The following is a 57,671-nucleotide window of genomic DNA, read 5'->3' on the forward strand; positions in this document are numbered from 1 at the left end:
TTTTTAGTATTTAAAATACTAATATTCTCATTTTTAATTTCAATATAAACTTGTAATGTTGACTTAGATACATCAATTCCGATAAACTTATACATGAAGGCCTCCTAATTAATTTTAGAAGAGCTTGTTAGGACAGAGCTTCTGCTCTGTCTGATTTTAGAAACTAAATATAACTTCACCTCGCAAAATGCAATCTGGAAATATATCCGACTTAGTTGCCACTCAAGTTTTTAATTTAGCTATTACACTGGGGTCCAAACTCATTCAATAATTATTAAATGGTCTCAGGGGTACATCAATATACTAAAATTGACTCTTCTTTTTATTATAGCTTATTGCTATATTCCATTATACGAGGGGTAATAAATCCACTTTTATACTAGATAAATGGTGACAGACACCTTTATTGTAAGAGCTCATACATTTTCCTTTCGTTTTAATAATTAATACCATTTTTTATAAATTAAAAAATCTTTTATTACTTTTTGTCTTGAGCTTTTTAAAAAATATTTTATTTCCTCTGCTAACGCTATTTTTTCTTTTTTAGCCAGATTTTCAAATGATATTTTAATTGAACCACATTCTAATGCAGTAACATCAAAGCCTTTATTTGAAAAATATTCGTTTGCCAAAGATGCAAAAGGATGATAAATTTTAATACTATTAGAGATTGCTTCTGCGGGAAGAAACTCAAATCCCACAAAGGAGTTTTCTTTAAAAATCCTTTTTGTCATAATCTTCTCCTTGATCTTTTCCTTAGTATAGAATATTTAAAGATTTAATGCTCTATCTTAAATTCTATTTTTACTATCTTATCTTGCTATTATTTCTATCTTATATTATAATAAATTATGAAAAGAGATACAAAACACATAAGAGCCCAAATAGTAAATAAAACGTTAAACTATATTTATACGAATATTGATACAGATATTTCACTTGATGAATTAGCAAGATTGAATAGCGTTAGTAAATACCATTTCCACAAAATATTTAAAGAAGAAACAGGTGAGAATATTTTTGTAAAAATCACATCTATTAGACTTCAAAAAGCGGCAAATCTTCTTATTACAGACAATTACTCTACAATTACTGAGATTGCTAACAATTGCGGTTATGTTTCCCCTACATCATTTAGCAAAGCGTTTAAAAAGCGTTTTACATTTACCCCAAGTCAGTGGAGAAAAGGAGCTTTTAGAAACTTCACTAAAAACAAATTTGATATAAATGATAAATCCATAAAAAACTTTGAAGGCTTAGAGCCAAGAATAAAAGTAATTCCACAAAAAACATGTGTATATCTCAGACTCAAAGGCTATACTGAAGCGAATCTTATAAAAGTATGGCAAAGACTATTAGCTTTTGCATATCAATGTGACTTAAAAAACAATACTCATATAGGAATTTACCATGATAGTACTATTATGATTCCATACGAAGAGTGTAATTATATTGCAGCTCTTGAAGTAGATGAGAATTTTGAACCAAAAAACTCAATAAGCAAATTAAAAATTCATGAATCCTTGTGTGCTATTTTTCATTATGAAGGTAAATATGGAGACATAGAAAGACTTATGATATATATTTATCAATATTGGATGCCAAAGAGTGGATATGAAGTTATAACTTTGCCAGCTTATGCAGTATTTTCAAAAAACCACTATTTAGAAGAGAATGATACATTTATTTTAGATTTTCATGTTCCAATTAGAGTTGTTTGATTCATTCTTTTTGGCTACATCTTTAATTGCTCTATAACAAAATGGGGACAGTCACCTTTCTTGGTAAAAATAATAATGGTGACTGTCCCCATAGTTTTGTCCCCATAGTTTTATTGACATGACATTTAGAAGTATAAGAAAATCATATATGAGTTGATAAACAATTAGATTACTTTTTTAAATTTTTATCATTATTATTACAACAAGAACTATTTTTTCTTGAAATAGCGTAAACTGTTAGTAAAACAAAAAATCCCAATGCTGGGAATAATACGTAATCTAAGTATCCTACAATTGCACTAAGCCCAACTGTTGTTACAAGAATTACAAGAATGGGTGTAAAGCAGCAAAGTGCTATTAAAATAGTTCCAATAATTCCAGTTTTTAAGAGGTTTATTTTCATTTATTATCCTTTGATAGGTTTAGTTTTATATCTTCAAAAAATTCTGGAACAGTTTACCTAATTAACTAAATGATAAAATGCGTATACTTTCACTGGAATTTTCTCAAACAGAATTTATAAATTTTGCCATTTTCTCTTATTGATTTATCTAGTTTATTCCACTTTTTTAATGCTTTTTGGTGGAATTTTAGATTATAAGTCATCAAGATTTACAGAAACAATTTCATCTTTATCATTAATTCTTTTATTTACTTCTTGTTCTAATAAATAGTCATCAACAATACTTAATAGTTTTTCGTAGGTTTTTGCAGGAACTAAATATGAGCTAACCTTATTATGATTTAAAATAGCTACTGCTTCATCTCCTGCTTCTTCAATAATTGAAGAGGGTGATTTTTTTAATTCTGATATGCTTGCAGAATAATTTGATAAAATAGCATTCAAAAGAGTATCCTTTTTAGTATTTAATTTAGTACATTATACTTGATTGTTAATTTATTGTCAAGATTTAAAATACTAGTAAAAAGGAACTTTTACCATTTTCAATTCTTCTAACTTAAAAGAGAAAAACACCCCTGAGAATGAATCTCCACTTTTATATTTAAGAGCTCATACAAAGTACCTTTGCGCTTTTTTCTTTTTCTTAATTGTCAGAAAAAGAAACAAAAAGAAGCAACTGACGAGTTGATAAAGCCCTTCGGGTGCCTAAATATTTTTATTTGTTAACTGGGCTGTGGAACTCGTTAAAATGTGCTAGAGAGCACATTTCTTTACACTCAAATAGTCCTCGCCTTTTTCCGTTAAAAAATAAAAATATTTAGCTTTCTCAAAGTCAGGGAAAGAGCCGTTGGGAATGTGGTTTTTTATTAGATTTAATTATCTCTTATATTTTTACGTTCAAGAGAAAAAATCATTAGTGAAATGTGGAGCGTGGTTCTGACTTTGTTGAAGCCGAGCGTTTATTTTTTGTTTCTGAACAGCCTGAGGACTGTTTGACCGTTAAGAAAGGTGCTTTAATGCACGTTTTAGGGAGTTCCACAAGGCAGAAACACAAAATAACAAGTGAGGGAAGCTCCGCCTTCAACAACCGTCAGTTGCTTTCTTGTTTCTTCTTTTCTATAAAAGAAGAAAAAAAACGAATGCGCTAGCTTTCATGAGCACTAGAATTATCACTTTCTAATAAAGGTAGAAGTATAGAAGAATGTATACTCATTAGGAAAAAAATAGCTGCTCTCTTTGTTTAAAAAAAGATATATAGTTTCACTTTAGAGCGTTTACAACAACATTATTTCTACCTGAATTTTTGGCTTGATAGAGTCCATCATCAGCTCGTTTTAGAGCATCGTTGATATTTGTTTCTTTTTCTATATCTACTTGAGCTACACCTAAACTTATTGTGAATTTAAAACGTTCATTTGATGGAAGCGTCATTCTTGATGATTCTACAAGTATACGTATTTTTTCAGCTACTACAGCTGTAGCGTCAAGTGCGGTGTATGGCAGTAATATGATAAATTCTTCGCCCCCATACCTACAAATAATATCACTTTTTCTTTGACTTTCAATGAGTATACGAGATAATGAAATTATGACATCATCACCAAATTGATGTCCGTATGTGTCATTTACATTTTTAAACTTATCAATATCAATCATAATGATTGACAAATTCTCTTTTTTTCTTTTAGATAAAGCTACTATACTTTTTGATATCTCGGCAAAATATCTTCTGTTATATAACGTAGTCATAGGGTCAGTAATTGTCAATAGCTTTAATTCTTTAAGTAATAATTCTCTTTCTTCTACTAAAGCACTTAGTTTATTATTTGATTCTGTTAAGTTCTTTGTTCTATCTTCTATTTTTTTTTCTAAAATGATTTCATTTTTATCTTTCAATTCTAAAAGTTCATTTTGTATCTTAAATTTTTCACTTTGAAATATATAAAATCTATTGGTAAGAACCAGTGTAAAAAATAATATCTCAAAAAATGAACCAAATAAGAAAGAGTATCTATTTATATCACTGTTTTCAATCCACCCATTTGCCATAGCTGACATTAAAGACATACTTACCATGTAAACGCTCATAGCGAAAAGATAGTATTTGGTATTAATATCATTATTTTTTCTTAAAATATAGATAGCTACTGAAAATAAAACTAAAAATAAAACAGAAGCTAATGTATTCATAATTTCAAACCACGGCTCAAAGCTAAAAACAATAAGAATAGCTAATACTCCAAAAATATATCCAAAAATATTTAAAGGTTTATATAGTTTAGGTAAGTGTTTTTTCACATTTAAAAATTCTGAGGAAAAGAGAATTAAGAACATTATAAACATAGGTGTTACCATGAGAAATTTATAAAAAAATTGATAAACTGGGGTATATAAGATCAATCCGCCGTAAGCAGCTGCCCATAAAGTATAAAAAAATGTATATCCACTATAATAAAGATACACACGCTCTTTTAATCTAAAATAAATAAATAAATTTATTAATGTAATAGTGAAGATTGCTCCAAGATAAAACATATATAAAATATCATTAGAATGTCCATGTATCGAGTTGAAATACTCTTTTTTATAAATCTCAAACTCTCCAGAAGTAGTAAGTTTAGAGTTTCCTTTTATATAAAAAGTTTGTATTTGATTGGGTTTTATTTTTAGATGAAATGTGGGATTGTGATTTAAAACCTCTCTTTGCTTGAAGGGTAGTATTAAACCATTTTTCTCTTTTTCCCAAGAGTTATTTACTTTTTTATAAAGGGTCATCTCGTGATAATATGCTTCACTAAAATTTAAAATAAAGTCTTCATATAAACTGTGGTTTTTAATTACAAACCTGAACCAAATATTTCCTTTTTCATGTCCAAATGTAAATTGACTTGGTATTTTTTCAAAGGATTTAGTCTCAATGTTTTCAATCGTAAGTTTTTTTGAACTGTCATAAAACTTTTCTAAAATAAAATTACTTTTTTTATCAATATTTTTATCTAAAATAATATTTGAAAAAAGAGTGTTTATAAATAATAAAACAAATAATAGAATTCTCAATTTGTACCTTTTAAGGACATGCCATGATTTATAATACATAATTTAATACAAATTACATACGTTTCAATACTGTCATATGTATAAAAGTATACGATTATGTTTTATAAAAATGGCTTAAAATGTGCTTACACGCTGGGGGTTGAATCTCCACTTTTGATACAATTTCTTTTATATTTTTTGTTAAAGTATTGTGAATAGTTAGAATTAATTACTCTCATAAAAGAAGATAAGTTTTCTTTTTTTGTTTCTATTAATAAATGATAGTGATTATCCATTAAAACATAAGTATGAAGAATAACATTGTCTCTTAAAGCTATTTTATTTATAATTTTAAGAAGCATATCTTTATCATTATTGTGGTTAAATATATTACATCTATTTCACCCCCAGGGGTGTATATAATTTGCTATTAACAAACAAGGATACTCATGATTAAAGCAATTCTTTTCGATCACGATGGAACAATTGTAGACTCAGAACAAGCCCACTATGAAATGTGGAGAGATGTTCTACGTAGTTATAATATTGACTTGTCCCATGAAGAGTACAAAAGTCAATATGCAGGTATACCAAGCACAGCAAACGCAATAACTATTGTGCAAAATCACTCTATGGAAGTAGAGCCTTCTGAACTCGAAATGGCTAAAGCAAAAATCACAAGTGAATACTTGGCTAAGCAAGCTTTTCCTCTTATGGAAGGAGCACTTGAGTCTATGCGTTATTTCTGCGCTCAAGGGTTAAAAGTTGGAATTGTTACTGGTGCAGGAAGAGAAGGAGTGAATACTACGTTGAGGAATCACAAACTCGAAAAGTATGTCTCAGTGGTCGTTTCTGGCGATGATGTTGAAAATAGCAAGCCTTCTCCTGATTGTTATTTATTGGCAGCAGACAAACTGGACTTAGAACCATCCGAATGTCTGGCCATCGAAGATACTTACAATGGTAGTCTTTCTGCCATTCGAGCCAACATAAAATGTATCGGTGTATCTTCATCGAATAGTGTGCGTGAGCTGTTTTCTGGTACGCAATTCGAATGTAGTAACCTCAATCTTGCGACACAGTGGATATCAAAAAAATTTCAGTTTGAAGTAAGTAACTAACAAAAAAATTAATATGGTCATCAAAATAACGAGGACGCAATACCAAATTATTTACAATTTGCTCATTACTAATTGCTGCTTGACACCTTTTTTTTGCTCTATAAATATCTTTTGGATATGATGAAAAATTAAAAGATAAGAAGGATTTTACATAAAATTTTATAGTAATAAAAAAGATTTTAAAATGATTTGGTTATTGTCTTGGCCTGTGATGCTTTCTAATATCTCACAACCTTTATTAGGACTTGTGGATATTGCGGTAATTGGTCATCTACCAGACAGTCGTTTTTTAGCAGCAATTGCTATTGGTACCACTATTTTTTCTTTTGTTTATTGGTCTTTTGGTTTTTTAAAAATGGGGACAACAGGAATGATTGCTCAAAGCGTTGGGGCGAATGATGGAGATGCTAATCGCACTGTTTTATCACAGTCTATTATTTTAGCACTTTTTATTTCTTTGTTAATACTGCTGTTTCAAGAAGTCATCATTGATGTAGCGTTGAATTTATTATTATCCGATGAAAAAGTATTACCACAGGCTTTAGCTTATTCAAGTATTCGTATTTATGGGGCACCAGCTGTTTTATGTTCTTATGTTTTATTGGGCTGGTTTGTTGGTAATCAAAATACTAAAGTTTTATTAATCTTATTAGTAAGTACGAACTTGTTAAATATAGTATTAGATGTAATAGCTGTTAATGTTCTAAATATGCAAGCAGAAGGTTTAGCTATAGCTACTGTAATATCAGAATACTTTGGACTAGTACTTGGGGCTTATTTTTGCCGTAAAATGCTTTTAAAGGTTGGGGGTACTGTTGTTTTTGAATCTTTAATCAAATTAAATAATTACTCAAAAATTATAAAAGTCAACCGTTATTTATTTGTAAGAACTATTTTATTACTTATTTCTATGTCCTTTTTTACAGCTCAAGGTGCTAAATTTGGGGCAGATACTTTGGCTGCGAATGCAGTACTACTTAGTTTTGTTATGTTAATTGCACATGTTTTAGATGGTTTTGCACATGCACTTGAAGCGTTAAGCGGAAAATCTATTGGGGCTAAAGATATGGAGAATTTTTTCCGTTTAGTTATTTCTGCTGCTTGTTTATCTTTTCTTGTAGCTCTTTGTTTTAGTGTGTTTTTCTACTTTTTAGGCGAAGAAATTATAGGAGCTTTAACCTCAATATCACAAGTACAAGACATTGCGATTAAATACTTACCTTGGTTAATAATCTTGCCAATATTAGCAGCACCCAGTTATTTATTAGATGGAGTATTTATAGGGGCAACACAAGTAAAAGTCATGCAAAATGCGATGTTAGTATCCGTAATACTGGTCTATTTCCCTGTATGGTTTTTCACACAAGCTTTAGAAAATAATGGTTTGTGGATAGCAATGCTTTCCCTTTATATAGCAAGGGGAGTAACAAGCGTTGCAGGTTTTATTTATATCACTAAAAAAAATAAATGGTTTTAACATTAATTAAATTTTCTACTTAATTAATTATTGACAAAAATACGGTATTCGTATATAATGTAAATATATAAGGATAGCGAATGACTCAAGTAGAAATTAGTAAATATTTAGAGATACCATTAACAACTCTTAATGATTGGAAAAAAGAGGACAGTAATAGAAATAAACTGTATCAACTACTTATTCATCTTGATAAAAAAGAACTTCAAAATATTAGTGAAAAAAAAGTTACTCATAGGTTTTTTCATATACTTAATAGAAATATTGATGAACATTTCAAATTTACATATAGTGACATTAAAAAAGCATTTAATAAAAGTAAGTATGATGATGCAAGCATTAAAGAACAAAGTATTTATTCAAAGTTTTTTAAAGAACTATCGCCTGATGAGCTTGAAGAGTTTATTTCAACATTTGATATTTCAAAAAGAGATGTTAAGAATATATATATCACAAGTCCTTTTAGAAGTTTAACAGGTGTCGCTAAATCATGGGACAAACGATTTAGACTTAAACATCTTCCTTTAAATGGCGATAATGAAAATATTGTTCCTCTTGCATTGCAAAATATATTAAAGCGAAAAAAAATAGTTCATGTATGATTTCTCAAAACAAAAAGCTATGCTTAACGCAACTCTTTTACTTTTAGAAGAAAAGGGATTAAAAGATGTATCTACTCTTGGTGGAGGTACTGCTTTAGCAGCTTATTATTGGAATCATAGATATTCTACGGATATTGATATTTTTATATATGCTGATGTCGATAAAAAACACTTACTTAAAGAGTCTTCTTGGAGTAAGGAAGTAAAAGAAAGTATGAAAAACATTGGATTTACTGGAGATTTTAGATCTCATCCTATTTATTCTGAAATTGTAATAGATGAAGATTGTAAGATTCAATTTTTTGATGTTATTCAAAAATCAAAAGTTCCTTATACTAAAGTAACGTTATGGAATCATGGATTATTAATTGATACAGTAGAAGAAATAATTGCAAAAAAAATTTATTATAGAGCTGGGAATGGTAATGCTAGAGATTTATTTGATATTGCAATTGCATTTAATAAAGAACCTAATATTCTAAGTAAAACAACGTTAAAAAAAGAAAAAATTATTGTACTTTTTGAAACGGTAAGTAATATTTACAAAAATCAAGAATTAAGAGATTTATATTTAGAAGAAATAAAACAGATGAATCCCAATAAAAAATATAAATTTTTAGCAGTAAATACTCTTGAATATTTATATGGTATTTTAGAGAATATTTGTGGGGCTTATAATTTATCTTATGAGCTTACAAATGAAGAATATATTGAAATTGAGAATATTGTATTTTTAAGTTTAAAGAAGTAGGGTTATTTAGAGTATTAAGGCATTTGATGCTCAAAGAGCTTATTATATTTGCTGTATAATATAATAAGTTTATAAATTTTATTTTTATTACATTTTTTCGTTTTATACTATTTTACTTGATAATAATTTGATATAAAAGGATTTAATATGACGTATAAAAAACTTTTTTTTCCCATTGGTGGAGGAGAAGAGCTAGAAGATAGACTATATGGTGCTTTATTAATTGCAAAACATTTTGCGGTTGATGTAGATATTTTACAATCCAGATTAGAAACTATTGTTACTATGACAGATACTATGCGTTTACCTACAGAGATTCAAAATTCTATTGATGAAGTTCTTAGATCTCAGTATAAAGAAGAAGATGATGAATTTAAAGCCCTTCTTTCTAAGGTAATCAACAAGGTTGGTATTGATAAAAGTCTTGTTAATTTAAAAATTAAAGTAGGGGTTAGAAGTTCTTTGGTGGAACAAGCTTCTAAGTTTTGTGATTTAGTTATTGCAGCAGCGCCTCCCTCTGGTATTGCTACTGCTACTTTTGAAACAGCTGTTTTAAAAAGTGGAAAATCAGTATTAATGTTTCCAAGAGTTATGAAAAAGTTTTCGCTTGATTCTATTATTATTGGCTGGAATAATTCTCCTGAAGCTTCAAGATCTTTGACTTCTTCCCTTGATTTATTAAAAGCTGCAAAAAAAGTAAAAATAGTTTCTTCTAAAGAATATATAAAAGATGAAACTCAAATGAAAGATATACAAGCATATTTATCTTTACATGGAGTAGAAAGCACTTATGAAATAGTAAAAACAACCAGAATTCCAGGGCAGGCTTTATTAAATGCTGCAAATGATGGCAATTTTGATTTAATTGTTGCTGGTGCTTTTGGACAAAAAGGCTTAAGAGAACTTATGTTTGGTGGAACAACAAGATATTTGTTGGAAAATTCTACTTTACCAGTATTTTTATCTCACTAATTACACAGAAGTATGGTTTATTCCATACTTCAAAACCCTCTACGAATCTAACTTTCTAAGCCTTTAAAACCTTTTTTATAAATTTTGTATACAATACGATTAATAAAGGATCTAAATGTTAAATAAGTATTCCATCATCTCAAAAATAAAACTAATCGATCAGGGTATTTTATTCATGCTTTCATCTGCTCTTATTGGGGCACTTTCAGGGGCAGTTGCTAAAATATTATCAGATACTATGGACCCCATTGAAATAGTATTTTATAGAAATCTTTTGGGCGTTATAATTGTACTTTATAGTTTGAAAAAAGTCCCTGTAGCTATAGATATGTCAAAACTTAACTTACTTGTTTTAAGAGGTGTTTTTGGAACACTTGCTATGCTGTGTTATTTTTATACTATTGCTTCGATTCCTTTAGGAGAAGCTGTGATATTAAATAAAACATCGCCCTTTTTTGTAACGATTTTTGCTTATTATTTGATGAAAGAGTCTATTAGTACGAGCACCATTCTAGCTTTGTTTATTGGATTTTTAGGGGTTATATTTATAATAAAACCTTTTGGTTTAGAAATATCTTTTGAACATATTCTTGGAATTTTAGGTGGTTTTTTTGCAGCTGCTGCTTATGCCACTATTAAAAAAATAAAAGACATTTATGATGCAAGAATTATTATGCTTTCTTTTATGGGGATAGGAGTGATTATTCCTTTATTCATTTTGTTATTTACTTCTTTCGTTGAGTTTAAAATATATACTGATCCTTTTGTTTGGGCGCTTATTGCTTTTATGGCTGTTTTATCCACGGCATCTCAGTGGTTTCTTACTCGTGCTTATAGTTTAAGTGCTGCAAGTATTATTGGCGTTATTAGTTATACCAGTATTCCTTTTGCTGTTGGTTTTGGTCTTATGTTAGGAGATGAAATACCAGATATATACGCAATCTCTGGTATTGCACTTATTGCTTTAGGTGGTATTTTAGTGGGTAGAAAACCAAGAAAAAAAGAATAAAAGTATATAAAAAATATCACTACATTTTTTTTAAATAAAAATATCTTAAAATAAGAAAAGAATTAAAGGAAAATAAATGGAAATACTCATATTTTTAATCGTAATGATTGTTATTTGGTTGCGTTGGAGCAGATATTACACGAACAAACAGATAAAAAATGCTTTGAAGCAAGTAAATGAAAACAAAGCTTTTCGTTCAGGAATTAAATTTACAGAATATTTAAGATATTTTAAATTGGACATGGGCTCAAGTGCTCAAAGTATAGATACCGTGTATGAAGATAAAAATATTACCATTGTAAAAGATGATAATGAATGTGTTTTAATGGTAAATAAAAAGAATGAGAACAGTCCTGAAATACAAAAATAAAGTATTTTACTCTTTATTTAAACAAAAAAACTACTGTAAATTTTAAATTTAACGTTTTTCAAGCCTAAAAGAGAGGCTTGAATCATATCTTCGTGAAATTTTTCTTTTTATTATCTACTTAACTAAAGCGCATTATTTCTTACTTTTTCATGTTTTACTGTTTTAAAATTGTGCTATAATTCGCATAATTAAATAATTAACAAGAATTTTAGGATTTATTTTACTTAAAAGAAGGCATTATTATTAAACTAATAACTTCTTTTAATATTATGTCATATTTGAGATAAGTATTTATTCTAAGTTTATACTCGATTTTCTAAGTGATAAATAGAAGTATTGATTAACGTATCAAAAAAATTTAAAAATTAAAAATTATAAAATAATTAAAAGGCTAAGATAATGACAATAACAGCAGAACAAAATGTATTGATTCAAGAGTTTGAAAACATTGTAGGTTCAAAAAAAGTTCTAACCAGTGAGAGTAAAACATCTTATTACAGAAGTGGTTTTCGTTCTGGAATTGGTACGGCTTTAGCAGTTGTTTTTCCAAGTACTCTGCTTGAACAATGGAAACTAATTGAAGCGTGTGTTAAAAATAATTGTATCATTATCATGCAAGCTGCAAAAACAGGACTTACAGAAGGTTCTGCTCCTAGTGGAAATGACTATGATAGAGACCTTGTTATTATATCTACTCTTGCAATTAATAAAATTCATTTAATAAATGAAGGAAAACAAGCCGTTAGTTTAGCAGGTGCTACGCTTCACTCACTTGAAGAAACTCTGGTTAAAATAAACAGAAGTCCTCATTCTGTTATTGGTTCTTCTCAATTAGGTGCTACTGTTATTGGTGGTATTGCTAATAACTCAGGAGGCGCATTAGTAAAACGAGGTCCAGCTTATACTGAACTTGCTATTTATGCACAAGTTGATGAAAAAGGAAAATTACACCTTGTTAATAATTTAGGAATTGATGGACTTGGGGATACACCAGAAGAAATATTAACAAATCTTCAAGAAGGTAACTTTGATGCTTCTAAAATTTCTTATGATAAAGGAATAGCATCTGATAATGAATATGAGGCACGTGTTCGTGATATAACATCAGACATTCCAGCCCGTTTTAATGCTGATGAGAGAAGATTATTCGAAAGCAGTGGTTGTGCTGGTAAACTGGGTGTTTTTGCAGTACGAACAGATACTTTTGTAATACCTAAAAGAGAACAAGTTTTTTATCTTGGAACGAATAACCCAGATAAACTTGCAAAACTAAGAACGGATATTCTAAAGGACTTTACGAACCTTCCAGAAATGGGAGAATACATGCACCGAACTATTTTTAATATTACAGAAGAGTATGGAAAAGATACTTTTGTAGCAATTAGATACTTAGGTACGAAAAGAATGCCTCTTTTATATGAAATAAAAGCAAAAGCGGAGAACTTTTTAAAAGGGTTTTCATTTTTACCAAAAGATATTCCAAATAAAGTAATGCAATATACAAGTAAATTATTCCCCAATCAAATTCCACAGCGTTTACTTGATATTAGAGATAAATATGAACATCATTTGATTTTAAGTATGGGAGATGATGGAATAGAAGAAGCAAAAGTATATTTAGAAGAAAACTGGAATGAAGATAAAGAAAACAGCGATGGTGGATATATAGAATGTACAAAAGAAGAGGGCGATAAAGCAATCTTACACAGATTTGCAGCCGGTGGAGCTACTGGAAGGTATGCTGTTATGAACAATAATATAATTTCAGGTGTTTTGCCTTTAGATATTGCATTACGTCGTAATGATACGCAATGGTTTGAAGTACTGCCAGAAGAAGTAGCAAAAAATATTGAAATTACCCTTCATTATGGACATTTTATGTGTAATGTATTTCATCAAAATTACATTTTCAAAAAAGGTACTGATTTAGTAAGAATGAAAGAAATTATGCTTGAATTTTTAGACGCAAAAGGTGCTAAGTATCCTGCTGAACATAATGTTGGACATATGTATAAAGCAGAAAGTACTTTAAAAAAGTTTTATGAAAAATTAGATCCTACGAATACGTTTAATCCAGGTATTGGAAAATTAAGTAAGTATAAACAAGCTTGTAATTGTTGTTAATCACAATTTTTTAAGTTATTAAAAAATATGGAGATATTTTTATCTTCATGTTTTTAGAAAGTACAGTGTTTTTTATTCTCTAAATTTAAAATAAAATAATCCAAATTCTATTTTTCCTTTTTTCCTACTTCTTTTTTTATTTTTTTCTCAAATTATGATTGGATTTTATCTTGTAAAATTCATAAACTTAAATTTATAATTTAATTACATTAAAAATGATTAAAGTGCATTTTATATAGTCTTCATTCCTTTTTTATAGAGATAAATAATTTATTGTTGTGATATATATAGTCTATTAATTACAAATCATTAAAAGAATAATATTAATACCTAAAGATAACAATATGTTAAGAGCGAGTGATGTATATTTTTAAGCTAAGATAAAAAGTTACTTAAGGATTTTAAATGACTAGTAAATTATTAATTAATATGAAACTAACAACAAAAATACTTTTTTCTATTTTAGTTGGAATTACGGGCATGATTATTATTGCCACTTCTTCTTATTTGGGATTTAATAAAATCGGAAATGAAATCAGTGAAATATCGCAATACCAAATACCTCTTAATACGATTATTACTGAATTGGAAAAAGATATCTTAGAAGAAGAGATACTTACTTATGAATTGATTATAGCAAGTGCTGATATTAATTCTAAAGAGTTTAAAACACTTGAGAATAATATTGTTTTACTGGAAAAAGAAACAGACCATACCCTTGTAAAAGCAGAAGAATTATCACTTAAAGCAATTGCGCATAATGTAGATGAAAAAACAAAAAACATATACAAACTTTTTCTAAAAGAGCTTAAAATTTTAGAAAAAGAACAAAAAGAGTTTGAAGCTACATTAAAGATGTTTATATCTGATTTAAAGAGTGGTAAAAAAGAGCATATTAAAGAAGAACAAAAGACTTTAAGTACAGAGCTAAAACTTATGGATAAAAATATACAAATATTAATGCATCAAATGGAAAATCTTCTTGAACATTCCATAGCACAAACTGAGAAAGATGAACATACTATCTTAAGAACCATAGAAATTATTTCACTTATTGTTCTTTTTATATCTTTTTTAAGTGCCTATTTTGTTATGCGATCTGTTAGGTATAAAATATCAACGTTTCAAGAAGGATTACTTGGATTTTTTGATTATTTAAACAGAGAAAAAGATGAGATTAAACTCTTAGATGATGTATCAAACGATGAAATGGGATCTATGGCAAAAATCGTTAATACAAATATTAAAAGTATAAAAAAATCAATTGATGAAGACAGAGCTTTTATAGATGAAACAATAATGGTTTTATCTGAGTTTGAACAAGGTGATTTATGTCAAAGAATTAATATGAATGTAGAAAATCCTACCTTGATGCAGTTAAAAAAAGTTTTAGATTCTATGGCTTTTCAAATGGAAAATAATATAGGGAATGTTTTAAGTATTTTAGAAGAATTTTCATCTTATAACTATATAAATAGAGTAGATAATTCAAAAGTAAAAAACCAACTTCTTGATTTAGCAAATGGCGTTAATTCTTTAGGAGATTCTATTTCGTTTATGTTGGTAGAAAATAAACAAATTGGTTTAACGCTAAATTCATCGGCGAATACTTTATTGGAAAATGTTGATATTCTTAATCATTCTTCTAATGAAGCAGCTGTTTCTCTTGAAGAAACATCTGCTGCTTTAGAAGAGATTACAAGTACGGTAACAAATAATAATAACTCTATTAGTGAAATGAGCACTTATGCTAATAAAGTACTTGATTCAATAAAAGAAGGTCATGTTTTAGCAGAAAAAACCACTTCTTCAATGGATGAGATTAATGAACAAGTATCTGCAATAACAGACGCCATTGCTGAAATTGATCAAATAGCTTTCCAAACCAATATTTTAAGTTTAAACGCAGCTGTAGAAGCAGCCACCGCTGGGGAAGCAGGAAAAGGTTTTTCAGTAGTTGCACAAGAAGTAAGAAACTTAGCAACCAGATCAGCTGATACAGCCAAAAGAATCAAAGATTTAGTAGCTAATGCAAATAATAAAACAAGTGAAGGCAAAAAAATATCAGATGAAATGATTTCTGGTTATACGAACCTAACCGAAAATATAAATAATACAATACGATTAATTGCCAATGTTGAGACCTCCTCAAAAGAACAAAAGCTTGGCATTGAACAAATTAATGATGCGATTAGCACACAAGACAGAGAAACTCAAAAAATCGCATTTGCAGCAAATGAAACCTTAGAAATTGCAGTAAGTTCAGCAGACATATCTCAAAAAATAGTGGACAGTGTGAATCAAAAAGAATTTATTGGAAAAAATGATATTAAAGATAGAAGAGAAAAAGACTTTGATTTAGATTATGATAACAATGAAAGACGAAGTGGAGAAAAAGCCATTATGAGACAAAAAAGTAATTTGAAAATAAATAAAAATAAAATTATAAAAGAAAGAAGTGAAAAAACAAAAGAAGAAGTGAATAGCACAGTATTTGCAACAAATGATCAAAAAGAATGGGAAAGTTTTTAAGGTTACTTTTTTTGTTTCTAAATTTATTTGGATGGATATGTTTTAAAATCACTTGATTTTGTTAAAGAGAGTTTATTTTTATAGTAGTTTTTAGGGGTTTCTTTCATAAAAAATTTAAATTCTCTTATAAAATGGGATTGATCAAAAAAACCTGTTTCATGCGCTGTTTTGGTGAAACTTTCTAAATCAAGTTTATTTAAAAGATCTTTTGCATTTCTCATTCTGATTACACGAAGAAATACCTTAGGACTAAGACCTATTTCTTTTTTAAAACTACGTTCCATTTGTCTGATACTTATATCAAAGTCTTTACATAAAGAATCCAAGGTAATATCACCCTTATTATCAAGAACTTTAGAGATCAAAGGAAACATCCACGGCGCATTCTTTTTTTTACTTTCTTGAAGTTTTTTAATTAAAAAGTTTTCAATCTCTTTTATTCTTTCTTCTACAGTACTTTTACTAATAAGTGAATTGTACAAAGCATCTAAGGGCCAGTTTTTTGTATTGTGAAGAGGAGTGTTTTTATCTGCAAAAGATTCTATCTTTTCTTCAAAAAAAACATAAGCACCTGCTGTTTTAAAACGTACTCCAATAATATAGAGTTCTTTGTCAAAATGTAGATATGTTGGGTATTTTGTAGGTCCATCTATAGAAAACTTTCCTATACAATCAAAAGTATTGTTATTCATTTTGCTAAAATATGCTTTGGCAAAATTAATTGAAAAACCCATACTTGCATCACTTAATATTTTATAAATCATTTCTTTTTTAAAGTCTTTTTTTTGTATTAACCAATAAGAGTGAACATAGGGTTTTAAGCGGGTATGGGGTTCAAATAATTTAAAATTAAGTGCGTCTAAATTTGCATTAAAGTATCCCATACTCCTCCTATCTCTTATAAAATATGTTCTTTTACTTCAAGCATTATATCATCTAATTGTTCATTCGTATATTTATGTGTATCTACTCCATAAAGTAAATAAGGATCAAGTTCTTTCATACCTAAAGCGGAAGCTGTAATAGAATAAGAAGATAAACAATCTTTTACATTTACATTCATATTTTTATAATCTTCTTCACTTCCTCCAATAGTAACAATCATTTGAAACTCTTTATTTTGTAAATTAAGAGCTTTCCATGCACCCTTATCATCATACTTATAAGCAAAACCATAGGTATAAATATCATCCATCCATTGTTTTAAAATAGCAGGTGCCGTCCACCAATAAAGAGGGAATTGAAAGATTATTTTTTGGGCATTTAATAAATCTTCTTGTTCTTTTTTTACGTCAAAATTATAATCTTGATACAAAGATTTAATATCTTTATATATAATATCTTCTTCATTTTCAAGGGTGTGTTTAATTCTTTTATTGATTTTAGAATCATTTGGATTGGAGTGGGCCATAATAATTAATGTTTTCTTTTTCATTGTTTTCCTTTTTTTAGAAGTATATAGAAAAAGTTTTTTTATTAATTGTACAAAAGCGACAAATAGAATATTTGAAGCTAACAAGCTCAAAACGTACTAAAGTGCTCTTTTAATAAGCCCTTCGTAATTTCTGTTTTATACGAATACAATTATTTTTTTTCGCTTAAAAAAGGAAGATTTAACAGACTTAAAATATTAGTCATTTGTTTTTTATCTTGAAGGTTTGCTAAGCCTATAGTCATTGTTTCATACTCATCTTTTGGTTTTGCAGTATAAGAAGAAAATATTTTATCCCAAAAAGATATATTAAAACCGTAGTTTGAGTTTAGTTCTTCTTTATGCACACTGTGATGAATTCTATGCATATCAGGTGTTACAATTAAAAACCTAAGATATTTATCAAAAGATTTATTTAAACGTATATTTGAATGATTAAAAACAGCAAGACTGCTTAAGATAATCTCAAAAATAAAAACAGCTAAAAGGGGTGCTCCTAAAATAAGAATAGCTGCTATTTTTATTATCATTGAAAAAAGTATTTCTACAGGATGAAATCTAAGAGCTGTGCTTAAATCATAATCCATATCGCTGTGATGAACTTTATGAAACTTCCAAAAAAATGTATTTTTATGAAAATATCTGTGTTGAAAATATATAAGTAAATCCAATAATACTACGGAAAGAAGAATCTCTAAGAAGTAGGGAAGTTCAAGGTAAGAAAACAAACCTATGTTCTTCTCATAAGCTAATATAGCTGCCCCAATAGCTGCAAAAGGAAGAAATAACTTCACTAAAAAAGAGCCCAGGAATACGAGTAAAAAATTACTGAACCAACGCTTTTGTTTTTTAATTTTTAATTTTCTTTGAGGAATAAACACTTCTAAAAAAAACATGATAAAAATAATTGAAACAAAGAATGTTATTCGTATTAAGGCTTCATTGTTTAAAATAAAAGTATTTAGAGTATTCATTTTTTGCCCTTAGTTTTTCATATAAGAATAACATTAATTTATAAAGAAGACGTTTATTAGTTAAAGCTAAGCGTAATATTCGAAACTTTAGGGACAGGGTAGATCATAATAACTTGTCACCAAAATTAGCAAAAGCACTTTCTAAGTTTGGCATATTTTTGTAGCTAGTTTTTGTTAGTCTTACGCTTCTTGTTTTAAGATCACAAATAGCAATTTTAAAACTAGAACCCATAAAAGGTTCTACCACACAAATGATTTTATCTTCAACCTGCCTTGTTGCATAAATAGTACCTTGAAGAGATGAAAAAAAGTATTTGGGATAAGTCAAGGGCGTTATTTCAACAATATCTATGCTTTCTTCATTTTCAAGCGTTTGCATTATATCCATAGCATCTTCATAGCTCTCAAATTGAATACACCAGTCATCAAATATTTTATTAAAATGTTCTAGATCTTCATCTAAAAAACCACCAGCTAAAGATTGAAAAGTAAAAATAGACACAAATAACACCTTAAAATATATATAGTTTAGAAATTAATTCTAACATATTTAACTTTTAAATTCAAGAATGTGTATTCCTAATTATTAGCTATTAGAAAATTCAATTGCCTTTTTAATTTTATGAAACAAAGCAATAAGAAATAAAGCAGTAAATAAAAATGCAATATATAAATTTAAATCCATGCGTTTATCTCCTAATAAAAAAATTACTAAGCTTATTTATATATAGTATTAAATAATAAACAAATTTTGTTATTATAAAACAATAATAGAGATTTTTATTCAAATAACAATTTGGGATAAAAGTAAAACTTAAGAAGGACAAGTGTGCAAAAAGAATATACATTTTATACTAAGAGTAAAAGATGAAACGATTTGATAGAGTCACCTCTCTTTTATTACTCCTACAAACACGCTCCCTTGTAACAGCTAGATTTTTAGCAGACTATTTTAATGTGAGTGAACGTACAATCTATCGTGATATAAGTTCCCTACAGAGTGCTGGCGTGCCAATACGTGCAGAAGCAGGTATTGGATACTCTTTGTTCCAACGTTCCAACTTACCTCCTATTCGTTTTACACTGGATGAGGCTGCTTCTTTATTGCTTGGGGAAAAACTACTGGTATCGAGTCTTGATGCCAATTCTTTGCAAGATTTTAAACATGCTTTAAATAAAATTAGAGCAGTAATTGATAGTTCAGATAAAGACGGTTTAAATTCTTTTGCTGCTAATATTGAAGTTTTACCTACAGGCAGTCATTTTCCAATGAATAACAAGGGTTACAATGAAAATCAAAATGTGTCTGTTGCTACTAAAAAGAAAGGCTATGAAAGAGAAACAATAACAAGTACTGATCGCTGGTTACGAGAAATAAGAAGCTCTCTTTTAAATACAGAAGTAATTGAAATTAATTATGCCGCTCTTAGTAGTAATGCTCAAACGCTACGGTGTATTGAACCCATTGGTCTTTTTTATTACAGTTGGCATTGGCATCTTATTGCATGGTGTCGTAAGAGAGAAGCTTATCGAGATTTTCGACTTGACCGTATTTTATCCTTTTCACCACAAAATGAATATTTCCTTCGTCATAGTAGGTTAACGCTACAAGAGTATTTAAAAGAACAACAAGGAAGAGAAGAGCTTGAAGAAATTGAAATCCTTTTTACCCATGAAGCAGCTAGATTTGTGGGAGAACAACGTTATATGTTTGGATTTATTGAAGAAGAGCTGCAAAAAAATGCTGTAAAAATGCGATTTTTAAGCTCTATGCCAGACTATATGGCGCGTTGGCTCTTACAATATAGCAATGAAATTGAAATAATCCTTGGCACTTCTCTTAAACAAGAATTAAAAAGGCTTTCTTTAGAACTTTTTTCTCATTGGAACAAAAAATAAAAACTTCCTGACATAGGGTTGTCAATACCAGGTGTTATAATTAATTTAATACCTGGAAATACTTCGGGTAAACTATTAATTGGAGACAAATTATGAAACGAATAGCTATTAACCCATGGACTTGGTCACAAAATCTTGGATATAACCAGGCTGAAATACTAGAAGGAGTTACACGACAAATAATATGTTCGGGACAGACTTCTGTTGATGCCAAGGGCAAATTACAACACGCTAAAGATATGCGAAAACAAATTATTCTTTCACTTGATAATTTAGAAGAAGTTTTGCACGCTGCTGCTATGAGTTTGAAGAATGTTACGGGGCTTAAAATTTATACTACAGATGTGGATGAAGCTATGAAAAACTTTGATGTTTTAGCTTCAAGATTTGGCCCTATACAAATAAGTCCTCCTATGACCTTGCTTGGTATTACTAGGCTTGCTCTTCCTTCATTAATGTTTGAGATTGAGGCGTGTGCGGCAGATTAATTTTAAGCTAATAGGTAAAATTAAATTACTCGGAGACAGTATTACTGTTCCGAGGAAGTAAGGGTGATTGGTATTTTATCTCTTAGAAAAGTACAGGGCTTAAAAACTCTCCCAAGATTCATCTTTTCCTTTAACTACTGCTTTTTTAGGAGAAGATATTTTTTTGGTCTTTTCTTCTGTTTCTTCTGTTTTTTCTTCCCCTTTATTTCCCTTACTTGACTTTTTATTTACTTCTCTTGCTTTTACTTCATCTTTTCCTTTAAACTCTTTATTATTAGCATCTTTTACAATATCATTGGCAATAACATTCGTTTGTTCAGCAATTTCTTGTGTTTGAGAGGCAATGGTTGCAATTTCTTGAGTTTGTGAATCAACTTGGGTTACTGCATCATTGATTTGCTCTATTCCTGCTTGTTGTTCTTTTGATGCGCTTGATACATCCGCAATAATAGAAATAGTATTTTGTATATTCTCATTTAATTTAGAATATCCTTCTAACATATTATTGGCAATTTGTTTTCCCTCACTGGCTTGTGCCGTAGCATTCTCAACCAAACTTTTTATCTCTTTTGCAGCTTCTGCAGATCTGCTTGCAAGGTTTCTTACTTCTTGGGCTACAACTGCGAAACCTTTTCCAGCTTCTCCTGCTGTTGCTGCTTCCACGGCTGCATTCAAGCTTAAAATATTGGTTTGAAAAGCAATTTGGTCAATTAAACCAATAGAATCATTAATAGAAGTGACTTGTTTATTTAGTTCATCCATAGATTGACTGGTTTGAGTAGCTAGATCTTCTCCATTTTTAACCGCTTTGGTAACTTCTTGCGCATAATTTGACATTTGTTGTATGCTTTCATTATTACTTACAACCGTTGCTGTTATTTCTTCAAGTGCGGCAGCTGTTTCTTCAAGAGAAGCTGCCGTTGAATTTGCATTTGTATTTAACTGTTCGACATTACGTACAAGGATTTTTGCACTTTTTGAAAGACCTAATCCAATACCTTTATTTTGAACTAACATTACAGTTGTAGAATCTCCTAGAAAATTGATTCCTTTACATAACTCTTTTACTTCTCCTTCAACACCTTTAATATCTACTACTGGTAAAAAGTTGTATTTAGAATAACTTTCTAAAACAAGAAGGATATTGTCTATATTATTATTTAAGTTTTCTAACATTTCATTAATTACATCTTTCAAATCATTTAATTCATCTGAATTAGACTCTTTTGTAATTCTCTCTTTTAAGTAACCCACTTTGATTTTATTAGCAACTACAGTTGCATCATCAATTAACGCTCTGTCTTTTTCAATATTTATTTTAGTAGTAGCAATGTTTTGATTAATGATTTTTGCCATATTACCTATTTCATCATTGTTTTTATCATCTAATCTATCAACTTCTTTTATTTCATTGTTTACAAAAGAGAAAAATTGAATTAATCCTTTTTCAAAATCTCTTAATGAAACACTAATAGAATTACTAATATATAGAAGTGCAAATACAATAAATACTGCAATAGAAATAGCAAAAATAGCAGCAAACATTTGAATATCAGATACTTTTTGAGTAACTGCAACTCCTATAAGAGAAGTCATATTTTTTAATGACTCTTCTGATCTGTGTATAACTTTTCTCATTTTTCCTAAAAGTCCTAGTTTACTGTTTAGACCTTTTTTCTCTTCAAATTGCACCAATTTATTAAAATCTTCTCTGTATTTATTTAACAAGGAGGACATGTTTTGATACTTGGCATCTGCTTTTAAAGCATCCAATTTTGAATTAAAAGAGCTAAGATATTTTTTATCACTTCTTAACATAAAATCCTTTTCTTGTTTTCTTAAATCATATACAATAGATAAAAGATTTTTATCATCGGATTTTTTTGCAAATTCTTGAACTTTATGAACGGTACTTCTTAAGCTTCCATACAAACCATCTTTTGGATTTAAACCTATTTGTTCTTGAGTTTTAACAAGCTGGGTAAATACAGAGCTGTACTCATGAATGATTTTATTATAAGAATCCGTATCTTTAGTATCTAATTCAAAATCAATAAGCATTATTTTCAGTTCTTTTGATTCTACATCAATTTTACCAACGGTAGTTTTGAAGCTTTTTAGATACTTCATATCTTTTCTTGCCAGAAAATCTTTTTCATGTTTACGCAAATTGAGCATATTAATATTTAAGTTTTTAACAGCCTCTTTCATATGGCTTAAGTCATTAAGCTCTTTTATATCTTTTGTTTCGAGTATTACAATTGCTGCAAAACCAAGAGATACAAGTATTGCTAAAATAATAAGTTTGAGTTTAATTGTCAGGTTATTCAACATCAGAAGTCCTTTTTTTGGCTTGATATAACAATATTACACCTAATAAACCAATATTATTATTAATTAAATTATTAATCTAAGATATTAATTTAAGAGAGTAAAAAAGCATTAAAATAATACTGTTAATTACTAATGAGAATGGATTCTATCCAAAAGCAGTAAATTTTAGTTCTTAAGTTAATAATAATATTAATTATATTAAGATAAAAATAAACGGAGTTTTAATGAAAAAAATGATTGGAATTAGCTTATTTACTTTTAGTTTGTTGTTTGTTACAGGGTGTTCCCCAAAAGTTGGTAGTGATGCTTGGTGTACAGATATGAAAGAAAAAGATAAAGGGGAGTGGACCGTAACACAGGCCGGTGATTTTGCAAAACATTGTCTTCTTAAATAATATAAAATTATCAAAGAATTATCTACTTTTTTGTCCAGCAAGCACTTCACAAACGCAAATGAAAGAAGATTTAGATAATATTGATTTTAACGCAGATGTTAAGAAAATAGACTCTATTTAAGTATTATTACAATGCTTAAATAGGGAACAAAAATTTAAAAAGAGAGTAATAATGAGTTTATCTAAGATGACATTTTTTGAGCGTTTTGAAGAAGATATTTTATCTTCTAAAAAAACAATTACCATTCGTGATGCATCGGAAAAAGATTATGAAATAAACAGTATTGTGCAGGTTTCTACTTTTGAAAGCAGCCGTTGGTTTTGTACCTTAAAAATTAAAGCAGTGCTTCCTATTCTTTTTAAGGATTTGTCTGATTTTCATGCCAAACAAGAAAATATGACACTTGAAGAGCTTAGAGAAATAATACAAGAAATCTATCCTTGCGTGACACGTTTGTATGTTATATCGTATGAACTAGTGGATATTCTAGAGCCTAGAGATTAGGTCGCTAAATCTTATTTTGAATTTGCCAGTTTATAAGAAAACAAAACAAATACACTTCCTGCAAAATAATTTAAGAATCTAGCATTTTTTGCTTTGGATAAAAAATCTTTTAGATATTGAGATAAAAGAATAATTATTAAAAACCAAAAAGATACAACTAAAGCCTGTATTGCCCCTAAAAAAAGGCTGTCTTCTAAAATATTAGTAGAACTAACAAATTGAGGAAAAATGGATAAGTAAAAAAGTATTATTTTGGGGTTCAGAAGATTTGTTAATAATCCTTTTGTAAAATTCTTCATTAAACCTTTTTGTTCTTCACTCTTAGGCGCTGCTATGCTTTTTAGATGATAACCTGCTTTAAAATGCGTAAACCCTAAATATAAAAGATAAAAAACACCTAGTATTTTTAACAATGTAAAAGCAATAAGCGATTTTGACACTAATAAAGAGAGCCCTAGGGCCGAAATAAAAGCATGTATTAAAAAACCACAGGATACTCCAGCAACATTTGCAAATGCTTTTGACTTATTATTACTAAGGGCAGTAAAAAGAACTAATAAAGCATTAGGTCCTGGAATAATTGCTATAAAAAATACAATAGCTGCAAATGTTAATAATGATTCAAAACTCATTTTATATTCCTAATATATTAAATTTTAATAATAGTTGAATTGAAGTCAGAATTATAACATCTTTTTTTTTCTTGATAAAAAACTTGAAAAATTTAAATTATTTTTTATTTTATTTAAAATATCCATTTATATGTTTATTTATAAATATTAGATAAATCATTAAAAACATCTTTTTTATAAACAAAAAATCTCGCTTGATTTTAATCAAGACAATTTTTGTCCTATTTAGTTAAGATTCGACTACATAACAAATAGGAAAGAAAATGTTAAATATAAAATCACTTTATTTTAGAATGACGGTTGTTCATTGTATTGGAATAATACTACTTCCTCTTAATGCAATATTCTTTACTTCTTCTATAATATCTCAAAGTATTCAAGTTATTATTGCACTGGCCCTTATCATACATGAATTAGATGAACGTAAAAATGGTAATAAATTATCAAAAGAATTGGTGAAGTTTTTAAAAAATATGGACAATAAAAATGTTAGTTTAGAAATTAATACTTCAATGTCGAGTGAATACTCTGAAATTAAAGAAGTCATTGACAAAAGAGAAATTGAGCTTCTTAAAAAAGAAAAAGAAGATTCATTGTTAATTGAAGAAGCCAATGAAGTTATGAATAATTTAAAAAGAGGTGTTTATTCTCATACCATTGAAAGATCTACTTCAAATGAATCGTTAGAAAAATTTAAACAAAGTGTAAATGAAATGATACTTGAAACAAAAGGTCATTTTTCAAAAACAAACACTCTTTTAAAAAAATATACAAATTATGACTACACAGAAGAATTAAAACTAGAAGGTTTAGCAAAAGAGGGGGAATTTAACTTATTAGTAGCTGCTGTTAATCAACTAAAAGAAGCCATTAGCAATATGTTATTTGAAAATAAAACAAATGGTGTTAGTTTGCAGGGGTCTTCTTCTACTTTATTAAACAATGTTAGTACCCTAAATACATCCTCAAATGAAGCAATGCAGAGTTTAACAAACACCTCAGAAGTATTGGCTATTATTACAAAAAACGTGACTAAAACATCTGAGCAAACAATTGAAATGTCTGCTATTGTAAATGATGTAATTCATTCAACAAAAGAGGGTCAAGACTTGGCTTCCAAAACAACAAAAGCAATGGATGAAATAAATGTACAAGTAAGTGATATCAATGAATCTATTTCTATTATTGATCAAATTGCTTTTCAAACCAATATTTTAAGTCTAAATGCAGCAGTGGAAGCAGCAACAGCAGGTGAAGCTGGAAAAGGTTTTGCAGTAGTGGCTCAAGAAGTAAGAAATCTTGCAAACAGAAGTACAGAAGCTGCTAAAGAAATAAAAAGCATAGTAGAAGCTGCAAAAGTAAAAGCAGATGAAGGAAAAATGATTGCTTATGAAATGATTGATGGCTATAAAGACTTAAGTAATAATATTGATAAAACCATAATAATCATAAACGATGTCTCTAATATATCAAAAGAACAGCAAGTAGGAATTATAAAAATCAATGATTCTGTAGAAGTATTAAAACAACAAGTTCAGACAAATCTTGAAGTATCTTCACAAGCAAATAAAATTGCCCATAAAACATCTCTGATTGCTAATACTATTGTAGACAATGCCAATGAAAAAGAGTTTGAAGGTAAAAACAGTATTCATTGCAGCAGATGTGAAGCATAGAATATGTTTATGAATTTAGAAAACAAAAAAAACAAAAAAATTGATGATAAAAATTATAAAACTATTGTTAAAAACTATAAATTTACAAAAGAAGATGCTTCTAATCTTAAAAGCATAGAAGCTTTGGCTATTTTGTGTGTAAAAGAATTGTTAAAAGGTTTTTATGCTTTTATTTTTGAATTTGAACATGCGAAAAAATTCTTACACAATAAAGAAATTCTTTCTCGTCATGAAAAAGGAATAGAGCTTTGGTATAGCAATCTTTTTTGTGGCAAGTATGATGAAGAGTATTTTGAAAAACTCAATATTATAAGTGAAATTCACGTACGTATTGGTCTTCCTGCTCATTATGTAAATGCAGCTTTTAGTTATGTCCGTAGTTTCATAAAAGATATTATTGTAAAAGAAAAAAAGTTTGAAGTTTTAGTATCTGTTGATAAAATTATAGACATTAACTTAGATGTGTTAACCATTGCTTATAGGCAAGAAGAACAAACAAAACTTCTCGATGATATTGTTTTACTTAAATATGTAGTAGATAATGATTATATAGAACCTTATATCCAACCCATTTTTGATAAAGAGGGTTTAAAAATCAGTAAATATGAGTGTTTAATGCGCTTATTCCCAGAAGGAAAAAACAAAGCTTTGTCTGTTTTTCCTTATTTAGAAACAGCAAAAAAAATCAAACTTTATGAAACAATGATGCAAACAATGTTTGAAAAATCTTTTAAATTGTTCTGCTCTAAAGAAACAGAGTTTAGTATTAATCTGTCTTATGAAGATATTTCAAATACTACTTTTAGAGAATTTATATACAGATATATTAAAAATGCTGCGTATTCAAAATATATTATCTTTGAAATTTTGGAGAGTGATTTTATAGAAGATTTTACAATAATGCAAGACTTTGCGAAGCGTGTACGTACTTTTGGGTGTAAGATAGCTATTGATGATTTTGGAAGCGGTTATTCGAGTATGGAAAATATTTTAAAATTAAAACCAGAGATAATAAAAATAGATGGTTCTTTAATTAAGAATATTGATGTATCTAAAGAATCAAAAACAATTGTTAAAAACATAGTCAATATGGCCAAAGATTTGGGTGCAAAAACGGTTGCTGAATATGTTCATTCAAAAGAAGTTTTTGAGATTACAAAAGCTTTAGATATAGATTTTTTACAAGGTTTTTATTTAGGAGAACCAAAAGAATTCAGTTATTATTTCAAATAAAATATTAACAAAGATACAGGGATAAAGGTTCTTGTTTTTTAATTGTTTTTATTTTATAAAAACTTCAAGAACTCACCTATAACACACTTGATCCCAATATAATTTTCTTTTAATATCGAAGGAAATAATAAATGCATGAAACAACAATCAAAAAACAAGAAGATTTAGTACGTAAATACATTCGCGCCAAAGATACAAACATGCCAGCTTTAATGAAAGAAGTGTTTAGCTCTAATGCACGCTTAGAAATGAAATTACAAACTCAAAATATTTCATTTCCTTCTTTTACACTTGGATTAGAAAATATTACCGAGGTTTTAGTTACGACATTTGCCAAGTCTTATGAAAAGGTTTACACTTTTTGCCTTAGCGATAGCCTAAAAAACAATGAAGAAACACTTACTTGCCATTGGATAGTATGTATGAGGGAAAAGAACTCAGGAAAGGTGAGAATTGGATATGGAATTTATGATTGGGTTTTTACTATTGGTGAAAATACAAAAGTCAAACATTTAATCATTACAATAGAAGAAATGTTTAGCCTTGAAAAAAAACACTCCTCTGTTTTTCTTGAGTGGCTAGAGGGGCTTTCTTACCCCTTCTGTAGTATAGAAACATTTTTTAAAAACAGTCCCAAAATGGAAGAAGTCCAAAGTATTGAAAACTATTTTAGAAAAGTAGAAACAAAAAAACAAGAGACAATTTAAAAAAGTCTTTTGTTTTCTTTACTATTTTTATTTTTTTGTATTTACAATATAAAGGGTATTGGAATCTACTTTTCCTGTACCTAACATTTTTGCGTGAAGTTTACCTTTTGTTGACCAGGTTGCAAAATCATCGTCATTTAAGATACCTATATACCCATCTTTGATAAGCCATAACCCTTCCATTTTATCATGAGGGTATTGTACTTCTTTTACCATATCAAGAATGAGTTTTTTGCTAACAGGTTTAATGCCATAGTCTAAAAGTTTTTGCCAACCTTCTTGTAAAACAAACTCTTCTAAAGTTTTGCCTTCAATCATAAGTCCAAGCGCTTCATCTTGTTTAATAGCAGCGCTTTCTTTTATTTCTTCAAGATTACTTCCTTTACTTAAATCGATTTCATAGATATGTTTTTGTGCTTTGTTATTGGCTTTTTTAGGTCCACCTTTCAAAAAAGAACCATCTCTTTCAATAACATAATAGGTGTTTTTTCCAATAGCAACTATACCTGAGTTTGAATTTTGTGCTTTTTCTTGTTTGTATAAATATTGTGCGGTTTCACCTGTTTTTGGATTAATACTTACAATACGTGTAAGATTGAGTTTTTTTACTTTTTTACTTGGATTATAAAGCGTTGATTGCATTATTCCTACTAGTATTTTTTCATCTAAACTTGAAGCTAACCCTTCCATTCCTCTGTTAGGTCTTCTGTTTTTATATTCTTGCGGAAGATTGAATTTTGTTCGTATATCGTTTTTAAAAGCATTGATTCTCTCAATTTCTATTCCTTTAGCATTAAAATGAACCATATGAGGACCATATTCATCACTGACCCAAAATGTTCCATCTTTTAGAGCCACTAAACCTTCTCCATCTAAACCATAATCATCCAATCTCATAGGATTGTTTTTTTTATGATAGGCTTTGTTCATATCCAAACGAATGACTTCACCTTTGGCATTATAAGGAGTTTCTCCTGTACCTCCTAGGGCTGAAGAGTTAGGAAGACCTGTGATTTCCTCTCCTGTAGGACGTTTTAATAATATTTGTTTAAGCAGTATAATAGAAGTATCTTCTTGTAATTCAAAAAGTCCAATTCTCGGAGTATAATTTGGCGTTGGAAACTTTTTTCCTTTTCCGTAAGCTCCTTTATATTTTGCATTAGGACCTCGATCGGTTAAAGCATAAAATTGATTATTGTTTTTGGGGTGGGCAACCATATCTGAACCATAACCCCCATTTCTAATCTCAAAGACTTTATTTGTTTTCATATCAAGAACATCTGTACGTAGAACCTCATAAGGCAACTGTATACCCTTTTTAGACATTTTACTTAATACTTCATCCATATTTACATTTGAGCTTGCACAGGCTGTAAAAAGTGCTGCAACACTAAGCGATATACTAAAAGAGAGATATTTTCTCATTAACTTATCCTTGGGTTTTATTCTTTTAGCATTTTATATTAAGATTATTACAAAACAGTTACTTATATTTATGTTTTTAACCTTTTGTTACAGAGGATTTTACTAAGTACGAATAGGTTTAAGAGGGACAGATATTTTTATTATGTATATACGCTATAATCCAGAATTAAAATAGAAAAAGTCTATAAATACAAGAAAATAAGTGGGTCAACAATGCAAGAAATAGCTCTTAAAATATTAAAATCTGGTCAAAATGTTTTTTTAACAGGATCAGCAGGTACGGGTAAAACTCATATCTTAAATGAATTCGTTTTATATCTCAAAGCAAGGAAAATACTTCCTACTATAGTAGCACCTACAGGAATTGCGGCATCACATTTAAATGGACAAACGATTCATTCTTATTTTAGTCTAGGAATAAGAGACAGTATTGATGAAGCTTTTATTTCAAGTTTATTAGAAAAAAAATATCTACAAACAAGATTTAAGAAACTAAAAATATTAATTATCGATGAGATTTCTATGGTAAGTCCTAATGTATTTTCTGCAATTGACCAAATATTAAGAGCTTTTAAACAAAATGATGAACCTTTTGCAGGTATTCAAGTAATACTTTCAGGTGATTTTTTTCAGTTACCTCCCATTTCTAAAAATATAGAAGGTAAAAGATTTGCCTGGCAAAGCCCTTCATGGAAAAACCTTGATTTACAAACGTGTTATTTAGAAAAAAAGTTTAGACAAGATGACAATCAACTTATTTTTGTATTAGATGAGATAAGAAGCGGGCAGGTATCTCAAAAAAGTCATGATATTTTGAATGCAAGATATCAAAAAGACTTAGATATAGATTTTACGCCTACAAAATTGTATACCCATAATATGGATGTAGATAGAATTAACAATGATGAGTTAAGAAGTATCAATAATGAAACACAGGTTTATACGTATAGAAGTGAGGGTGCTAAAACAAATATTGAAAAGTTATTCAAATCTGCTTTGGTCAAAGAAGAACTTAGCTTAAAAAAAGATGCTGTTGTTATGTTTATTAAAAACAATCCCGAAAAATACTATATAAATGGAACCACAGGGGTAGTCATTGATTTCTCAAAAGATGAAGAAAAACTTCCTATAGTAAAACTATCAAATGGTTATATCATAAAAGTAGAATATGAAGATTGGATGATAGAAAATGATAAAGGAAAAGTACAGGCAAAAATATCTCAAATACCTCTAAAACTTGCTTGGGCTATTACTATTCATAAATCACAAGGAATGACACTTGATGCTGCACAAATAGATTTATCTAAAACCTTTGAAGTAGGGCAAGGGTATGTAGCACTGTCAAGAATAAAAAACATAGAAGGTCTTAAACTAATGGGTTTTAATGACAATGCCCTAAGTGTGGATTCTTTGATTTTAAGTATTGACCCTAGAATCAAACAAGCTTCAAAAAAAGCAGAACAAAAAATACTAGATTATGAAGATAAACAACTTGATGCTATTTTCTTATCCTATATACAGCGACTTGGGGGAATCTGTGATGTAAAAGAGATAGAAAAAGAAAAAGTATTATTAAATTCAAAACCTAAAATCGAAGAAAAAGTGCCCAACCATATCAAAACAAAAAATCTAATAAGCACATCAGATAGTCTTGAATCTTTAGCCAAAAAGGCCAGTTTCTCTGTATCTACTATTATGAATCACCTTGTTTTAATAAAAAAAGACGAAGCCAATTTTGATATATCAAAATATATGCCAAACCTAAGTACGATTAATCTTGTTAATGATGCCATTAACGATATCAAAGAGAGAAAAACCCAAGAAGATTTCTCAGAAGACGGAAAAATCAGATTAAAAGCAATATTTACAAAATTGGATGAAAAAATATCATACGATGATATAAAAATGACCCTAATCTAAGGTATAAAACACCTAAGAAAATAAGAATAAAGAATAGAAGAAATTATTAGCCTATGAAGTTAGTAAGTTTCTAAAATTAGCAAGCTCGGAGTAGTTTTGTTTTTTTGATCCTAATATAATCAGATACAAAAGAATTGAAAAGAGGCAAATGAAAACATCTACAAGAGACGAGCATATTCATAGTGTATGTAAAGTTATTTTATATATTGAGCAAAACTACCATTATGACTTAAACCTTGAACAATTGTCAAAAATTGCCAGTTTTTCAGCCTATCACTTTCATAGAATTTTTCAAGCCATTATGGCTGAGACCTTGAGTGAGTATATCAGAAGAGTAAGACTGCAAAGTACAACCTTAAAGTTTAAAACAAATCAAAGAGTTACTCAAATTGCACAATCTAGTGGATATGAAACAAATGCTTCTTTTTCAAAAGCTTTTAAAAATCATTTTGGAATAAGTCCTAAAGAGTTTTCCAAAAATGCTAAAGTACAAGAAGGAAATGAAATGTTAGAGCCAAAAATTATTGAACTAAAAGAAGTAGAGATTCTATATGTGAGAAAAGAGGGTGATTATACTGTATCTGCCTCTAAAGCATGGGAAGGATTGATGCAATTTGCTTACAGAAATAAGATAAAATATAAAAAAAACCTTATGGGAAAAAGCGCTATGATGTTTGGAATAGGACATGATGATCCAAATGTCACCGATACCAATAAACTAAGATACGATGCTTGTATTACATGGGATGATAAAACAGTAAAACCAGAAGGTGAAATTTTAAACAAAACCATAGAAGGTGGAAAATACGCTATGTTTTTACACAAAGGTTCTTATGAGAATTTAAAACCCTTATACGATGAAATTGGCAATTGGATTGTGCAAAGTGGTATTGAGTTAAGAGACTTGCCCTTGTTTGAAAAGTATTATAACCGTGATCCAAGAAGAACCAAAGCAGAAAATCTGAAAACTGAGATTTATGTTCCTATTAGATGATATGAATGAATACACAAAATACGCAGCTATAATTAGAAAGGAACTCATGAAAGTGAGTACTCCTGAAAAAATAAAGTCTACGAAAAGGTATTTCCCAAATGGCATTACCTGTCTTGGGGCAAACGCTTCTGATATAAAATTAATCATTGCTGATTTTCATAAAAATAACCCTTTGTTATCAGCGAAACAAGTACTTTTAGTTACAGAAGAAGTATTAAGAAACTCAGTATACAGTGAAGAAATAATGCTAGCCTATGGACTTATTACTAAGTTGGTAAAAAAGAACTATGATGATGATTTATTGTTACGTTTTGAGTATTGGCTTGAGAATTACTCTACCAACTGGGCACTCGTTGATGATTTATGTATAAAAACTATTTATAATTTTTTATTAGTACGACCTCATTTAATTGAAAAAACACAACATTGGTCTAAATCTAATGTTTCTTGGTGCAGGCGTGCCAGTAATGTTGTTTGGGTTAAATTTATAAAACGAAAAATGAAAGGTTCTATCTATTATTTAGATAAGAATTTGGTTTTTGAAAATTGTGATACTCTCTTAAATGATGAAGATGAATTTGTTCAAAAAAGCGTGGGATGGCTTTTAAAAGTAACTTCCTTACAGCATGATGCTGAGGTGCTTAATTATATTATAAATAAGCACAGGTTTATGAAAAGATCAACAGTCTTATATGCACTGGAAAAGTTTCCTAGTGATATTCGACAAAAAGTACTGGCCTTAAAAAGATGAGTCAAAAGTACCTCTTGGGTGTAGTTTTAAAGAGGAGAAGACTTAAGCCTAGGGCTTATATTTTGTAATTTTAGAATAAGAAGAACTATTCCACTTGATATTAAAATAATACCAAATACTTGAGTAACTTCAATATATTCATCTAGAATTAACCATCCTAAAAAGACAGAGAATACTATACTTGAAAGTGATATTAAACTTACAAACCAAGCTGCTGCATATTTATAAGCTTGCGTTTTGGTTATATCAGATAACAAGCCAAATACAGCAATAGCAATGACGTAATATATATCATTACCCACAGGTATAGACAAACTATCATAAGATACTATGCTAGCTCCTATTATATTGAATAGCGAAAACCAAACAATCACTACTTGTGTGCTAACCATTTTTAATGCGCAACGCATTGATAAAAAAGCAATAGCTGTTAATGCACTACCCAGTAATCCTATACTAAAGGGAAATAAATCTACTCCAAAACTTACTTTGTCTACAAAGCTTATGTTCGCCACAAAGAATAAACCAATGAAAACTGTCATTATTGGTATTATTTGATTTCCATTTACTTTTTCTTTTAAAATAAATTTTCCTAATATCATTACAAAAAGGGGAGTAGTAAAAGTCAAAACCATTGCAATGGAAAGTTGAAGATTCAAAATAGCATAAAACATTGATCCCATTCCTAGAAAACCAAATATTCCACGAGAGGCTAATATTAACAGTGCATCTTTTTGTAAGCACGCTTTAATTTTAGGTTTAAATACTAAAAAAATAAAAATCAATGAGAACAATGCTCTATAGAAAATTTGTTCAAAAATTCCAATTTCACTGGATACTAAGTTAATAAAAACTCCCGTTAATGAGAACAGTAATGCATGTGATAATGTTAAGGATAAGGCTTTTAAATAATTATTTTCCAATGTGATTCCTTGTCCTGATAAATTCCAGAAATCATCATTATCTAAAATATCGATAATTGAGGTGGAGATTCAACCTTAGGGATGTGATTCTATTATTTTGTCATAACTATTTGTTAATTTACAGCTTCAATCCATTTACTACTGTTAATCTCTTCCATAGGTATTCCACCTTGAACATATAATTTAGCAACAAAATTTATAGCTATTTCTTGATTATTAAAACATTTATAATAATAGTATTTTTTTTCATTATGTCCCATTCCAATTAATGCCATTACCCCGTTATCTGCTGTTGTCCCCATACTTGCTTCAATCATTTCTAACCTTTCGTAGTATAACTATTTTTGTATTTCAACGTTAATCCACCAAACTGTTTTTATAATTAGTTTTCTCAAAACTTCGCACATTATCAGAAAACTTAATAACTATTTTATTATTTAAATATATCATACCATTAAAAAGTAACATTTTAATAACAATTGAATAATTTAACTGTATTTATCTTATAAACAATAATAATAAGAAGGTGCTACAGTTTTTACCCAAAAAAATTAATTTCAGAATTAATCGCCACTTTTAAAAAGTAAATAAATCCTAAAGGTAATTTAATAAATTATATTTTTACTTATTTTTACTAATAGACTACTTAAACAAAGAATTGTTTCGAAATTAAAGTGTGCTCTAGAGTGACTAGGGGATGAAAAAATGGGGATAAATATAAAAATATAAAGTAAAATAATTTTTTATAATTCTCTTTTTAATAAAAAGATGCCCGAATTATGAGAGAGTTTTTAATTTATTTTAAGGTGGTGACTAATAGCAATTCTACGTGAGTGATTTATTAAAAGAATATCTTATATTGGTTATTATATGCTTACTTAATACAAAAGGATTCTCATCTTAAAACTCAAAAAAAAACATGAATTATTTTAATAAAGATTTAGACAATATCGGGTTTAAACTAATAGAACCTTGTTTAGAATTAAAACCATTTATTCAATCTTTTTGGCTTGTTAAATTTAATAGAATTCCTTTTTCTGTGCCATTAAAAATCATAGCTGATGGAAATTCAGGTTTTGTTATAAATTTCTCCTCTGCTTATATCGTTAAAATGAAGGGAAAATCATCCACCTATAGCGATAAATTTGTTTATTTTCCTCCCAGTGAAGATCCTGCTTTTGTAAGTGCGAAGGGCAATGTTTTTGTAATAGGGGTACGCTTCAATGCAGCGGGCGTTTACAGATTTTTTAATAAAGATATTTCTAGTTTTAATAACAATATCTCTAGTATAGAAAATAGTCCTGATTGGCAAATAGATTCTTTATTCTCTAGCTTAGAAAAAACGCAAAAAGTAAAAGATAAAATACATACTTTGGAGTTATTTTTATTAGATAAATTAAAACACTCAAGAAAACGTAATTCACCTTGGATTTTTGAGTTTATATCTAGAATAAGAGAAGAAAAAGGAAATGTAAATATTCAAGACTTATGCGAAGAATTCAATGTAGATATAAGACATGTTCAAAGACGTTTTAAAATTGAACTTGGATTGAGTGCTAAGTTATACTCTAGATTAATAAGAATTCAAGACAGTAAAAAAACGCTTAGTTCCTTAATTGTGGCTTCTTTAACCTCTTTTTCTTATGATAAAGGATTTTTTGACCAGTCTCATTTTATAAATGAATTTAAACATTTTATCAAAGAAACTCCCAGAGAATATTTGCATAAAAAGTTTTTACAAGCAAAAGAATTCTCTTTTAAAAAATATAAAAAATAGTGTCGTTTTTTTACAAGTAATAAAAATATTTTTTTAGTAATATTATAAAAATTACAAAGGAAGTATTATGAACACTTTAAAAAACTACTATGGACTAATAAATAAAATGAGCCTTTTATTGCTTGGTCTGTTTGTTTTTATTCACATTTTTAACCATCTTATTCTTGTTATATCTATTAAAGAACACATCTCTTTTATGGAGAATTTTAGATTTATTTATAGAAATATTTATATTGAAAGTATATTATTATTAGCATTTTTATTTCAAATAATAAAAAGTATCAAAGCTACATGGCGTGAGAGAAAAAATAGAAGAACCTTCTTTGAACTCTTAGTCTTTATTTCAAAAATATATTTAATATATTTTTTGATTAATCATATAACAGCAGTATTATTTGGAAGAATAGTATTTAATCTTGATACAAATATATATTATGCAATTGCAGGATTACATGTTTTTCCTTATTCCTTCTATTTTATACCCTACTATTTTTTATCTATTATTTGTTTATTCTTTTATTGGAGTAAGAATAAAAAATCGTATTCATTTTATACAATAAATAGTATAGGTTTTATTCTTGCTTTTGTACTTTTATTGGCTCTAAAAAGCGTTTTTTACGATATCAATATTCCTTTTGAGTATCTTGATATGTATTAGGAAGTTAAGTTTTGGGAGCATAAACCTATTTAACATTTTAAAAAAGAGAAGATGTTTTTAAGCACCTCTCTTTTAAATATTTATTTAATATCAAATCTATCGGCATTCATTACTTTATTCCAAGCGAATACAAAATCTTTTACAAACTTTTCTTTTGCATCTTCTTGGGCATAAACTTCGCAAATTGCTCTTAGTTGAGAATTTGAGCCAAATATAAGGTCTGCTCTGCTTGCGATCCATTTTATATCTTTTGATATTTTATTTGTAGCTTCAAACTCTCTTTCATCCTCGTTTATACTCTTCCAAGTATTATTCATATCAAGAAGATTTATAAAAAAATCATTTGTTAAAACACCTGGTTTATTTGTAAATACACCTTTTTCATTGCCATTTGCATTCGCACCTAATACTCTCATTCCTCCAATTAAAACAGTCATTTGTGGAGTACTTAAGCCTAAAAGTTGAGCTTTATCAATTAAAAGTTCTTCGGCACTAATACTATATTTTTTCTTTTCGTAGTTTCTAAAACCATCAACTATTGGTTCAAGATATTCAAAAGACTCAATATGTGTTTGTTCTTGGCTTGCATCTGTTCTTCCTGCTTTAAAAGGAACAATGATTTTTATACCTGCTTCAAATGATGCTTTTTCAATCGCTGCACAGCCACTTAATACTATTAAATCAGCAAGTGATATTTTTTTAGTATTTGAAGAATGATTAAACTCTTTTTGAATTACTTCAAGTTTAGAAATTACTTCTTGCGTACCTTTATTAACATCCCAGTCTTTTTGAGGAGAAAGTCTTATCCTAGCGCCATTTGCACCACCTCTTTTATCTGAATCTCTATACGTTGATGCAGATGCCCAAGCGGTATTTACAAGTTGTGCTATAGTTAATTCTGAACGTAAAATTTTTACTTTTAAATCTTTTATATCAGATTCATCAATCATTTCATAATCAGCATATCCCACAATATCTTGCCAAAGTAAATCTTCTTTTGGAACTTCAGGTCCAAGGTATCTACTTTTTGGTCCTAAATCTCTATGTGTTAGTTTAAACCAAGCTTTAGCGAAGGTATCTGCAAATTCTTCTGGATTTTCATGAAATCTTTTTGAAATAGGTGCATATATTGGATCCATTCGAAGTGCCATATCTGCCGTTGTCATGATAGTTTTTACTTTTTTAGATGAATCGTGTGCTAAAGGAGAAAGATGTTCTTCTTTTGGATTTATAGCTGTCCATTGCCATGCTCCTGCTGGGGATTTTTCAAGATTCCATTCATAAGCAAATAATACATCGAAGTATCCATTGTCCCATTTTATAGGATTGGCTGTCCAAGCACCTTCAATTCCACTACTAATTGTATCATCACCTTTACCACTTAGATATTTATTCAACCATCCTAATCCTTGAGCTAAAATTCCTTCTGCTTCAGGTTCTGGTCCAACATTTGATGCATCTTGTGCTCCGTGGCATTTACCAAAAGTATGTCCTCCAGCAATTAACGCCACAGTTTCTTTATCTCCCATTGCCATTCTTGCAAATGTTTCTCTAATATCTTTTCCAGATTCTACAACATTTGGTTCGCCATTAGGTCCTTCTGGGTTTACATAAATGAGACCCATTTGAACAGCAGCAAGTGGATTTTCTAAATCTTCACTTTTATGTTCATCTTTATTATATCTTTCATCTGCTAACCATTTATCTTCACTTCCCCAGTAAATATCTTCTTCTGGTTCCCAAATATCAACTCTGCCGCCTGCAAAACCAAATGTTTTAAATCCCATTGATTCTAAAGCTACATTTCCTGTTAAAATCATTAAATCGGCCCATGAAATTTTATTTCCATACTTTTGTTTAATCGGCCAAAGAAGTCGTCTGGCTTTATCTAAGTTAACATTATCAGGCCAACTGTTAAGTGGTGCAAATCTTTGATTTCCGCTTGAAGCTCCACCTCTACCATCTGCCGTTCTATATGTACCTGCACTATGCCATGCCATTCTAATAAAAAGAGGACCATAATGTCCATAATCAGCGGGCCACCACTCTTGTGAATCAGTCATTAAAAAAGTCAAATCTTTTTTTAATTCTTTATAATCAAGTTTTTCAAACTCTTTTTTATAATTAAATTCTTCACCCATAGGATCAACTGCACTAGTGTGTTGAGATAGTATTTTTAAATTAAGCTGATTAGGCCACCAATCTTTATTATACATACCCTTTTTTGCTTCTGTGGGGTTTAGAACTTTGTCATCACTTCCTAAACCTGTAATTGGACATTTAGCCATTTTGTTCCCTTTTATAGTTATTATAGGATAAAATTTATCCAATGATAAATATTATCTTTTATAACTATACTTTACAATTCCTTAATTATATATTAATCATTAATATAATTATTAATTTAAAATGTTATATGATTTTATTATTGTAATAAATTTCAAGTATTTTATATATAAGGAATGGGCAAAACAGGGGATAGTATCCTCATTAAACATTTAGTTAATCAGATAAACTTTCCTCGGGATTCTTTTCCAACATTATTAAAAAAGGTGGAATTTCACGCCCTGGGGAGTAAGTCCATATGATATACTACATCAAGATATTTTAGAAGTGTCTGTACCTAAAGGAAATTATACATGCCCCAATATTCATTTGAATTTGACTTTTCTGGTTTTAATGTAAAAGGTGATAAATACAACGATAATTGTAATACTGTCATCTTACATGGCGCTGGAAAATCATCACGCGCAAGATTTAAAAAACTAAGACATGCATTAAATAAAAAAGGTTTAAGCAGTATGAGTTTTGATTTTGTAGGACATGGAGAATCAGAGGGAGAACTTAAAAATAGCAGTTTAGAAAAAAGATTTGAACAAGCAAAAGTTACTATAAAACAGCAATCTCCTGATTTTTCTACATTAATAGCTTCGAGTATGAGTGCTTACACTGCTATCAAATTAACAGAAATATTTCCTATTAAAAACTTAATACTTATGGTACCTGCTGTTTATACTTCAAAAGCATATACTCTTACTTTTGGTCCTTCTTTTTCAAAAACCATTCGTGAAAAAAATAGTTGGTTAAATTCTGATGCATTTAGTATTTTAAAAGAATTTAAAGGTAATTTATTAATTATTGCTGCGCAAAATGATGAAGTCATTCCGCCTTTGCTTCTTGAACGTATATACAGTTCTGCAAGCAGTGCAAAGAGCAAAAAATTGCATATAATACCTAATGCAGAACATAGAAATCTCTTTCCCAAAATAGGTGATTTTGATTTAAGTTTGGATTTAATTCATACAATGAGTAAAACATAACACAGAACATTTTCTTAATAATCAAATTATTAAAATGATGATTTTTAAGAGCTCGTGAAAGCTAGCGCATTCGTTTTTTTTCTTCTTTTCTTGAAAAGAAGAAACAAGAAAGCAACTGACGGTTGTTGAAGGCGGAGCTTCCCTCACTTGTTATTTTGTGTTTCTAACTTGCGGAACTCCCTAAAACGTGCATTAAAGCACCTTTCTTTACGGTCAAACAGTCCTCAGTTTTTTCCGAAATACAAAATAAACGCTCGGCTTCAACAAAGTCAGAATCACGCTCCACGTTTTTCTTAAAATATTTTCTCTTTTTAAAGTAAAGATATAAGAAATAAATAAATCAAAGAGCAAACTTTCAATCCCCACGGCTCTTTCCCTGACTTTGATAAAGCTAAATCTTTTTATTTTTTAGCGGAAAAAGGTGAAAACTGTTAGAACGTAAAGAAATGTGCTCTTTAGCACGTTTTAGTGAGTTTTTGAACCTAGCTAACAAATAAGAATATTTAGGCACCCGAAGGGCTTTATCAACTCGTCAGTTGCTTCTTTTTGTTTCTTTTTCTGACAATTAAGAAAAAGAAAAAAGCGCAAAGGTTACTTTGTATGAGCTATTTAATACATTTAAGAATTATTGAAAAAATGGAGCTTCAAGCCATGGTGGAATTTTCATTTTTAACTAAAGTTTAGTTATCATAAATAACTTAAAATGAAAGGTTTTTTATGTCTGGAAAAATAGTAAATTTTTATATTGCAAAAGATTCACAAAGTGAAATTCAAAGTGTTAATGAAATTGTTTTATTAAAAGATAGTGGAATATTTGGAGACAGATATTCAGTAAAAAAAGGCAGTTTTTCAGAACAAGAAGGTGAAATTAAACCTAAAAGACAAGTTACTTTAATTGAAAAAGAAAATATTGATGATTTAAATATTCTCTTAGAAACAAACTTCGATTATGGGTTATTTAGACGTAATATTCTTGTTTCAAACTGTGATTTAAATGCACTTGTTGGAAAAGAATTTTCTATTGGAAATGTTGTATTAAAAGGAATACGTTTATGTGAACCGTGTTCTTTACTTTCCAAAAGACTTAATAATAAAAAAGTTCTAAAAACACTTATTGGTAAAGGTGGTCTTAGGGCTGAAATTATTCAAGGTGGAAGATTAGTTTTAAGCGATCAAATAGAGATAAGATAATGAGATACTTGCAAAGGACACTTTGTATGAGCGCTTAAAATATATTGATAATTACCATAAAAATGGAATTACTACCCCTGGCAGTAATTCTTAAATCTGGTGACAACATATTCATTTAATGATTTAGTTAATTAGGTAAACTGTCACCGGAATTCGCAATAGTATAATTTAATTATTAGGTATCTCTGGAATTTTTATTTTGTTTGTGAATAGCCTGGGAGGGTATATAATAATTTATCTAACCCTGCTAATATATTTTTTTTATTAGCACCTAAAAACTTTATATATTCTTTTTCTGATGCCCATTTTTTGATATTAAATTCTTCATTCTTATAATAACGAAATGCATATTGTATGCTAATTGTTTCTTTACTGTTTATTGGTACAAAATACCATATATTATATTCGTAAAATTTTTGGTATTTACTTTTAGAACTAGATATAAACTCTAATAAATAGCTATTTTCTTGTTCAGAATTTCGATAAATGGAATACTTTATATTTGGTACATTATTTTCTAAATTTTTAACTGTGTACGTTAAAATAAACTTAGGTGAAGAATTCGAATAGTTTCTAAAAGCCACCATATTAACCCAATTATTCAAATCTCTATCTTTATCTATGTATTCATAAATATATTTTTCTAAGGTACCCTCAGTATATTTCATTTCTAAGTTTTTATCTAAGAAGTTAATTGATTTTGGATAGTTCAAAGGTTTTGTATCTGCCAAACAACTTGTAAATAATAAAATAAACATAGTACTAATAGTTAAAATATTTTTATTCATTTATGAATTCCTTTTATTTTATAATTTATATTATTATTAATATACTTATGAAATGTTTAAGAAAGATATAGTTTTAGCATATTTCTTCACAGAGAGTGCAATCACAGCGAGTTTTTGAGCCTAACTAACAAATAAAGATATTTAAGTTTATCAACTCGGAAGTTGCTTCTATTTAGATACAAGTATGATTTCGTGTTTTTTTTTGAGAATTAAAAATATGATGAGGGAATGAAATGACTAAATTCTGCTTGCAGACCAAAAAGCGAAAAGGCTACTACTTGGTGCCTGACACCTTTTCTCAAATATAAAAGTGGAGATTCATTCTCAGGGGTGTAATTTTGGGGTGTAATTTTAATTTGAAAGGGAAATGTATTTAAACTAAAGGATTTCATAAAAATAAATTTTAAATTATCATCTTTTACATTATTTTTGGAGATTCAACCCCTTGGGTGTAATTTCCCTTTATTTATCTATTCAAATAAAAGTGAAGTTTTATCATCCCATCTAATAGAATTTATTAACCATTTATCACTAGGTTTATAAAATGTACATATATAACGAATAGATGTATTTTCATATTTGAGAATATATGTATGTTCTAAAAAACTTTTTCCAGCTTCTTTCGTTCTAATAAAATCAATTCCTATTGCATTTCCAAAACGTTTTGAAACCATATCTAATTGTACTTTAGTTTGATATGCAACATTGTCAATTTCTGCGGGTGGTAAAGGCCAGAACTTTTTTACATCATTAAATGCTTTATTTACTTTACCTTTTTGAATACTGTACAAAGAGTTTTTACAAATATCTTTCGTATCACTTATTGTTATCAAATTATTTGCAAATAAATTCAATCCACTCACAAGTAAAATTGTGCTTAATACTTTTTTCATTGTTTTCCTTATTAGATAACTATTTATTAGTTTCGCATTTTATACCAATATTACTTAATAACAATTATTATACATTTTTTATGAATTATACAGTTGATGTTTTATTAGAAAACATATAAATATGTTATATATTTAATTAGGGTTTACTGCCTCTGGGGTGTAAATTTTAAGAAATAAATAAAGAATAAAAATTCATTCCCTACGGCTCTTTCCCTGACTTTGATAAAGCTAAATGTTTTTATTTTTTAACGGAAAAAGGCGAGGACTGTTCGAGCGTGAAGAAATGTGCTCTTTAGCACATTTTAGTAGGTTCCACAGCCTAGTTAAACAATAAAAATCTTTAGGTACCCGAAGGGCTTTATCAACTCGTCAGTTGCTTCTTTTTGTTTCTTTTTCTGACAATTAAGAAAAAGAAAAAAGCGCAAAGTCACTTTGTATGAGCTATTACATATAAAAGTGAAGATTCATTCTCAGGTATTGATGCCAGAAAGCTTCCCACACAACACAGAGCTGATTCATTTACGGTATAGCCTGAACTCCCTTTCATTTTTCCATCCCCAGGATATATGTATCGTACTTCGCTAAATAAGTTAGCATGCTTACAAAGTATGTCTTCAAGGTTTATCGAATATTTGCTCGAAATTGATTCGGAAAGCCAATTTTTAAGCTCTTGGGGGAGATAATTATAGACACCAATAAGGTCATGTCCCTTAACGTGCTCTACTTTTACGCTATTGATTTTACTAGGTATACTTTTTGATGTAGTTATCGTTTTTTTTACTCGAAGGCTCTTGAGCATCAATTCTATACTGAATGCTAACAAAACATAGTATGGTGAATTTGAATAGTGAACAGGATGCTCCTTCAGTACAGCAGCTGAATCAAAAAATTTCTTCCCCTCGTAATGAAGCATGTGATCGAAACTAAAATCATCTTTAACTACTGCCACTGAAACCTCCTTTTGTAACTAACGTTTGACTACTGCGACACACTGTGTTCGTCTGATAGTCATTTTGTACTTTGATTTATTTTATCTTGAAATTAACATTAGTACTATCAACACTTTAAATGTACTGCCATTTTCATAGTTCACTGTTCATCATAAGAAAACAACAAAAACATTGCCTTATCTAAAATCAATAATACCATTAAAAAATAACATTCCAATAATAAAATCACTTTATTAAATAATAACAAAAAGGTGTCACAGTTTGCGTCACAGTTTTCACAAATTTCTAAATTTCACCAAAGAAAATAAATCATCACTTTTAAAAGAAAATAACATTTATTAAATAAAAAAATCTCCAATACTCCAAATATGAAACAAATAGCAATTTTCTCCTATCTTTATAAGCAAAAATGAAATATACTACTTGTTAAAAAATAGATTTATAAATCTAAAGGCAAATTATGGCTAAAAATTTACCTCTTATATTATTTGCAATACTAGGAATAATATGGGGCTCAAACTTTATATATATGAAATGGGCAAGCGAATACTTATCTGATATTCAAATCGTACTAATAAGAGTACTCTTTGGCTTCATCCCAGTGTTGATTTATGCTATGTATCTAAAAGTATTAAAACTTGAACACTTAAAACACAGTTTTCATTTTTTTGTAATGTCCTTATTAGCAACGACTGTTTATTATTACTTTTTTGTAAAAGCATCTTCTTTACTATTATCAGGGGTTGTAGGTGCGCTAAGTGGCACCATCCCACTCTTTACTTTCATTCTTGCCGTTATTTTTATAAAAGAAGAAAAAATAACACCCCTTAGAATCTTAGGTATATCCATTGGACTTTTAGGCGTGGTACTTATTGCAAAACCTTATGATGCCAATTTATTAGAAACAAATATAGAAGGCGTTATTTTTGCCATAACAGGCTCGCTGATTATTGGAATATCATTTGTTTATGCCAAACGATTTATTTCACCTTTAAAAATACATTTTGCAGCACTTACGTCTTATCAATTGGGTTATGCTCTTCTTGTATTGCTTTTTATTACGGATTATAAGGGCATTGAAAATATTCTGCCTCATACCCATGTATTTATAGGTTTAGTTGTTGGTTTAGGATTATTAGGAACAGGTTTGGCTTTTATTATTTACTATTATTTAATTGAGCGAATTGGTGCAGTAAATGCATCATCAGCAACCTATCTTCCACCTCTTGTAGCTCTTTTTATTGCTTACTTTTTTGTGAATGAAAATATAACTTTTGTTGATCTTCTGGCTACTGTTTTGATTTTTTCTGGGGTATTTTTAATCAATGCTAAGAAAAAAGTCAAAGCTTAGAGACTTGGGCTGAATCTTTATTTTATACACTTTTTATAGGAAGATAAAAAGTAGCATCGATTTCATTGTCTTCTAAAAAATGATTTTTATGCATAATAAGAAAAGAAGAGTCTGTAGTTGTCTCAAAACCACTTGTGGGCAACCACTTATGATAGGCCCATTTAACAAACCATGCGGCTTCTCTATCCCCTGCATATAAATCAAAGGTGGCATATAAACCACCTTTTAACGTATTAGAAGGAATATTGGTATTTTCTATTTTCTTTTTACTACTAAGTGCTGCTATATAAAAACACTTATCATGAGGGGTAAGAGCTGGGTTATCATGATAAATTCCTATTTGTTCATAGTCTTTTAAATCATTGGTATAAGCAAAAGCTTGAAGCTGCTGCCACTTCTTTTTAGCTTCTTTTACTATATATCCTTTTTGTCTAATATAATAAATCAATCGGTCTTGTGTTTTAACAATTCGTACCTTTGAGGTATCAAAATTAGGCAAAGAATCTTTTAATAAAGAATTCTCCATTATTTTATCTGAGTAGGCTTCATACGCACCATTTCTCCACTGTGTAGGACTTACTTCAAAACGATTTTTAAAGGCTTTTATAAAAGAGGATTGAGAGCTATACCCACACATATTAGCAACTTGGGTGATGCTTGAGTATTTATTAGTAAGCAAAATATTTGAAGCTTTTTGCAGCCTTATTGATTTTATGGATTCATAAATATTAATACCCAATTGTTCTTTAAATATATTATGAAGATGTTTTTTACTTATAGAAAAACTAAGAGCAAGCTCATCTATATTAATAGCCGTATCTATATACCTATAAATATAAGACATTGTTTTATTTGCGATGTTTATGTGTAAATCACGTGTTATTTTTCTTTGCATGAAGAATCATATCATAAATAAACCTTATTATGGTTACTAATGGACAATCAAATATACTCAAAAAGACAAGTATTAGAGGTGTTTTGATAAAGACTTAAAAAAATCAAAGGGATATACTTGGCTTTTATTATATTAGAACTGCCAAGGATGCATATATGTCAAATAATACACTTGTACAAAATATTACGAGCACAGCAAAACAACAAACCATTGGTTTATTTATAGCTTTTATAACGGTCCTTATTTGGTCTTCTTATACTTTATCCCTTAGAGTGGGTGCGCTTACTCCTTTAACCCTGGAAGAATTAACATTTTTTCGTTATGCAATACCTGGTTTAATACTTTTACCTGTTTTTTTGAAAAGCATGAAAAATTATGCAAAAGTACCTCCTTTGTATTTGCTGGGAATTATTATAGGAAGTGGTTTGCCTTTTTTTATAGTATCTGGATATGCCATGCAATTAACACAAGTCGCTTATGGAAGTACTTTAATACCAGGAACAACACCCTTGTTTGTAACCATAATAGCAGTCGTTATTTTCAAACAGAAATTACCACTTTTTAGAACAATAGGTCTAAGTATTATTTTTTGTGGCATTGTATTTATGTTAATTAATGCGGGAAATAATCTTGATGAAACTTTGTTATTGGGACAAGGACTGTTTTTATTTTGTGCAATGTTGTGGGCAATCTTTACTATTAGTATTAGAGTATCTGGGCTTAAACCTCTTCAAGTAGCCGCACTTTCTGCTTTACCAAATGGAATATTTATCACACTTTGGATTGTAATTACGCAGCCAGAGCTTGGCTATTCTTTAATGCCACTGTCTGAGTTAATTGCACAAATATTGGTGCAAGGTATTATTGTTGGTATTTTTTCAGGGCTTTGTTTTTCTGCTGCCATTTTAAGAATTGGTGCTGAAAAAGCAGCTGCAATTGGCGCAGCAACTCCTGTTGTTGCTACTTCAATAGCTGCCTTTATGTTAGGAGAACAAATTAGTATGAGTTTATTATTAGGAATGATACTTGTGATTTCGGGTGTGCTTCTTGCAAGTGGTGTTTTACACGGGGAGAGAGTATCATAATGTTAGAATTATTAAATAAACCAAAAGGTGATCCCATTCTTTCAGTTATGTCTGCTTTTAAAAACGATTCTTCCTCTGCAAAAATCGATTTAGGTATTGGTATATATAAAGATAAGTACGGAAAAACACCTATTATGCAAGCTGTAAGAAATGCCTCTGTTAGCATAGCTGTAAGTGAAGAAAGTAAAAGTTATATAGGGCTTGTTGGGGATGAGAATTTTAATACAGCCATTCAAGATTTGGTTTTAGGTAAAAGTGAAGCAAATTTGCGAGCAAGTACTTTACAAACCCCAGGGGCTAGTGGGGCATTAAGACTTTTAGCTGATATGATTAAACTGGCACGTCCAGAATCTCGTGTATGGCTTAGTAATCCAAGTTATATTAATCATCGTACTATTATGGAAAAAGCAGGTTTAGAAGTTTGTGAATATCCTTATTTGGATCTTGAAACAAAACAAGTAAATGAAGCGTTAATGATGAAGGTTGTGGAAACCCTAGGAGAGAATGATGTTCTTTTAGTACATGGATGTTGTCATAATCCTTCTGGAGCTGATTTGTCTTTTGATGCTTGGAAAAAAATAGCCCAATTGTCACAAAAAAATGGTTTTCTTCCTTTTATTGATATCGCATATCAAGGACTTGGGGATGATTTAGATGAAGATGCAAAAGGACTTAGATTTTTAGTTGATCAAGTAAATGAAGTACTTATATCTACTTCTTGCTCAAAAAACTTTGGTTTATACCGTGAGAGAACGGGAGCTGCTATTGTAATTGCAAAAACACAAGAAAAAGCAAAAGAAGTACGAATTCATATGGGGGAATTAGCCAGAGGTTCTTATTCAATGCCCCCAGCACATGGAGCTGCTATTGTTGCTAAGATATTAAATGATGATATCTTAAAAAAACAATGGAACTTAGAATTAAAAGAAATGAGGGTGCGCATTCTTGCTTTACGTCATGCTTTAGTAGAGTCTTTTAGAATCAAGAGCGATTCAAATAAGTATGATTATATTCTTTCTCACAAAGGTATGTTTTCGATGACTGGGCTTAATGAAGCTCAGATGTTAAAACTTCAAAAAGAGCATTCCATTTATTTAATCCCAGGGGCTAGAATTAATATTGCAGGTTTGCAAACAAATGAAGTAAATAGAGTAGTATCTTCTATTATTGCTGTTGCAAGATAAATAATTATCTCTGTAAAAACAAGGGTGTTTAGTACTTAAATTACAGTAAGTACACCCTTGAGAAGGAAGCTCACTTTTTTAAAGATTAACTGTTATATTAATAGATGAAAATTAATCTTTAAACAGTTAAAATATCCCATAAATAAATCTACATAAGAAAGAAATACGTATGAATTATGAAGCGTTTAATAAATTTTGTTCTTCTTTAATAGCTACTTCTTATGTCAATCAATGGGGTGGGTCTCATGTATGGAAAGTGGCAGATAAAGTTTTTGCTGTTGGGGGGTTTACCAACAAAAACAAAGAAGCTTTTACTTTTAAAACCTCTGCAGAGGATTTTTATTTTTTAAGTGATTTAGAAGGGTATAAACCAGCTCCATATTTTGCAAACAGAGGCATGAAATGGATCCAAAAAATTGATAACTCACAAGAAATAGATGAAGAATTAGAAGAATACATTAAAGAATCACATCGTATCGTATCTTTAGGTTTAAGTAAAATCAAACAAAAAAATTTGGGCTTGAATCAAAATCAAGAATAAAAACAGTATTAATCCAGTTATACTGCTTTATTAACTGTATAAAAAGGGAAAACATGCCAAAGATGATATATGGAACGGCTTGGAAAAAAGAAGAAACAACAAGACTTGTAAAAGAAGCTCTAACTTTTGGTTTTAGAGCTATTGATACCGCTTGTCAACCCAGACATTACAGAGAAGATTTAGTGGGTCTTGCTTTGCAAGAAGCTTTCTTAACTGGTCTTAAGAGAGAAGATGTTTTTATTCAAACAAAGTTTACCCCTATTAATGGACAAGATCAAGACAATATGCCTTATTTAAGCTCTGATAACATCATTATACAACTTGAAAAATCGTTTATACGATCAAAAGAGAATCTAAAAGTGGATTGTATTGATTCGTATTTAATTCATTCTCCTTTTTCTCCTATGAAAGATTTTATAAGTGTTTATAGAACAATGGAAGAATATGTAGAAGTAGGGCAGGTGAAACAACTTGGCCTTTGTAATTGTTATGATATTCAAACACTTTCTTATTTATATGATATAGCAAAAATAAAACCCAAAGTTTTACAAAACAGATTTTACGCGGATTCGTCTTATGACAAAAAAATAAGGGAATTTTGTAAAAACAAAAATATCTCTTACCAAAGTTTTTGGTCTTTGAGTGCTAATCCACATATCTTAGCTTCGAGGGAAGTTCTTATTTTGTGTACTAAGTATAAAAAAACATCGGCTCAAATATTTTACAGATTTTTACAGCAAATAAATATCACGCCTTTGAATGGAACAACTTCTACAAAACATATGAAAGAAGACTTAGATATAAGTTCTTTTTCTTTAGAAACTGGGGAAATAAACGCTGTTTTAAAACTATTAGAATAAGTATTTAGACGGGTTTTATTTATTTTATAAAAGGTAAAAAATGACATTAGAGAAAAAAATTGCTAATTTTTTTAATTTGAGTGATGAAAACTGGATGAAACATGCCAATCCTCTTAGTGTTTGGAGCAGGTATTCTGTTCTTCCTATTATTCTATTTTCTTTTTGGAGTCGTATATGGATAGGCTGGTGGTGTTTAATTCCTGCTGTTTTATCTTTGCTTTGGATGTTTTTTAATCCTATTGTTTTCAAAAAAGCCAAATCAACCAAAAACTGGGCATCAAAAGCAGTATTAGGAGAAAGAATTTATTTAAACAGAGATAAAATTCCTATTCCTTTCCATCATAATACTTCCTTTAATACAATGCTTAATATTATTTCCTCTTTTGGTTTACTTTTATCAATTTGGGCAACAACATATTATTCTATTTGGGGAGTTATTTTAGGTACTCTTATTACTTATTTTGGAAAAAGCTGGTTTTTACATAGAATGGTTTGTTTATATGAAGATATGAAAAATGAAAACGATACATATAAAAGTTGGGAATATTAAGTATAAAAAGGATGTAAATGAGCGCATATATAATTTACAATTATAACATTACGAACAGAGATAAAATAAATGAATTGGGACCCTTGTCTTTAGAAATTATCAAAAAATATTCTGCACAATTAGTAGTTGCTAGTCCTACCCAAATATTAGAAGGTTCTGCTTATTCAAATATGGTGATGTATAAGTTTAAAAGTATGGAGGATGCGAAGGATTTTTATAATTGTTTTGAATCAAAAGAGCTAAAAAAATTAAGAAATGAAATTACAGAAGGTTTTGCTGTACTTGTTCCTGAGTATAAAACCAGTACTTAATATTTAAAATAAATTTGGAGGACAGTAGTTTCGTCCCCCAAACTTTAAATATTATGAATCTTTTTTCGCTTTTTTATCTGCTCTTTTTTCTTTTAATGATTTAGCAGGTGCTTTTTTAACTGATTTTTGAACGTCTTTACCTTTTGCCATTGTATCTCCTTTTATTTTAATAATATTAGTATAGCTTAATAAAAAAAATCTTGGATTAAAGGCAGGCTAAGTAGTCTTAATCTTTGGCTTAGTAGCTTAAATTTAGCTATAATGTGGAAAAACTAAAGGGCATTAATGGCTAAGGGTAAAAAAACGAGTATCAAAGAGATTAAATTATTGAAAAATGATGAAATCTTAATTAATGGAAAAGAGTATGTAATACTTGAAACATGTGAAGATATTCTAAGTGCAAAAACAATGAAAATTTCTTCTAATGGGAACCGTATATTACGTTTTGATGATGAAAAGAAAAAAGCAAGAATTGATGTAAAAAGAGAGATCGATATTATCAAATGTACCTTTAAAGACATAGATAGAGCTAAAGCATTTAAAAAAAGTAATGATAAAGGTGTTATTGTAAATGAAGATAAAAAAGAAATCATTGCAACAGCCAGTTCTTTTATTAAAGCAAGAGAAATTATAGATTCTTATAAAGATACAAAAAGCAAAAACTACGATTCACAAGCAGGAAAACTAAGTTTTTATTTCACTGAAGAATAAAAATAATAAAAGCTAAGAACGAGGTTCTTAGCTCTTTTCTAAAACACTCCTCTCCTAAAAACAACAAGATACAAGCAGAACTATAAATCCTTTTTATTAATAATAAGATGTTTTACTAAAGAAAAACAATGGATTGTTATGAGTTTTAAAACAATAATAAAAGAAAATATGGATAAAGATTTTGTTTACTCGAAAATTAAAACACAAGGTAAAAAAAGAAAATAAAAAAAGAAAAATAATTTTCAAAAAAAGAAAAATAACTTTTATATAAAAAGAAACTAAGAAACAAGGCAGATGTTTTATTAGAGAAATAACTGTCTTATTTCTCTTTCTTGCCCGATAAATACTATTATCCTAAACTATACTATTAAATAAGAACACACTCCTTTTCTCCGAATATTTTTGTTATTTTTTAGTTTACTTATAAAAATAAGCAACAGCATTAGAATATATAATTTAAGTTTTTTTTAATATAAAAGAAATATATATTTGATATACTAATGATATATCATAAAAATATCTACAATAAGGGAACAAATATTTTTTAAATTTACTATTAGAATTAGTGAATAAATAATAATTTCACATTTGTATTTTCTATTAATCTGTCTAAGGAAGAAGAATGAATAATTTTACAATCAAAACAAAATTAATAGCTAGTTTTGTTTCTATTGCCGTGTTAATATTAATACTTAGCATAATAAGTATTTCAAGTATTAAAGAAATATCTAATGGTTTTACGAACTACCGATCGATGGCAAATGACAGTGCTTTAGCACAAAAAATTCAATCAAATATGTTTATAATTAGAATGTCAGTTAAAAATTATTTAACAGAATCTGATAAAAAAAATATTGAAGATTTTAATCATAAGTTTGAAAAAGCGGTCTCTTTTGTTAAAAAAGCAAAATCTGAGATAAAAGAAGAATCAAGAAAAAAACTTTTTAATATCATAGAAGACGACCTTTTAAAGTATAAAAACAATTTTTTTGAAGTAACCGTTTTTATGGATCAAATAGATGACATTGTGACTAAGAACCTAAATGTAAATGGGGAACTAATAGAACAATATTTAACAAAAGTTATGGACGATGCAGAAGTTAATTATGAACTTGAAATTTCTTTATCAATTGCTCAAAATATCAGAACACTACTGCTTGCAAGGCTTTATACAAGTAAATACTTGGCTTCTAATGAGCTTAAATATTCTAAAAGAATAGCAAATGAATTCCTAACCTTAAAAGGTAAAATTGAACAATACCACAAAACATCTTATGCAAAAGAAATTGATAAAGCTATATATCTTATAGATAAATATCAAGAAGGTGTAAATAAAATAATTACAATTATTGCGAAACGAAATGCACTTGTTAATGAAGGCTTAACTGTGATTGGAAAAAACATTTCCAAACTTTCAGAAGATGTAAAAATGGCTATTAAAAAAGAGCAAGATAGAATTGGACCAATGGTAGCTACGTTAAATTCAGATGTTCAAAATGTTGTTATGATTATCTCATCTATTATTTTAGTTCTGGTTATTTTATTGTCAATATTTATACCAAGAAATATTTCATCATTAATTAATACCTTTCAAATTGGACTTATTGACTTTTTTAAATACCTGAACAAAGAGAGTACGGAAGTTCAATTAATTGGAATTGATTCAAAAGATGAAATAGGTGTAATGTCTAAAATAGTTGATGAAAACATTGAAAAATCAAAATTACTAATAGAAGAAGATATTGCTTTAATTAATGAAGTAAAAGCAGTTGTAGAAAATATTAAAAATGGTGATTTAAAACAAGAAATAAAATTAAATACAAATAATAAAAGTTTAGAAGAACTGAAAATTATTATTAATGAAATGATTGAAGTCATTGGGAATGAAGTATGTGAAAATATTAAAGATTTACAAATATCATTAAAAAGTTATCAACACTTGGATTTTAGACATAGAATTCAAAACTCTAAGGGTAAAACAGCCGAGGGTTTGAATGCTCTGGCTGATATTATTAATGATATGTTATTAAAAAATAAAGACAATGGTAATGTTTTAGTAGAGAGTTCAAAAACCTTATTGTTAAATGTAGATGATTTAAATAAAAACTCAAGTCTAGCAGCTGCTTCACTTGAAGAAACGGCAGCAGCAGTTGAACAAATAACAGGAAATATAAGAAACAATACGAATAATATAGAAAAAATCTCTGTTTTTGCTTCTGAAGTAAGTGCTTGTGCAAGTGAAGGAGAAGCACTCGCAAACAAAACGAATAATGCCATGGATGAAATTAACTCAGAGATAAGTGATATAAATGAAGCCATAACAATTATTGACCAAATCGCCTTTCAAACGAATATTTTATCTCTTAATGCTGCAGTTGAAGCTGCAACAGCAGGTGAAGCTGGAAAAGGTTTTTCAGTGGTTGCTCAAGAAGTAAGAAATCTTGCTTCACGTAGTGCTGAAGCTGCAAATGAAATTAAAGCTTTGGTTGAAAGAGCAAATATAAAAGCCAATGAAGGAAAAAATATTGCCAATGAAATGATCGAGGCTTACATTGGGTTAAATGAAAGTATTACTAAATCAGATGATTTAATTAAACATGTATCAAGTGCTTCGAAAGAACAATTACTTGGAATTGAACAAATCAATGATGCGATTAATAGCTTAGATTATCAAACCCAAGAAAATGTAAAAATTGCAAGTAAAAGTAATGATATTGCTCAACGAACAGCAGATATTGCGGATGCAATTGTTGCAGATGTAAATACAAAAGAATTTAGAGGGAAATAAATCTATGGATTTACCTGCTAGTGTAAAAATAACTGTGCAAAGCTTAAAAAATTTATTAGATGCAATATCTACTGAACTAGTTTGAGGCTTTACATTCTAGAAAACTTTAATAAATCCTATGAAATAAGGGGAGATTAATATCCTTACAACAGCCAGTTCGTAAGAAATTTTTCTTTCATATAAAGATACAAAAAGTAAAAACTACGATGCACAAGCAGGAAAACTAAGTTTTTATTTCATTGAAGAATAAAAACAATAAAAGCTAAGAACTAGGTTCTTAGCTTTAGCATAAAATACTCCTTCCCTAATAAAAATAATATACATGCAGAACTACAAATCCTTTTTACTATTAATAATAAGATGTTATACTAAAGAAAAACAATGGATAGGTATGAGTCTTAAATCAATAATAAAAGAAAATATGGACAAAGCTTTTGATTACTCAAAAATCAAAAGTACTACACTAAAAGATAAAATCAAAGAAAAAATCAGAGAAAATGCAGTCCTGTCTACAAAAGCCAGACTAGCCTTAGTACACAAAACATTTGATGATTATACGAATGAAGAATTAGAAATCATAATAAGTGATGAAGAGCGTAAAATTATTGATGAATTAAAAACAAAATCTTTGTTGTTGGCTCTTGCTGCACTTGGATTAAACGTTTTTATTTAAGGTTATAGATGTTTAAACAAGTTAAATCGGCGCTGTTTTGGTATTATTTATATAAGTTTAGAAAAAGAGTTTTACTTATTGTTCTTTTATTAAGCATCACTTTGTTTTCCAATGCGATTTATGGGGATATTGTTGAGTATTTACAAATAAGCAAACAATTGCAGTATTTGAAGGTTCTGCTTATTGTTAAATGGTGCATTATTTTGTTTAATATTGTTTTTTCTGCGTATTTAGTACTTACCTTATTTAAAAATAAAGAAAAAGAAAAAGAAAATAAAGAAAAAAAAACAAATAAAAAAGAAGAATTCTCTAAAAGAGAAAAAGAATTCTTATATAAAAAGAACTTACGAAATAAAGCCGATATTTTATTGGATAAATAAAGCAGAACCTTTTTGTTAAAAATATATGTTAAATACTTATGATTTTATCTTTAAACAAAAGTGCTTATATCGCTTTGTTCTTTTTTTGTTCCAGTTGATGATTAGAATCATATTTTAAGCTTTTTTCTATGGTTCTTTTTTCATCTCCTTTATAATCCATATTAATACTTTGTACTCTAATGGATGCATTTTTTATAAGAGCATGTTTTCCTTCAAACTCTTTTTCATTGGCTTCTTCAACAATTTGTTTTGAGATAATAGATGTTTTTTCTGCGATTTCTTTACTCGCAGAAGCAACTTGGGCTATTTTTTGAGTTTGTTGATCTTGAGTAGACACAGCATCGTTAATTTGTTCAATAGCGTTTGTTTGCTCAAGGGAAGAGTGTTCTATCTCTTTTATTAATATAATGGTATCAGAAATATCTTCATTTAAGTTATCAAAGCCCTCTATCATGTCTTGGGCTACTTTTTTTCCTTCTTTGGCTTTTATGTTTGCATTATTAACAATGTTTTGAATTTTTTTAGCTGCTTGTGCTGAACGTGATGCTAAATCTCTTACTTCTTGTGCCACAATAGCAAAACCTTTTCCTGCTTCCCCAGCAGTTGCTGCTTCAACGGCTGCGTTTAATGACAATATATTGGTTTGAAAAGCAATTTTATCAATAATTTCAATGGCTGTGTTTATTTCATTCACTTGTGTATTAATTTGATTCATTGCTTGCATGGTAGAAGTGGCAAGTTCTTTTCCTTTATTCGTAGCTTCTTCTAGTTTTTGCGTATTATTAGACATCTTCGTAATATTTTGCGTATTTGATTGTATGTTTGCAGTGATTTGATCTAAAGCGGCTGCAGTTTCTTCTAATGATATGGCTGCTTCACTGGAGGATTCGTCTAATAAGAGGGTATTGCTTAAAAGTTTGTTTGCATTGTCTTGTAAAATGAGACCATTGTTGATATTTGAGTATAAAATACTAGTAATAAGTTTGTTTACTTCATTTAGTGCAAGTGAGATTTTCCCTTTATCACTTTTTACCTGATGCATAAAATTTAATTTTGAAAAATGCTCCAATACATTTAAAATGCTGTTGGTATTTTCACCTACATTAGTATGTAAACTTTCTAACATTTCATTAAAAGAGATTCTTAACTCTTCTAGGTTTTGTGATTGAGTTGTTTTGTTTAAACGTTTATTTAAAACACCATTTTTTACTTGACTTACTATGTTATTAACATCTTTTAAAAAACTTCTGTCTTCTTCTATTATTTTATTGGTATTTTTAATATGAAGATTTATTTTTTTTGACATATTTCCTAATTCGTCGTTATTTTTATCATGAAGAAGTTTTATATCGTTTTTTTCTTTATTTAAATATTTGAAAAAATCAAACAAACCTTCTTGAAAATCTTTTATAGCTTGAGAAATATTTCTACTTAAATAAAGAGTGATTAATACTGAGGATAGAATAGCAATTATAGCAATAATAGCAATTATCTTTAAAATGAGTTGTTCATCTGCTTCTGCTTTTTTAGATGAGAGTTCAAGAAGTGCTTCCATTTGATGGCTTAATATCTGAATATTTGTATCCATTTCATCTAATTCTTTATGTAATAACTTTTTTTCTTCTTCAATATTGTGAACATTGTTTGTTTTTAAATCGTTTTCAAATAGATGTAGGGTTTTTTTAAAAACATTTTGTTCTACTTCTAAAACATTTAATTCTTTTAAAAATAGTTCGTAAGTATTTTTGGTTTTTAGGTCTGCATTATGTGAAATAGCTTGTTTGACTAAAACTTTTGCTTCTAGAATTACTTTATTGGTTTCCTCTTCTAATATTCTCATATTTTCTTTAATCTTTAAAAACTGCTTACTTTTCGTATTCTTACTTTCAATAATTAAATTATACGTAAGAATTTCTTCTTTTAAAATGTCTTTTTCAAGTTGTGAAATAAGTTTGTTTATGGGGATTTGGTAATGATAGATTTCCTCTAATTCATCTGAAATAGTGTTAAAGCCAATATAAGAGGACAAGGAAATTAAAACCATAAAAAACAGTGATAAAGCCATTGAAAGCGCAAATTTAGTTGTTAATTTTAAATTATTAAACATTAATTACCCTTTATTTTGAATTGGATAATAATGTTAATATAATGATTATAAAATTATACTTATTATTTTAAAGTACATTACTTAAATTATATATAAATTTCATTCAAGCCTTAAATGCTTATTCTACTGTTCTTCTTAACATTTATTTTTCTATGATTTTATAAATATTTCCTTGGTCGCTTGAAAAATAAATATATCCTTTTTCATCTTCTACTAAAGCTCTAATGCGTTCATTTAGCTCTAAAAATAAAC

56 protein-coding genes (1 of these 56 running past the window's edge) are annotated in these 57,671 nt (G+C 28.9%); 35 read left to right on the top strand and 21 right to left on the bottom strand.

The window, feature by feature from the left end:
* Positions 1 to 443: 443 nt before the first annotated feature.
* Positions 444 to 734: a hypothetical protein gene (locus HRT41_06255; GenBank protein NQY23616.1), complete on the bottom strand. Its 291-nt coding sequence runs from the start codon at positions 732 to 734 to the stop codon at positions 444 to 446.
* Between the two features lie 117 nt (positions 735 to 851).
* Here HRT41_06255 and HRT41_06260 point away from each other — a divergent pair, with 117 nt between their 5' ends.
* The gene (locus tag HRT41_06260; protein ID NQY23617.1) at positions 852 to 1,721 is read left to right on the top strand and encodes an AraC family transcriptional regulator; all 870 of its coding nucleotides are present in this window, start codon (positions 852 to 854) and stop codon (positions 1,719 to 1,721) included.
* A 169-nt stretch (positions 1,722 to 1,890) separates the two neighbouring features.
* Here HRT41_06260 and merF read toward each other — a convergent pair whose 3' ends face one another.
* The 4 genes from merF to HRT41_06280 all read right to left on the bottom strand — a co-directional run bounded on the left by merF (position 1,891) and on the right by HRT41_06280 (position 5,522).
* Complete coding sequence (merF, locus tag HRT41_06265; GenBank protein ID NQY23618.1) at positions 1,891 to 2,124, bottom strand: mercury resistance system transport protein MerF; 234 nt, start codon at positions 2,122 to 2,124, stop codon at positions 1,891 to 1,893.
* 192 nt (positions 2,125 to 2,316) lie between these two features.
* Complete coding sequence (locus HRT41_06270; protein ID NQY23619.1) at positions 2,317 to 2,568, bottom strand: type II toxin-antitoxin system Phd/YefM family antitoxin; 252 nt, start codon at positions 2,566 to 2,568, stop codon at positions 2,317 to 2,319.
* A gap of 816 nt (positions 2,569 to 3,384) precedes the next feature.
* Positions 3,385 to 5,181 carry a GGDEF domain-containing protein gene (locus tag HRT41_06275; protein ID NQY23620.1) on the bottom strand — a complete coding sequence of 599 codons (1,797 nt, stop codon included), beginning with the start codon at positions 5,179 to 5,181 and terminating at the stop codon, positions 3,385 to 3,387.
* Between the two features lie 125 nt (positions 5,182 to 5,306).
* Positions 5,307 to 5,522: a transposase gene (locus HRT41_06280; protein ID NQY23621.1), complete on the bottom strand. Its 216-nt coding sequence runs from the start codon at positions 5,520 to 5,522 to the stop codon at positions 5,307 to 5,309.
* A gap of 87 nt (positions 5,523 to 5,609) precedes the next feature.
* On the opposite strand from HRT41_06280, the gene HRT41_06285 reads away from it, so the two are divergent.
* From HRT41_06285 to HRT41_06325, 9 genes are all read left to right on the top strand, one after another.
* Positions 5,610 to 6,281 carry an HAD family phosphatase gene (locus tag HRT41_06285; GenBank protein NQY23622.1) on the top strand — a complete coding sequence of 224 codons (672 nt, stop codon included), beginning with the start codon at positions 5,610 to 5,612 and terminating at the stop codon, positions 6,279 to 6,281.
* A gap of 184 nt (positions 6,282 to 6,465) precedes the next feature.
* Complete coding sequence (locus HRT41_06290; protein ID NQY23623.1) at positions 6,466 to 7,758, top strand: MATE family efflux transporter; 1,293 nt, start codon at positions 6,466 to 6,468, stop codon at positions 7,756 to 7,758.
* Between the two features lie 80 nt (positions 7,759 to 7,838).
* Positions 7,839 to 8,360, top strand: coding sequence for a hypothetical protein (locus tag HRT41_06295; GenBank protein ID NQY23624.1), 522 nt, complete (start codon positions 7,839 to 7,841; stop codon positions 8,358 to 8,360).
* Complete coding sequence (locus tag HRT41_06300) at positions 8,353 to 9,111, top strand: nucleotidyl transferase AbiEii/AbiGii toxin family protein (protein NQY23625.1); 759 nt, start codon at positions 8,353 to 8,355, stop codon at positions 9,109 to 9,111. Before HRT41_06295 ends, HRT41_06300 begins: the two co-directional genes overlap by 8 nt.
* Positions 9,112 to 9,258: 147 nt before the next feature.
* Positions 9,259 to 10,083 carry a universal stress protein gene (locus HRT41_06305; protein ID NQY23626.1) on the top strand — a complete coding sequence of 275 codons (825 nt, stop codon included), beginning with the start codon at positions 9,259 to 9,261 and terminating at the stop codon, positions 10,081 to 10,083.
* 175 nt (positions 10,084 to 10,258) lie between these two features.
* A complete protein-coding gene (locus tag HRT41_06310; GenBank protein NQY23627.1) occupies positions 10,259 to 11,092 on the top strand; it encodes a DMT family transporter in 834 nt (277 codons plus the stop codon).
* 76 nt (positions 11,093 to 11,168) lie between these two features.
* Positions 11,169 to 11,462: a hypothetical protein gene (locus HRT41_06315; GenBank protein NQY23628.1), complete on the top strand. Its 294-nt coding sequence runs from the start codon at positions 11,169 to 11,171 to the stop codon at positions 11,460 to 11,462.
* A 399-nt stretch (positions 11,463 to 11,861) separates the two neighbouring features.
* The gene (gene dld / locus HRT41_06320; GenBank protein NQY23629.1) at positions 11,862 to 13,586 is read left to right on the top strand and encodes a D-lactate dehydrogenase; all 1,725 of its coding nucleotides are present in this window, start codon (positions 11,862 to 11,864) and stop codon (positions 13,584 to 13,586) included.
* A gap of 405 nt (positions 13,587 to 13,991) precedes the next feature.
* Positions 13,992 to 16,118 carry a hypothetical protein gene (locus tag HRT41_06325; protein ID NQY23630.1) on the top strand — a complete coding sequence of 709 codons (2,127 nt, stop codon included), beginning with the start codon at positions 13,992 to 13,994 and terminating at the stop codon, positions 16,116 to 16,118.
* 23 nt (positions 16,119 to 16,141) lie between these two features.
* Here HRT41_06325 and HRT41_06330 read toward each other — a convergent pair whose 3' ends face one another.
* From HRT41_06330 to HRT41_06345, 4 genes are all read right to left on the bottom strand, one after another.
* Positions 16,142 to 17,002 carry an AraC family transcriptional regulator gene (locus tag HRT41_06330; protein ID NQY23631.1) on the bottom strand — a complete coding sequence of 287 codons (861 nt, stop codon included), beginning with the start codon at positions 17,000 to 17,002 and terminating at the stop codon, positions 16,142 to 16,144.
* A gap of 14 nt (positions 17,003 to 17,016) precedes the next feature.
* A complete protein-coding gene (locus HRT41_06335; protein ID NQY23632.1) occupies positions 17,017 to 17,553 on the bottom strand; it encodes an NAD(P)H-dependent oxidoreductase in 537 nt (178 codons plus the stop codon).
* Positions 17,554 to 17,702: 149 nt separating this feature from the next.
* Positions 17,703 to 18,524 carry a sterol desaturase family protein gene (locus HRT41_06340; protein ID NQY23633.1) on the bottom strand — a complete coding sequence of 274 codons (822 nt, stop codon included), beginning with the start codon at positions 18,522 to 18,524 and terminating at the stop codon, positions 17,703 to 17,705.
* 103 nt (positions 18,525 to 18,627) lie between these two features.
* Positions 18,628 to 19,026 carry a hypothetical protein gene (locus tag HRT41_06345; GenBank protein NQY23634.1) on the bottom strand — a complete coding sequence of 133 codons (399 nt, stop codon included), beginning with the start codon at positions 19,024 to 19,026 and terminating at the stop codon, positions 18,628 to 18,630.
* A gap of 365 nt (positions 19,027 to 19,391) precedes the next feature.
* On the opposite strand from HRT41_06345, the gene HRT41_06350 reads away from it, so the two are divergent.
* Positions 19,392 to 20,423: a YafY family transcriptional regulator gene (locus HRT41_06350; protein NQY23635.1), complete on the top strand. Its 1,032-nt coding sequence runs from the start codon at positions 19,392 to 19,394 to the stop codon at positions 20,421 to 20,423.
* A gap of 92 nt (positions 20,424 to 20,515) precedes the next feature.
* Positions 20,516 to 20,911, top strand: a complete 396-nt coding sequence (locus tag HRT41_06355; protein NQY23636.1) for a RidA family protein — start codon at positions 20,516 to 20,518, stop codon at positions 20,909 to 20,911.
* 99 nt (positions 20,912 to 21,010) lie between these two features.
* Here the strand turns inward: HRT41_06355 and HRT41_06360 are convergent, their stop codons facing one another.
* Complete coding sequence (locus HRT41_06360; protein NQY23637.1) at positions 21,011 to 23,245, bottom strand: methyl-accepting chemotaxis protein; 2,235 nt, start codon at positions 23,243 to 23,245, stop codon at positions 21,011 to 21,013.
* A 224-nt stretch (positions 23,246 to 23,469) separates the two neighbouring features.
* Between HRT41_06360 and HRT41_06365 the strand changes: the two genes are divergently transcribed.
* Both HRT41_06365 and HRT41_06370 read left to right on the top strand, forming a co-directional pair.
* Entirely contained in the window at positions 23,470 to 23,640 is a 171-nt protein-coding gene (locus tag HRT41_06365; protein ID NQY23638.1) for a DUF3012 domain-containing protein, read from the top strand.
* A gap of 187 nt (positions 23,641 to 23,827) precedes the next feature.
* Positions 23,828 to 24,145, top strand: coding sequence for an ASCH domain-containing protein (locus HRT41_06370; protein NQY23639.1), 318 nt, complete (start codon positions 23,828 to 23,830; stop codon positions 24,143 to 24,145).
* 11 nt (positions 24,146 to 24,156) lie between these two features.
* Here the strand turns inward: HRT41_06370 and HRT41_06375 are convergent, their stop codons facing one another.
* Positions 24,157 to 24,777 (bottom strand): LysE family translocator, encoded by a 621-nt coding sequence (locus HRT41_06375; protein ID NQY23640.1) that lies wholly within the window; start codon positions 24,775 to 24,777, stop codon positions 24,157 to 24,159.
* A 263-nt stretch (positions 24,778 to 25,040) separates the two neighbouring features.
* Between HRT41_06375 and HRT41_06380 the strand changes: the two genes are divergently transcribed.
* The 3 genes from HRT41_06380 to HRT41_06390 all read left to right on the top strand — a co-directional run bounded on the left by HRT41_06380 (position 25,041) and on the right by HRT41_06390 (position 28,393).
* A complete protein-coding gene (locus HRT41_06380) occupies positions 25,041 to 26,453 on the top strand; it encodes a hypothetical protein (protein ID NQY23641.1) in 1,413 nt (470 codons plus the stop codon).
* Between the two features lie 3 nt (positions 26,454 to 26,456).
* Positions 26,457 to 27,686, top strand: a complete 1,230-nt coding sequence (locus tag HRT41_06385) for an EAL domain-containing protein (protein ID NQY23642.1) — start codon at positions 26,457 to 26,459, stop codon at positions 27,684 to 27,686.
* 131 nt (positions 27,687 to 27,817) lie between these two features.
* Positions 27,818 to 28,393, top strand: a complete 576-nt coding sequence (locus HRT41_06390; GenBank protein ID NQY23643.1) for a hypothetical protein — start codon at positions 27,818 to 27,820, stop codon at positions 28,391 to 28,393.
* A gap of 27 nt (positions 28,394 to 28,420) precedes the next feature.
* On the opposite strand, the gene HRT41_06395 is transcribed toward HRT41_06390, so the two are convergent.
* Positions 28,421 to 29,818, bottom strand: coding sequence for an esterase-like activity of phytase family protein (locus HRT41_06395; protein ID NQY23644.1), 1,398 nt, complete (start codon positions 29,816 to 29,818; stop codon positions 28,421 to 28,423).
* A gap of 213 nt (positions 29,819 to 30,031) precedes the next feature.
* Between HRT41_06395 and HRT41_06400 the strand changes: the two genes are divergently transcribed.
* The 3 genes from HRT41_06400 to HRT41_06410 all read left to right on the top strand — a co-directional run bounded on the left by HRT41_06400 (position 30,032) and on the right by HRT41_06410 (position 33,483).
* Complete coding sequence (locus tag HRT41_06400) at positions 30,032 to 31,738, top strand: AAA family ATPase (protein ID NQY23645.1); 1,707 nt, start codon at positions 30,032 to 30,034, stop codon at positions 31,736 to 31,738.
* Positions 31,739 to 31,886: 148 nt separating this feature from the next.
* On the top strand, positions 31,887 to 32,732 hold the full coding sequence (locus HRT41_06405) for an AraC family transcriptional regulator (protein ID NQY23646.1): 846 nt from the start codon (positions 31,887 to 31,889) through the stop codon (positions 32,730 to 32,732).
* A gap of 1 nt (position 32,733) precedes the next feature.
* Entirely contained in the window at positions 32,734 to 33,483 is a 750-nt protein-coding gene (locus HRT41_06410; protein NQY23647.1) for a DNA alkylation repair protein, read from the top strand.
* Positions 33,484 to 33,509: 26 nt separating this feature from the next.
* On the opposite strand, the gene HRT41_06415 is transcribed toward HRT41_06410, so the two are convergent.
* Entirely contained in the window at positions 33,510 to 34,406 is an 897-nt protein-coding gene (locus HRT41_06415) for a DMT family transporter (protein NQY23648.1), read from the bottom strand.
* Between the two features lie 113 nt (positions 34,407 to 34,519).
* On the bottom strand, positions 34,520 to 34,723 hold the full coding sequence (locus HRT41_06420; protein NQY23649.1) for a hypothetical protein: 204 nt from the start codon (positions 34,721 to 34,723) through the stop codon (positions 34,520 to 34,522).
* A 602-nt stretch (positions 34,724 to 35,325) separates the two neighbouring features.
* On the opposite strand from HRT41_06420, the gene HRT41_06425 reads away from it, so the two are divergent.
* Positions 35,326 to 36,183: an AraC family transcriptional regulator gene (locus tag HRT41_06425; protein ID NQY23650.1), complete on the top strand. Its 858-nt coding sequence runs from the start codon at positions 35,326 to 35,328 to the stop codon at positions 36,181 to 36,183.
* A gap of 67 nt (positions 36,184 to 36,250) precedes the next feature.
* Entirely contained in the window at positions 36,251 to 36,841 is a 591-nt protein-coding gene (locus HRT41_06430) for a hypothetical protein (GenBank protein NQY23651.1), read from the top strand.
* Positions 36,842 to 36,921: 80 nt separating this feature from the next.
* On the opposite strand, the gene katG is transcribed toward HRT41_06430, so the two are convergent.
* A complete protein-coding gene (gene katG / locus HRT41_06435) occupies positions 36,922 to 39,057 on the bottom strand; it encodes a catalase/peroxidase HPI (GenBank protein NQY23652.1) in 2,136 nt (711 codons plus the stop codon).
* Between the two features lie 423 nt (positions 39,058 to 39,480).
* Between katG and HRT41_06440 the strand changes: the two genes are divergently transcribed.
* Together HRT41_06440 and HRT41_06445 are read left to right on the top strand one after the other, a co-directional pair.
* Positions 39,481 to 40,161, top strand: coding sequence for an alpha/beta hydrolase (locus HRT41_06440; GenBank protein ID NQY23653.1), 681 nt, complete (start codon positions 39,481 to 39,483; stop codon positions 40,159 to 40,161).
* 717 nt (positions 40,162 to 40,878) lie between these two features.
* Positions 40,879 to 41,352, top strand: coding sequence for an MOSC domain-containing protein (locus tag HRT41_06445; protein NQY23654.1), 474 nt, complete (start codon positions 40,879 to 40,881; stop codon positions 41,350 to 41,352).
* Positions 41,353 to 41,546: 194 nt separating this feature from the next.
* Here HRT41_06445 and HRT41_06450 read toward each other — a convergent pair whose 3' ends face one another.
* From HRT41_06450 to HRT41_06460, 3 genes are all read right to left on the bottom strand, one after another.
* Complete coding sequence (locus HRT41_06450) at positions 41,547 to 42,140, bottom strand: hypothetical protein (GenBank protein ID NQY23655.1); 594 nt, start codon at positions 42,138 to 42,140, stop codon at positions 41,547 to 41,549.
* 470 nt (positions 42,141 to 42,610) lie between these two features.
* Positions 42,611 to 43,033 carry a phage tail protein gene (locus HRT41_06455; GenBank protein NQY23656.1) on the bottom strand — a complete coding sequence of 141 codons (423 nt, stop codon included), beginning with the start codon at positions 43,031 to 43,033 and terminating at the stop codon, positions 42,611 to 42,613.
* A gap of 427 nt (positions 43,034 to 43,460) precedes the next feature.
* Positions 43,461 to 43,982 (bottom strand): hypothetical protein, encoded by a 522-nt coding sequence (locus HRT41_06460; protein NQY23657.1) that lies wholly within the window; start codon positions 43,980 to 43,982, stop codon positions 43,461 to 43,463.
* 461 nt (positions 43,983 to 44,443) lie between these two features.
* On the opposite strand from HRT41_06460, the gene HRT41_06465 reads away from it, so the two are divergent.
* Positions 44,444 to 45,334, top strand: a complete 891-nt coding sequence (locus tag HRT41_06465) for a DMT family transporter (protein NQY23658.1) — start codon at positions 44,444 to 44,446, stop codon at positions 45,332 to 45,334.
* A 22-nt stretch (positions 45,335 to 45,356) separates the two neighbouring features.
* On the opposite strand, the gene HRT41_06470 is transcribed toward HRT41_06465, so the two are convergent.
* The gene (locus HRT41_06470) at positions 45,357 to 46,229 is read right to left on the bottom strand and encodes a helix-turn-helix domain-containing protein (protein NQY23659.1); all 873 of its coding nucleotides are present in this window, start codon (positions 46,227 to 46,229) and stop codon (positions 45,357 to 45,359) included.
* A 155-nt stretch (positions 46,230 to 46,384) separates the two neighbouring features.
* Here HRT41_06470 and HRT41_06475 point away from each other — a divergent pair, with 155 nt between their 5' ends.
* The 10 genes from HRT41_06475 (at position 46,385) to HRT41_06520 (ending at position 55,312) form a co-directional block, all read left to right on the top strand.
* Positions 46,385 to 47,314, top strand: a complete 930-nt coding sequence (locus HRT41_06475; protein NQY23660.1) for a DMT family transporter — start codon at positions 46,385 to 46,387, stop codon at positions 47,312 to 47,314.
* Positions 47,314 to 48,498, top strand: a complete 1,185-nt coding sequence (locus tag HRT41_06480) for an aspartate/tyrosine/aromatic aminotransferase (protein NQY23661.1) — start codon at positions 47,314 to 47,316, stop codon at positions 48,496 to 48,498. The genes HRT41_06475 and HRT41_06480 overlap by 1 nt, the downstream gene beginning before the upstream one ends.
* 169 nt (positions 48,499 to 48,667) lie before the next feature.
* Positions 48,668 to 49,039, top strand: a complete 372-nt coding sequence (locus HRT41_06485; protein NQY23662.1) for an MmcQ/YjbR family DNA-binding protein — start codon at positions 48,668 to 48,670, stop codon at positions 49,037 to 49,039.
* A 53-nt stretch (positions 49,040 to 49,092) separates the two neighbouring features.
* Positions 49,093 to 49,899 (top strand): aldo/keto reductase, encoded by an 807-nt coding sequence (locus tag HRT41_06490; GenBank protein NQY23663.1) that lies wholly within the window; start codon positions 49,093 to 49,095, stop codon positions 49,897 to 49,899.
* A gap of 40 nt (positions 49,900 to 49,939) precedes the next feature.
* Positions 49,940 to 50,449: a hypothetical protein gene (locus tag HRT41_06495; GenBank protein ID NQY23664.1), complete on the top strand. Its 510-nt coding sequence runs from the start codon at positions 49,940 to 49,942 to the stop codon at positions 50,447 to 50,449.
* 17 nt (positions 50,450 to 50,466) lie between these two features.
* Complete coding sequence (locus tag HRT41_06500; protein NQY23665.1) at positions 50,467 to 50,760, top strand: DUF1330 domain-containing protein; 294 nt, start codon at positions 50,467 to 50,469, stop codon at positions 50,758 to 50,760.
* 285 nt (positions 50,761 to 51,045) lie between these two features.
* Entirely contained in the window at positions 51,046 to 51,471 is a 426-nt protein-coding gene (locus HRT41_06505) for a hypothetical protein (GenBank protein ID NQY23666.1), read from the top strand.
* Positions 51,472 to 52,093: 622 nt separating this feature from the next.
* Positions 52,094 to 54,259: an MCP four helix bundle domain-containing protein gene (locus HRT41_06510; GenBank protein NQY23667.1), complete on the top strand. Its 2,166-nt coding sequence runs from the start codon at positions 52,094 to 52,096 to the stop codon at positions 54,257 to 54,259.
* Positions 54,260 to 54,650: 391 nt separating this feature from the next.
* Positions 54,651 to 54,932, top strand: coding sequence for a hypothetical protein (locus HRT41_06515; protein ID NQY23668.1), 282 nt, complete (start codon positions 54,651 to 54,653; stop codon positions 54,930 to 54,932).
* An 8-nt stretch (positions 54,933 to 54,940) separates the two neighbouring features.
* Positions 54,941 to 55,312 carry a hypothetical protein gene (locus tag HRT41_06520; GenBank protein ID NQY23669.1) on the top strand — a complete coding sequence of 124 codons (372 nt, stop codon included), beginning with the start codon at positions 54,941 to 54,943 and terminating at the stop codon, positions 55,310 to 55,312.
* A gap of 64 nt (positions 55,313 to 55,376) precedes the next feature.
* On the opposite strand, the gene HRT41_06525 is transcribed toward HRT41_06520, so the two are convergent.
* Positions 55,377 to 57,419 carry a hypothetical protein gene (locus tag HRT41_06525; protein NQY23670.1) on the bottom strand — a complete coding sequence of 681 codons (2,043 nt, stop codon included), beginning with the start codon at positions 57,417 to 57,419 and terminating at the stop codon, positions 55,377 to 55,379.
* A 142-nt stretch (positions 57,420 to 57,561) separates the two neighbouring features.
* Positions 57,562 to 57,671, bottom strand: partial view of a PQQ-dependent sugar dehydrogenase gene (locus HRT41_06530; protein ID NQY23671.1) — the end only. The gene runs 982 nt beyond the window's last position; 110 of the gene's 1,092 nt are visible here — the last part of the coding sequence; its start codon lies off the right edge, out of view; its stop codon occupies positions 57,562 to 57,564.

This window comes from Campylobacteraceae bacterium, from assembly GCA_013215945.1.
In the GTDB taxonomy this organism is placed as follows: domain Bacteria; phylum Campylobacterota; class Campylobacteria; order Campylobacterales; family Arcobacteraceae; genus NORP36.

Excerpts from the sequence above, each read along its gene's own strand:
- HRT41_06410 (NQY23647.1), top strand. The coding sequence starts at position 32,734 with ATGAATGAATACACAAAATACGCAGCTATAATTAGAAAGGAACTCATG.
- HRT41_06390 (NQY23643.1), top strand. The coding sequence starts at position 27,818 with ATGCATGAAACAACAATCAAAAAACAAGAAGATTTAGTACGTAAATAC.
- HRT41_06325 (NQY23630.1), top strand. The coding sequence starts at position 13,992 with ATGACTAGTAAATTATTAATTAATATGAAACTAACAACAAAAATACTT.
- HRT41_06525 (NQY23670.1), bottom strand. The coding sequence starts at position 57,419 with ATGTTTAATAATTTAAAATTAACAACTAAATTTGCGCTTTCAATGGCT.
- HRT41_06385 (NQY23642.1), top strand. The coding sequence starts at position 26,457 with ATGTTTATGAATTTAGAAAACAAAAAAAACAAAAAAATTGATGATAAA.
- HRT41_06475 (NQY23660.1), top strand. The coding sequence starts at position 46,385 with ATGTCAAATAATACACTTGTACAAAATATTACGAGCACAGCAAAACAA.
- HRT41_06395 (NQY23644.1), bottom strand. The coding sequence starts at position 29,818 with ATGAGAAAATATCTCTCTTTTAGTATATCGCTTAGTGTTGCAGCACTT.
- katG (NQY23652.1), bottom strand. The coding sequence starts at position 39,057 with ATGTATAATAAAGATTGGTGGCCTAATCAGCTTAATTTAAAAATACTA.
- HRT41_06420 (NQY23649.1), bottom strand. The coding sequence starts at position 34,723 with ATGATTGAAGCAAGTATGGGGACAACAGCAGATAACGGGGTAATGGCA.
- dld (NQY23629.1), top strand. The coding sequence starts at position 11,862 with ATGACAATAACAGCAGAACAAAATGTATTGATTCAAGAGTTTGAAAAC.
- HRT41_06520 (NQY23669.1), top strand. The coding sequence starts at position 54,941 with ATGTTTAAACAAGTTAAATCGGCGCTGTTTTGGTATTATTTATATAAG.
- HRT41_06335 (NQY23632.1), bottom strand. The coding sequence starts at position 17,553 with ATGAAAAAGAAAACATTAATTATTATGGCCCACTCCAATCCAAATGAT.
- HRT41_06470 (NQY23659.1), bottom strand. The coding sequence starts at position 46,229 with ATGCAAAGAAAAATAACACGTGATTTACACATAAACATCGCAAATAAA.
- HRT41_06255 (NQY23616.1), bottom strand. The coding sequence starts at position 734 with ATGACAAAAAGGATTTTTAAAGAAAACTCCTTTGTGGGATTTGAGTTT.
- HRT41_06375 (NQY23640.1), bottom strand. The coding sequence starts at position 24,777 with ATGAGTTTTGAATCATTATTAACATTTGCAGCTATTGTATTTTTTATA.
- HRT41_06445 (NQY23654.1), top strand. The coding sequence starts at position 40,879 with ATGTCTGGAAAAATAGTAAATTTTTATATTGCAAAAGATTCACAAAGT.
- HRT41_06365 (NQY23638.1), top strand. The coding sequence starts at position 23,470 with ATGAAAAAAATGATTGGAATTAGCTTATTTACTTTTAGTTTGTTGTTT.
- HRT41_06440 (NQY23653.1), top strand. The coding sequence starts at position 39,481 with ATGCCCCAATATTCATTTGAATTTGACTTTTCTGGTTTTAATGTAAAA.
- HRT41_06315 (NQY23628.1), top strand. The coding sequence starts at position 11,169 with ATGGAAATACTCATATTTTTAATCGTAATGATTGTTATTTGGTTGCGT.
- HRT41_06280 (NQY23621.1), bottom strand. The coding sequence starts at position 5,522 with ATGCTTCTTAAAATTATAAATAAAATAGCTTTAAGAGACAATGTTATT.
- HRT41_06370 (NQY23639.1), top strand. The coding sequence starts at position 23,828 with ATGACATTTTTTGAGCGTTTTGAAGAAGATATTTTATCTTCTAAAAAA.
- HRT41_06505 (NQY23666.1), top strand. The coding sequence starts at position 51,046 with ATGGCTAAGGGTAAAAAAACGAGTATCAAAGAGATTAAATTATTGAAA.
- HRT41_06515 (NQY23668.1), top strand. The coding sequence starts at position 54,651 with ATGAGTCTTAAATCAATAATAAAAGAAAATATGGACAAAGCTTTTGAT.
- HRT41_06425 (NQY23650.1), top strand. The coding sequence starts at position 35,326 with ATGAATTATTTTAATAAAGATTTAGACAATATCGGGTTTAAACTAATA.
- HRT41_06260 (NQY23617.1), top strand. The coding sequence starts at position 852 with ATGAAAAGAGATACAAAACACATAAGAGCCCAAATAGTAAATAAAACG.
- HRT41_06330 (NQY23631.1), bottom strand. The coding sequence starts at position 17,002 with ATGGGATACTTTAATGCAAATTTAGACGCACTTAATTTTAAATTATTT.
- HRT41_06360 (NQY23637.1), bottom strand. The coding sequence starts at position 23,245 with ATGTTGAATAACCTGACAATTAAACTCAAACTTATTATTTTAGCAATA.
- HRT41_06310 (NQY23627.1), top strand. The coding sequence starts at position 10,259 with ATGCTTTCATCTGCTCTTATTGGGGCACTTTCAGGGGCAGTTGCTAAA.
- HRT41_06300 (NQY23625.1), top strand. The coding sequence starts at position 8,353 with ATGTATGATTTCTCAAAACAAAAAGCTATGCTTAACGCAACTCTTTTA.
- HRT41_06450 (NQY23655.1), bottom strand. The coding sequence starts at position 42,140 with ATGAATAAAAATATTTTAACTATTAGTACTATGTTTATTTTATTATTT.
- HRT41_06340 (NQY23633.1), bottom strand. The coding sequence starts at position 18,524 with ATGAATACTCTAAATACTTTTATTTTAAACAATGAAGCCTTAATACGA.
- HRT41_06305 (NQY23626.1), top strand. The coding sequence starts at position 9,259 with ATGACGTATAAAAAACTTTTTTTTCCCATTGGTGGAGGAGAAGAGCTA.
- HRT41_06510 (NQY23667.1), top strand. The coding sequence starts at position 52,094 with ATGAATAATTTTACAATCAAAACAAAATTAATAGCTAGTTTTGTTTCT.
- merF (NQY23618.1), bottom strand. The coding sequence starts at position 2,124 with ATGAAAATAAACCTCTTAAAAACTGGAATTATTGGAACTATTTTAATA.
- HRT41_06485 (NQY23662.1), top strand. The coding sequence starts at position 48,668 with ATGAATTATGAAGCGTTTAATAAATTTTGTTCTTCTTTAATAGCTACT.
- HRT41_06290 (NQY23623.1), top strand. The coding sequence starts at position 6,466 with ATGATTTGGTTATTGTCTTGGCCTGTGATGCTTTCTAATATCTCACAA.
- HRT41_06465 (NQY23658.1), top strand. The coding sequence starts at position 44,444 with ATGGCTAAAAATTTACCTCTTATATTATTTGCAATACTAGGAATAATA.
- HRT41_06405 (NQY23646.1), top strand. The coding sequence starts at position 31,887 with ATGAAAACATCTACAAGAGACGAGCATATTCATAGTGTATGTAAAGTT.
- HRT41_06400 (NQY23645.1), top strand. The coding sequence starts at position 30,032 with ATGCAAGAAATAGCTCTTAAAATATTAAAATCTGGTCAAAATGTTTTT.
- HRT41_06430 (NQY23651.1), top strand. The coding sequence starts at position 36,251 with ATGAACACTTTAAAAAACTACTATGGACTAATAAATAAAATGAGCCTT.
- HRT41_06500 (NQY23665.1), top strand. The coding sequence starts at position 50,467 with ATGAGCGCATATATAATTTACAATTATAACATTACGAACAGAGATAAA.
- HRT41_06295 (NQY23624.1), top strand. The coding sequence starts at position 7,839 with ATGACTCAAGTAGAAATTAGTAAATATTTAGAGATACCATTAACAACT.
- HRT41_06480 (NQY23661.1), top strand. The coding sequence starts at position 47,314 with ATGTTAGAATTATTAAATAAACCAAAAGGTGATCCCATTCTTTCAGTT.
- HRT41_06350 (NQY23635.1), top strand. The coding sequence starts at position 19,392 with ATGAAACGATTTGATAGAGTCACCTCTCTTTTATTACTCCTACAAACA.
- HRT41_06355 (NQY23636.1), top strand. The coding sequence starts at position 20,516 with ATGAAACGAATAGCTATTAACCCATGGACTTGGTCACAAAATCTTGGA.
- HRT41_06455 (NQY23656.1), bottom strand. The coding sequence starts at position 43,033 with ATGAAAAAAGTATTAAGCACAATTTTACTTGTGAGTGGATTGAATTTA.
- HRT41_06285 (NQY23622.1), top strand. The coding sequence starts at position 5,610 with ATGATTAAAGCAATTCTTTTCGATCACGATGGAACAATTGTAGACTCA.
- HRT41_06495 (NQY23664.1), top strand. The coding sequence starts at position 49,940 with ATGACATTAGAGAAAAAAATTGCTAATTTTTTTAATTTGAGTGATGAA.
- HRT41_06490 (NQY23663.1), top strand. The coding sequence starts at position 49,093 with ATGCCAAAGATGATATATGGAACGGCTTGGAAAAAAGAAGAAACAACA.
- HRT41_06380 (NQY23641.1), top strand. The coding sequence starts at position 25,041 with ATGTTAAATATAAAATCACTTTATTTTAGAATGACGGTTGTTCATTGT.